The sequence below is a fragment of the Azospirillum rugosum genome (assembly GCF_017876155.1).
Taxonomy (GTDB): Bacteria; Pseudomonadota; Alphaproteobacteria; order Azospirillales; family Azospirillaceae; genus Azospirillum; species Azospirillum rugosum.
On record NZ_JAGINP010000020.1, the window covers coordinates 55,483 to 111,656 of the forward strand.

53 protein-coding genes and 1 other RNA gene (2 of these 54 only partly in view) are annotated in these 56,174 nt (G+C 64.4%); 26 read left to right on the forward strand and 28 right to left on the reverse strand.

Features of this window, described 5'->3' with window-relative positions:
* The 3 genes from J2851_RS24485 to J2851_RS36000 all read left to right on the forward strand — a co-directional run.
* On the forward strand, positions 1-43 hold the 3' portion of the coding sequence (locus tag J2851_RS24485; RefSeq protein ID WP_209769555.1) for a DUF779 domain-containing protein. Its footprint begins 341 nt before the window's first position; only the last 43 of its 384 coding nucleotides appear in the window; its start codon lies off the left edge, out of view; it ends in the stop codon at positions 41-43.
* 246 nt (positions 44-289) lie between these two features.
* Positions 290-1,576, forward strand: coding sequence for a nitric oxide-sensing protein NosP (nosP, locus tag J2851_RS24490; protein WP_246500905.1), 1,287 nt, complete (start codon positions 290-292; stop codon positions 1,574-1,576).
* Complete coding sequence (locus J2851_RS36000; RefSeq protein WP_246500906.1) at positions 1,573-4,266, forward strand: NahK/ErcS family hybrid sensor histidine kinase/response regulator; 2,694 nt, start codon at positions 1,573-1,575, stop codon at positions 4,264-4,266. Before nosP ends, J2851_RS36000 begins: the two co-directional genes overlap by 4 nt.
* A 179-nt stretch (positions 4,267-4,445) precedes the next feature.
* On the opposite strand, the gene J2851_RS24510 is transcribed toward J2851_RS36000, so the two are convergent.
* Positions 4,446-4,661: a hypothetical protein gene (locus J2851_RS24510; RefSeq protein WP_209769557.1), complete on the reverse strand. Its 216-nt coding sequence runs from the start codon at positions 4,659-4,661 to the stop codon at positions 4,446-4,448.
* Between the two features lie 58 nt (positions 4,662-4,719).
* Positions 4,720-5,394 carry a glutathione S-transferase family protein gene (locus J2851_RS24515; RefSeq protein ID WP_209769558.1) on the reverse strand — a complete coding sequence of 225 codons (675 nt, stop codon included), beginning with the start codon at positions 5,392-5,394 and terminating at the stop codon, positions 4,720-4,722.
* Positions 5,395-5,881: 487 nt separating this feature from the next.
* Here J2851_RS24515 and J2851_RS24520 point away from each other — a divergent pair, with 487 nt between their 5' ends.
* The 5 genes from J2851_RS24520 to J2851_RS24540 all read left to right on the forward strand — a co-directional run bounded on the left by J2851_RS24520 (position 5,882) and on the right by J2851_RS24540 (position 9,712).
* The gene (locus J2851_RS24520) at positions 5,882-7,273 is read left to right on the forward strand and encodes a leucyl aminopeptidase family protein (protein ID WP_209769559.1); all 1,392 of its coding nucleotides are present in this window, start codon (positions 5,882-5,884) and stop codon (positions 7,271-7,273) included.
* Between the two features lie 144 nt (positions 7,274-7,417).
* On the forward strand, positions 7,418-8,440 hold the full coding sequence (fliG, locus tag J2851_RS24525) for a flagellar motor switch protein FliG (protein WP_137139259.1): 1,023 nt from the start codon (positions 7,418-7,420) through the stop codon (positions 8,438-8,440).
* A 118-nt stretch (positions 8,441-8,558) separates the two neighbouring features.
* Positions 8,559-8,795: a CopG family ribbon-helix-helix protein gene (locus tag J2851_RS24530; protein WP_209769560.1), complete on the forward strand. Its 237-nt coding sequence runs from the start codon at positions 8,559-8,561 to the stop codon at positions 8,793-8,795.
* Positions 8,792-9,097, forward strand: coding sequence for a type II toxin-antitoxin system RelE/ParE family toxin (locus J2851_RS24535; RefSeq protein ID WP_209769561.1), 306 nt, complete (start codon positions 8,792-8,794; stop codon positions 9,095-9,097). The genes J2851_RS24530 and J2851_RS24535 overlap by 4 nt, the downstream gene beginning before the upstream one ends.
* Positions 9,098-9,253: 156 nt before the next feature.
* Positions 9,254-9,712 carry a MarR family transcriptional regulator gene (locus tag J2851_RS24540; protein ID WP_209769562.1) on the forward strand — a complete coding sequence of 153 codons (459 nt, stop codon included), beginning with the start codon at positions 9,254-9,256 and terminating at the stop codon, positions 9,710-9,712.
* Here the strand turns inward: J2851_RS24540 and J2851_RS24545 are convergent.
* The 3 genes from J2851_RS24545 to J2851_RS24555 all read right to left on the reverse strand — a co-directional run bounded on the left by J2851_RS24545 (position 9,706) and on the right by J2851_RS24555 (position 11,792).
* On the reverse strand, positions 9,706-10,632 hold the full coding sequence (locus J2851_RS24545) for a 2-hydroxyacid dehydrogenase (protein ID WP_209769563.1): 927 nt from the start codon (positions 10,630-10,632) through the stop codon (positions 9,706-9,708). The two genes, J2851_RS24540 and J2851_RS24545, sit on opposite strands and share 7 nt — an antisense overlap.
* A 225-nt stretch (positions 10,633-10,857) precedes the next feature.
* On the reverse strand, positions 10,858-11,193 hold the full coding sequence (locus J2851_RS24550; RefSeq protein ID WP_209769564.1) for a DUF3768 domain-containing protein: 336 nt from the start codon (positions 11,191-11,193) through the stop codon (positions 10,858-10,860).
* Positions 11,193-11,792 (reverse strand): hypothetical protein, encoded by a 600-nt coding sequence (locus J2851_RS24555; RefSeq protein WP_209769566.1) that lies wholly within the window; start codon positions 11,790-11,792, stop codon positions 11,193-11,195. The genes J2851_RS24550 and J2851_RS24555 overlap by 1 nt, the downstream gene beginning before the upstream one ends.
* 848 nt (positions 11,793-12,640) lie before the next feature.
* On the opposite strand from J2851_RS24555, the gene J2851_RS24560 reads away from it, so the two are divergent.
* The 3 genes from J2851_RS24560 to J2851_RS24570 all read left to right on the forward strand — a co-directional run bounded on the left by J2851_RS24560 (position 12,641) and on the right by J2851_RS24570 (position 15,720).
* A complete protein-coding gene (locus J2851_RS24560) occupies positions 12,641-13,003 on the forward strand; it encodes an FHA domain-containing protein (protein ID WP_209769568.1) in 363 nt (120 codons plus the stop codon).
* A 127-nt stretch (positions 13,004-13,130) separates the two neighbouring features.
* Positions 13,131-13,679, forward strand: a complete 549-nt coding sequence (locus J2851_RS24565; protein ID WP_209769570.1) for a hypothetical protein — start codon at positions 13,131-13,133, stop codon at positions 13,677-13,679.
* Positions 13,680-14,352: 673 nt separating this feature from the next.
* Positions 14,353-15,720, forward strand: coding sequence for a hypothetical protein (locus J2851_RS24570; protein WP_209769572.1), 1,368 nt, complete (start codon positions 14,353-14,355; stop codon positions 15,718-15,720).
* A gap of 797 nt (positions 15,721-16,517) precedes the next feature.
* On the opposite strand, the gene J2851_RS24575 is transcribed toward J2851_RS24570, so the two are convergent.
* The 3 genes from J2851_RS24575 to J2851_RS24585 form a co-directional block, all read right to left on the reverse strand.
* Positions 16,518-17,087 (reverse strand): tyrosine-type recombinase/integrase, encoded by a 570-nt coding sequence (locus J2851_RS24575; protein WP_209769681.1) that lies wholly within the window; start codon positions 17,085-17,087, stop codon positions 16,518-16,520.
* A 384-nt stretch (positions 17,088-17,471) separates the two neighbouring features.
* Positions 17,472-18,812, reverse strand: coding sequence for a pentapeptide repeat-containing protein (locus J2851_RS24580; protein WP_209769574.1), 1,341 nt, complete (start codon positions 18,810-18,812; stop codon positions 17,472-17,474).
* A 148-nt stretch (positions 18,813-18,960) separates the two neighbouring features.
* Positions 18,961-21,540, reverse strand: coding sequence for a flagellin N-terminal helical domain-containing protein (locus J2851_RS24585; protein WP_209769576.1), 2,580 nt, complete (start codon positions 21,538-21,540; stop codon positions 18,961-18,963).
* Positions 21,541-21,811: 271 nt separating this feature from the next.
* On the opposite strand from J2851_RS24585, the gene J2851_RS24590 reads away from it, so the two are divergent.
* Positions 21,812-22,273, forward strand: coding sequence for a MarR family winged helix-turn-helix transcriptional regulator (locus J2851_RS24590; protein ID WP_209769578.1), 462 nt, complete (start codon positions 21,812-21,814; stop codon positions 22,271-22,273).
* On the opposite strand, the gene J2851_RS24595 is transcribed toward J2851_RS24590, so the two are convergent.
* Both J2851_RS24595 and J2851_RS24600 read right to left on the reverse strand, forming a co-directional pair.
* Positions 22,267-22,638 carry a response regulator gene (locus J2851_RS24595; protein ID WP_209769580.1) on the reverse strand — a complete coding sequence of 124 codons (372 nt, stop codon included), beginning with the start codon at positions 22,636-22,638 and terminating at the stop codon, positions 22,267-22,269. The two genes, J2851_RS24590 and J2851_RS24595, sit on opposite strands and share 7 nt — an antisense overlap.
* Before the next feature lie 13 nt (positions 22,639-22,651).
* A complete protein-coding gene (locus J2851_RS24600; protein ID WP_209769582.1) occupies positions 22,652-24,661 on the reverse strand; it encodes an ATP-binding protein in 2,010 nt (669 codons plus the stop codon).
* A 180-nt stretch (positions 24,662-24,841) separates the two neighbouring features.
* On the opposite strand from J2851_RS24600, the gene J2851_RS24605 reads away from it, so the two are divergent.
* Together J2851_RS24605 and J2851_RS36615 are read left to right on the forward strand one after the other, a co-directional pair.
* On the forward strand, positions 24,842-25,213 hold the full coding sequence (locus tag J2851_RS24605; protein WP_209769584.1) for a hypothetical protein: 372 nt from the start codon (positions 24,842-24,844) through the stop codon (positions 25,211-25,213).
* Positions 25,214-25,262: 49 nt separating this feature from the next.
* Entirely contained in the window at positions 25,263-25,589 is a 327-nt protein-coding gene (locus J2851_RS36615) for a DUF6626 family protein (protein WP_307420263.1), read from the forward strand.
* A gap of 346 nt (positions 25,590-25,935) precedes the next feature.
* Here the strand turns inward: J2851_RS36615 and J2851_RS24615 are convergent, their stop codons facing one another.
* Entirely contained in the window at positions 25,936-27,318 is a 1,383-nt protein-coding gene (locus J2851_RS24615; protein ID WP_209769587.1) for a tyrosine-type recombinase/integrase, read from the reverse strand.
* A 126-nt stretch (positions 27,319-27,444) separates the two neighbouring features.
* On the opposite strand from J2851_RS24615, the gene J2851_RS24620 reads away from it, so the two are divergent.
* The 3 genes from J2851_RS24620 to J2851_RS24630 are packed head-to-tail and all read left to right on the forward strand — an operon-like array spanning position 27,445 to position 28,751.
* Positions 27,445-28,008 (forward strand): pseudouridine synthase, encoded by a 564-nt coding sequence (locus tag J2851_RS24620; protein ID WP_209769588.1) that lies wholly within the window; start codon positions 27,445-27,447, stop codon positions 28,006-28,008.
* Between the two features lie 53 nt (positions 28,009-28,061).
* A complete protein-coding gene (locus J2851_RS24625; RefSeq protein ID WP_209769589.1) occupies positions 28,062-28,298 on the forward strand; it encodes a type II toxin-antitoxin system prevent-host-death family antitoxin in 237 nt (78 codons plus the stop codon).
* A gap of 9 nt (positions 28,299-28,307) precedes the next feature.
* The gene (locus J2851_RS24630; RefSeq protein ID WP_209769590.1) at positions 28,308-28,751 is read left to right on the forward strand and encodes a PIN domain-containing protein; all 444 of its coding nucleotides are present in this window, start codon (positions 28,308-28,310) and stop codon (positions 28,749-28,751) included.
* A 9-nt stretch (positions 28,752-28,760) separates the two neighbouring features.
* On the opposite strand, the gene J2851_RS24635 is transcribed toward J2851_RS24630, so the two are convergent.
* The 7 genes from J2851_RS24635 to J2851_RS24665 all read right to left on the reverse strand — a co-directional run bounded on the left by J2851_RS24635 (position 28,761) and on the right by J2851_RS24665 (position 38,210).
* Complete coding sequence (locus J2851_RS24635; protein ID WP_209769591.1) at positions 28,761-30,395, reverse strand: ABC transporter ATP-binding protein; 1,635 nt, start codon at positions 30,393-30,395, stop codon at positions 28,761-28,763.
* Positions 30,396-30,489: 94 nt separating this feature from the next.
* On the reverse strand, positions 30,490-31,206 hold the full coding sequence (locus J2851_RS24640) for a hypothetical protein (RefSeq protein ID WP_209769592.1): 717 nt from the start codon (positions 31,204-31,206) through the stop codon (positions 30,490-30,492).
* A gap of 188 nt (positions 31,207-31,394) precedes the next feature.
* Positions 31,395-31,895 (reverse strand): Panacea domain-containing protein, encoded by a 501-nt coding sequence (locus tag J2851_RS24645; RefSeq protein WP_209769593.1) that lies wholly within the window; start codon positions 31,893-31,895, stop codon positions 31,395-31,397.
* A gap of 146 nt (positions 31,896-32,041) precedes the next feature.
* Complete coding sequence (locus J2851_RS24650) at positions 32,042-33,181, reverse strand: ABC transporter permease (RefSeq protein WP_209769595.1); 1,140 nt, start codon at positions 33,179-33,181, stop codon at positions 32,042-32,044.
* Entirely contained in the window at positions 33,181-34,296 is a 1,116-nt protein-coding gene (locus J2851_RS24655) for a microcin C ABC transporter permease YejB (protein ID WP_209769596.1), read from the reverse strand. Before J2851_RS24655 ends, J2851_RS24650 begins: the two co-directional genes overlap by 1 nt.
* 33 nt (positions 34,297-34,329) lie before the next feature.
* Positions 34,330-36,153 carry an extracellular solute-binding protein gene (locus J2851_RS24660; RefSeq protein ID WP_209769597.1) on the reverse strand — a complete coding sequence of 608 codons (1,824 nt, stop codon included), beginning with the start codon at positions 36,151-36,153 and terminating at the stop codon, positions 34,330-34,332.
* Positions 36,154-36,359: 206 nt separating this feature from the next.
* Positions 36,360-38,210, reverse strand: coding sequence for an extracellular solute-binding protein (locus J2851_RS24665; protein ID WP_209769598.1), 1,851 nt, complete (start codon positions 38,208-38,210; stop codon positions 36,360-36,362).
* A gap of 273 nt (positions 38,211-38,483) precedes the next feature.
* Between J2851_RS24665 and aqpZ the strand changes: the two genes are divergently transcribed.
* Positions 38,484-39,224 carry an aquaporin Z gene (aqpZ, locus tag J2851_RS24670; protein ID WP_209769599.1) on the forward strand — a complete coding sequence of 247 codons (741 nt, stop codon included), beginning with the start codon at positions 38,484-38,486 and terminating at the stop codon, positions 39,222-39,224.
* A 246-nt stretch (positions 39,225-39,470) separates the two neighbouring features.
* On the opposite strand, the gene J2851_RS24675 is transcribed toward aqpZ, so the two are convergent.
* Together J2851_RS24675 and hisN are read right to left on the reverse strand one after the other, a co-directional pair.
* On the reverse strand, positions 39,471-40,061 hold the full coding sequence (locus J2851_RS24675) for a hypothetical protein (RefSeq protein WP_246500907.1): 591 nt from the start codon (positions 40,059-40,061) through the stop codon (positions 39,471-39,473).
* Positions 40,062-40,071: 10 nt separating this feature from the next.
* Complete coding sequence (gene hisN, locus J2851_RS24680; protein ID WP_209769600.1) at positions 40,072-40,869, reverse strand: histidinol-phosphatase; 798 nt, start codon at positions 40,867-40,869, stop codon at positions 40,072-40,074.
* 136 nt (positions 40,870-41,005) lie between these two features.
* Between hisN and nudC the strand changes: the two genes are divergently transcribed.
* Entirely contained in the window at positions 41,006-41,917 is a 912-nt protein-coding gene (gene nudC, locus J2851_RS24685; RefSeq protein WP_209769601.1) for an NAD(+) diphosphatase, read from the forward strand.
* A gap of 269 nt (positions 41,918-42,186) precedes the next feature.
* Entirely contained in the window at positions 42,187-43,686 is a 1,500-nt protein-coding gene (locus J2851_RS24690) for a SulP family inorganic anion transporter (RefSeq protein ID WP_209769602.1), read from the forward strand.
* 59 nt (positions 43,687-43,745) lie between these two features.
* On the opposite strand, the gene J2851_RS24695 is transcribed toward J2851_RS24690, so the two are convergent.
* Both J2851_RS24695 and J2851_RS24700 read right to left on the reverse strand, forming a co-directional pair.
* Positions 43,746-44,624 (reverse strand): prephenate dehydratase, encoded by an 879-nt coding sequence (locus tag J2851_RS24695; protein WP_209769603.1) that lies wholly within the window; start codon positions 44,622-44,624, stop codon positions 43,746-43,748.
* 12 nt (positions 44,625-44,636) lie between these two features.
* Positions 44,637-45,404, reverse strand: coding sequence for a 3-deoxy-manno-octulosonate cytidylyltransferase (locus J2851_RS24700; protein ID WP_209769604.1), 768 nt, complete (start codon positions 45,402-45,404; stop codon positions 44,637-44,639).
* Positions 45,405-45,638: 234 nt separating this feature from the next.
* Between J2851_RS24700 and J2851_RS24705 the strand changes: the two genes are divergently transcribed.
* Positions 45,639-46,181: a c-type cytochrome gene (locus J2851_RS24705; protein WP_209769605.1), complete on the forward strand. Its 543-nt coding sequence runs from the start codon at positions 45,639-45,641 to the stop codon at positions 46,179-46,181.
* A 67-nt stretch (positions 46,182-46,248) separates the two neighbouring features.
* Here J2851_RS24705 and J2851_RS24710 read toward each other — a convergent pair whose 3' ends face one another.
* From J2851_RS24710 to ffs, 5 genes are all read right to left on the reverse strand, one after another.
* The gene (locus J2851_RS24710) at positions 46,249-46,851 is read right to left on the reverse strand and encodes a type 1 glutamine amidotransferase family protein (RefSeq protein WP_209769606.1); all 603 of its coding nucleotides are present in this window, start codon (positions 46,849-46,851) and stop codon (positions 46,249-46,251) included.
* Between the two features lie 163 nt (positions 46,852-47,014).
* Positions 47,015-47,608, reverse strand: a complete 594-nt coding sequence (gene recR, locus J2851_RS24715) for a recombination mediator RecR (protein WP_209769607.1) — start codon at positions 47,606-47,608, stop codon at positions 47,015-47,017.
* Between the two features lie 198 nt (positions 47,609-47,806).
* Entirely contained in the window at positions 47,807-48,130 is a 324-nt protein-coding gene (locus tag J2851_RS24720) for a YbaB/EbfC family nucleoid-associated protein (RefSeq protein ID WP_209769608.1), read from the reverse strand.
* Positions 48,131-48,133: 3 nt separating this feature from the next.
* Positions 48,134-50,029, reverse strand: coding sequence for a DNA polymerase III subunit gamma/tau (locus tag J2851_RS24725; protein ID WP_209769609.1), 1,896 nt, complete (start codon positions 50,027-50,029; stop codon positions 48,134-48,136).
* Between the two features lie 118 nt (positions 50,030-50,147).
* An RNA gene (gene ffs / locus J2851_RS24730) (signal recognition particle sRNA small type) lies at positions 50,148-50,245 on the reverse strand.
* A gap of 168 nt (positions 50,246-50,413) precedes the next feature.
* Between ffs and J2851_RS24735 the strand changes: the two genes are divergently transcribed.
* The 3 genes from J2851_RS24735 to J2851_RS24745 all read left to right on the forward strand — a co-directional run bounded on the left by J2851_RS24735 (position 50,414) and on the right by J2851_RS24745 (position 52,379).
* On the forward strand, positions 50,414-51,463 hold the full coding sequence (locus J2851_RS24735) for a hypothetical protein (RefSeq protein ID WP_209769610.1): 1,050 nt from the start codon (positions 50,414-50,416) through the stop codon (positions 51,461-51,463).
* 50 nt (positions 51,464-51,513) lie between these two features.
* Positions 51,514-51,957: a hypothetical protein gene (locus J2851_RS24740; protein ID WP_209769611.1), complete on the forward strand. Its 444-nt coding sequence runs from the start codon at positions 51,514-51,516 to the stop codon at positions 51,955-51,957.
* 62 nt (positions 51,958-52,019) lie between these two features.
* Complete coding sequence (locus J2851_RS24745) at positions 52,020-52,379, forward strand: winged helix-turn-helix domain-containing protein (RefSeq protein WP_209769612.1); 360 nt, start codon at positions 52,020-52,022, stop codon at positions 52,377-52,379.
* A gap of 61 nt (positions 52,380-52,440) precedes the next feature.
* Here the strand turns inward: J2851_RS24745 and J2851_RS24750 are convergent, their stop codons facing one another.
* Positions 52,441-53,649, reverse strand: a complete 1,209-nt coding sequence (locus tag J2851_RS24750) for a phosphoglycerate kinase (RefSeq protein WP_209769613.1) — start codon at positions 53,647-53,649, stop codon at positions 52,441-52,443.
* 173 nt (positions 53,650-53,822) lie between these two features.
* Between J2851_RS24750 and J2851_RS24755 the strand changes: the two genes are divergently transcribed.
* On the forward strand, positions 53,823-54,902 hold the full coding sequence (locus J2851_RS24755) for a class I SAM-dependent methyltransferase (RefSeq protein WP_209769614.1): 1,080 nt from the start codon (positions 53,823-53,825) through the stop codon (positions 54,900-54,902).
* A gap of 108 nt (positions 54,903-55,010) precedes the next feature.
* Positions 55,011-56,174, forward strand: the 5' portion of a protein-coding gene (locus tag J2851_RS24760; protein WP_209769615.1) for a CYTH and CHAD domain-containing protein. Its footprint extends 441 nt past the window's final position; 1,164 of the gene's 1,605 nt are visible here — the first part of the coding sequence; its start codon is at positions 55,011-55,013; the stop codon falls past the right edge of the window.

Here is a 56,174-nt window from a genome sequence, read left to right on the forward strand (position 1 = left end):
GGATTTGCGGCGCCAGCCTATCGATATGATCGAATCAGCATAGCGATCCTTACGGGAACGCGGTATGGTGACACCGACTTCGGGATGCTTCCCCGGTCGGTACAGCCGCAGGGCAGCTGATCCGTGTTCAGGTTGGCCTCCCCGCGCGGCGGTGCATATGGAACCGAACTCGGCGCCCCCGCGACCGCGGGAGGCGCCTTTTTCGCATCGTGGTTTCGTCCTTATACCAATGTCGCATGTCGCCCTGCGTCCGGCGGCTTTCCCCCGGGCGCCCTGGTGGGATAACCTAATGGTCACCCGCCGGCCTGTAGCCGACTTCCTCCGCCTGGGGGCGATGGACGCCATGCCGCTGCTTCCCGCACCCCGACACCACAACGGCCCACCGATGGACTCCCTGTTCGACGCGCCCACCCGTCCGCCCCTGCCGCGCGCGGTCTCCACGGCCGAGGACGCGCGGACCGCGGCGCGGGAGCTGCACCAGGCGCTGTGCGGACCACAGGGGGGCGGCGGGCTGGAGCTGGAGATGGCGCTGGTCTTCTGCTCCGCCCACTACGACCGGGAGGAGCTGGCGACCGCGCTGGCGGAGCTGTTCGGGCCGATTCCGGTGATCGGCTGCACCACGGCGGGGGAGATCACGCCCTTCGGCTACGCCGCCGGCTCGCTGGTCGGCATCGGCTTCCCGCGCGCCGACTTCACCATCGCGGCGCAGCGCATCGACGACCTCGACCGCTTCTCCATCGCGGAGGCGCCGCGCGTCCTGCGCGAGGTGCTGGCCCAGCGCGACGCGGCGCTCGCCGCCCGCGCCGACGCCTTCCGGGACTATGGCAGCTTCGCCTTCCTGATGATCGACGGCATGTCGCGGGCGGAGGAGATGGTGGTCAGCGCGCTGCACAGCGTGCTGATGGACATCCCGCTGTTCGGCGGCTCGGCGGGCGACGAGCTGCGCTTCGAGCGCACCTTCGTCCTGCACGAGGGGCGGTTCCATTCCAACGCCGCGGTGCTGATGCTGGTCACCACCGCGCGCCGCTTCGTGGTGTTCCGGACCGAGCATTTCGTGGCGTCGGACAGCAAAATGGTGGTCACCGGCGCCGACCCGCAGCGCCGCATCGTCACGGAGATCAACGCGGAGCCCGCCGGGCGCGAATACGCCCGCATGGTCGGGCTGGAGGGGGAGCCGCTGACCCCGATGATCTTCGCCGCCCATCCGGTGGTGGTGCGCGTGGGCGGCGAGTATCACGTCCGCTCCATCCAGAAGGTCAACGAGGACGAGAGCCTGACCTTCTACTGCGCCATCGACGAGGGGATCGTGCTGACCGTCGCCCGCGGCGTCGACCCGGTGGAGAATTTCGAGGCGATGATGCTGAAGCTGGCCGCGGAGGTCGGTGGGCCGCCCGACCTCGTGCTCGGCTGCGACTGCATCCTGCGCCGGCTGGAGCTGGAGCAGCGCCAGCTGAAGCACGTCATGTCGGCCACGCTGGCGCGGCACAACGTCGTCGGCTTCTGCGCCTACGGCGAGCAGTACAACGCCATGCACGTCAACCAGACCTTCACCGGCGTCGCCATAGGTGCGCGATGACGATCCTCTTCTCCGACCGCAACCTTCCCAATCCCCTGGGGCCCACCCCGCCGCTGACCGGCGACGAGCGCGCCCGGCTGGAGGCGCTGGAGCGCGAGAACGCCAAGCTCCGCCGCATCAACCAGGTGCTGATGGACCGGGTCGAACGGTCCATGGACGTGCAGGGCGGCGCCTTCTCCCTGTTCCAGACCGCCATCGTGCTGGAGCAGAAGGTGCGGGAGCGCACGCTGGAGGTGGAACGGGCTCTGCGCGAGCTGGAGGACAGCCACCGCGACCTCGCCCGCGCCAAGGAACTGGCCGACACCATGCGCACCCGCCTGTCGGAGGCCATCGAGTCGGTCAACGAGGGCTTCGCCATCTTCGACGCCGACGACCGGCTGGTGCTGTGCAACAGCAAGTACCTGGCCCTGTGGCCGGAAATCCGCGACAGGATCATGCCGGGCGTGCGGTTCAAGGACATCGCGGAGCTGGCCGCCTCCTCGCGCTCCGTCGCCGACGCCTACCCGCGGCCAGACCTGTGGCTGGCGCAGCGGCTGGCCCAGCACCGGGAACTGAAGGGCCCCTACATCTACCGCCTGTCGGACGGCCGCTGGATCCAGGTGAACGAGCGGCGCACCCGCGACGGCGGCGTGGTCGGCGTCTACACCGACATCACCGACATCAAGGAGCATGAGACCCGCCGGCGCGAGCGGGAACTGGCCGAGAAGTCGGCGCTCCTCCAGGCCACGCTGGACAACATCGCTCAGGGGGTGGGCGTCTACGACCGCGACCAGCGGCTGGTCGCCTGGAACGAGCGGTTCGCCGCCTTGCTGCGCCTGCCCGACAGCGTCGCGCGCCGCGGGGCCAGCTTCGCCGAATTCATCCTGCACCACGCGGCGATGGGCGAGGCGGGCCTGTCGCTGCGCGCGTTGATGGCGCCGAGCTGCCTCGTGGAGCAGCCCTGGCTGGACGACACGGTGCTGGAGATCAGCCGCAACCCCATGCCGGGCGGTGGCTTCGTCCTGACCTTCACTGACATCACGGAGCGCAAGCGGGCGGAACAGGCCCTGCGCGACAGCGAGCAGCGCATCCGTCTGGTCACCGACGCGGTGCCGGCCCTGATCGCCTATGTGGACGCGGAGCAGCGCTTCCGCTTCGTCAACAAGGCCTACGAGAACTGGTTCAACCGCGCGCGGGAGGACATCGAGGGCCAGCCCATGTGGGCGGCGCTGGGCGACCTCTATTACGAGGCACGGCGCGCCTACATCCTGCGCGCGCTGGCCGGCGAGGAGGTGACCTTCGAACTGGACCTGCCCGGCGAGAACGGCTCCCCCCGCTACGCGGTCGCCACCTACATTCCGCATTTCGGCGAGAAGCGGGCCGGCGGCAAGCGGGAGGTCCTGGGCTATTTCGGCCTGATCCACGACATCACCGAACGGCGCATGGCGGCCGAGGCGCTGGCCGACGCCAAGGACAGCCTGGAGCGCCGCGTCGTGGAGCGCACGGCCGAGCTGACCCGCCTCAACGAACAGCTCCAGCAGGAGATCGCGGAGCGCATCGCGGCGGAAGAGGCGTTGCGGCTGGCCAAGGCGGAGGCGGAGCAGGCGAACCTGTCCAAGACCCGCTTCCTGGCCGCGGCCAGCCACGACCTGCTGCAACCGCTGAACGCCGCCCGCCTGTTCGTCTCGGCGCTCGGCGACCTGGACCAGCCGGAGCCCAACCGCGGGCTGGTGGACAACATCGACGTGGCTCTGGCCTCGGTCGAGGACCTGCTGTCCACCCTGCTGGACATCTCCAAGCTGGACGCCGGCGCGGTGCGGCCGGAGGTCGCCGACTTCCCGATCCAGAGCCTGCTCGGCGCGCTCGCCACCGAATACGCGGCGGTCGCCAGGGAGCGCGGGCTGGACCTGCGCGTCGTCGGCAGCCACGCGGTGGTGCGCAGTGACATCCGCCTGCTGCGCCGCATCCTGCAGAACTTCCTGTCCAACGCGCTGCGCTACACGCCGGCCTGTGACGGTGCGGGAAAGGTGCTGATCGGCTGCCGGCGGACCCCGGAAGGGCTGCGGATCGAGGTGTGCGACACCGGCCCCGGCGTGCCGGCGGACAAGCTGGACGAGATCTTCCAGGAATTCCGGCGGCTCGACACGCCCTGCGCCAACGAACGGGTGCGCGGCATGGGCCTGGGCCTCGCCATCGTGGACCGGGTGGCGCGCATGCTCGACCACCCCATCACCGTGCGGTCGCAGCCCGGGCGCGGCTCCGTCTTCGCGGTCACCGTGCCCTTCGGCCGCTACGCCCGCCCGGCCCGCACGCTGGAGGCGCCGGTGCGCACGACCACCAACCGGCTGGTGGGCATCCGCGTGCTGGTCATCGACAACGAGCCGGCCGTGCTGGCCGGCATGCGCGCGCTGCTGGAAGGCTGGGGCTGCACCGTCGCGACGGCGGCCAGCGGCGACGAGGCCCTGCGCGCGCTGGACACCGCGACGCCCGACGTGCTGTTCGCCGACTACCACCTGGACAACGGCGTGATCGGCTTCACCGAGATCGCCCGCGTGCGTGAGCGCTGCGGGACGCAGCTGCCCTCCGTCCTCATCACCGCCAACCGCACCGCCGAGGTGGTGGAGGAAGCGCAGTCGAAGGGCTGCCACGTCCTGAACAAGCCCGTGAAGCCGGCCCAGCTGCGCGCGGTGATGACGGGGTTGCTGGGGTAGGGGGAGTGCTGGTGGTGCAAAGGATTTTCACCACAAAGACACAAAGGACACAAAGATATTCACAAAGAGGGTGTCGCCACTTTGGCGCGTTGCTTCAAAGCAGAACGCCCTTTGTGAAATTCTTTGTGCCTTTGTGTCTTTGTGGTGAATCGCTCACAACGCGACCCTGATCGGAGCAATCAGTTCCGGCCCTTCTCCGGCTCGGTGAAGCCCTTGCCGTAACCCGCCTTGCGGGCCTCCGTGCCCTTTGCCTTGTTGTCGGCGTTCTCCGCCGCCGACTCGCGGGCGTGCTCGGCGTGGGTGCCGGTGCCGGTGGGGGAGGCGTTGCCCTGGCTGGGCTTGCGCGGGTTGCGGTCGATGTCGTCGCTGTCGATGTTGTGCTTGTTGTCGCTCACGGTCGAACTCCTTCGATCCGGTTGAACCCCTCCAACATCGACAGCGGGGACCGGTTCCTCAGAACCGGAAGTCGGCGGCCGGGCGTTCGTCCGCGTAGATGTCCCACGGCTCGGCCTTGGCTGCGGCCACCCACTCCTTCATGGCCGGAAGCGCCATGACCGCCTCGGCGTAGGCGCGCCCGACCGCGTCCATCTCGACCCCGTAGGTGATGAAGCGCGTCACCACCGGCGCGTACATGGCGTCGGCGATGGAGAAGCGGCCGAACAGGAACGGTCCCTCCGCCCCGAACCGCTCGCGCGTGGCGCGCCACAGCCCGAGCACGCGGGCGATGTCGGCCTCGCTCTCCGGGTTGCGGCCGACGCCGGGGCGCATCGCCTTCAGGTCCATGGACATGTGGGTGCGCAAGCCCACGAAGCCCGAATGCATCTCCGCCGACACCGACCGCGCCACCGCCCGGGCGTGCGCGTCCTCCGGCCACAGCCCGGCCTCCGGGGCGATCTCCGCCAGATACTCGCAGATCGCCAGCGAATCCCAGACGACCCGATCGCCGTGCCGCAGGCAGGGAACCCGGCCCGACGGAGAATGCTCCGCGATGCGCGCCGCGGTGTCCGGCTGGCGCAGCGGGATCACGATCTCCTCGTACGGGCGGCCGGTGTGCTTCAGCGCCAGCCACGGCCGCAGCGACCAGGACGAAAAGGCCTTGTTGCCGATGACGAGCGTCAGCTCCGGCATGATGAATCCCCCATTTGAAAAATGTCTGACCATGTGGGGCCGCACACTACAGCCTTTCCCCGTTCGACCTCTAGGGCAGTCGCTTGAGAGACGACCCCTCTCCCGCCCCGGGAGAGGGTGGCCGCTGAAAGCGGCCGGGTGAGGGTCGTACAAGGATCAAGGCGCTGATCCTCGGGTGTACCCTCACCCTTCCCACGCTTCGCGTGGGGCCCTTCCCTCTCCCGAGGCGGGAGAGGGGAATTCGAACGCGATGGCCCGCGACTTACGCGCCGCCCGGTTGCCCTATTCCTCAGGATATTATAGGATAAAAATCTTACAACGCTAGGCGGAGGCACCCATGAAACATCATCACCGCTCATGTTTCATGGCGTTTCACAGCGTTTCATTCCATCGCCCGCCCCGCATCGGCCCCATTGCCCCCTTTTCACGGCCGCTCCGCCGCGCCATCCTCTTGACCCTGTTTTCCGCCTTTTGAAGGACGCCCGTCTTGCTCGCCACCCTGCTCGCCACGGCCGGCACCGGCACCGTAACCATCACCCCGCTGACCAAGGCCGGCCTGTCCGGCTGGCTGGAGTCCCAGCCGCCTTCCGCCGCCGCCTGGGTGAAGGCCGTCAACTTCACGGCGGAGGCCGGCTCCACCGCCTTCCTGCCGGGGGAGGGTGGGGCGGTCGCCCGCGTGCTGGTCGGCGTGTCGGCGCTCGACGACCTCTGGGGCCTCGCCGGCCTGCCGGGCAGCCTGCCGCCGGGCAGCTATCGCCTGGACGAGCAGACCGACGCCGCGCTTGACGGCCGCGCCGCCACGCGGCTGGCGCTGGGCTGGGCGCTCGGCAGCTACCGCTTCGACCGCTACAAGAAGGCGGAGAAGAAGAGCTTCGCCGGGCTGGTCTGGCCGAAGCACGCCGACCAGGGCGCGGTGCAGCGCACGGCGACCGCGACCTATTTGCTGCGCGACCTCGTCAACACGCCGGCCAACGACCTCGGCCCCGCGGAGCTGGCCAACGCCGCCAGCGCGCTCGCGGAGGAGTTCGAGGCCGCGCTGGACGTGATCGTCGGCGACGATCTGCTCGACCGCGACTACCCGGCCGTCCACGCCGTCGGCCGCGCCAGCCCGCGGGAGCCGCGGCTGATCGACCTGCGCTGGGGCAACCCGGACCACCCCAAGGTCACCATCGTCGGCAAGGGCGTCTGCTTCGACAGCGGCGGCCTGGACATCAAGCCGTCGTCTGGCATGCTGCTGATGAAGAAGGACATGGGCGGCGCGGCGCACGCGCTGGCGCTCGGCCGCATGGTGATGATGGCCGGGCTGCCGGTGCGGCTGCGCGTGCTGGTGCCGGCGGTGGAGAACGTCATCTCCGGCAACGCCTTCAAGCCGATGGACGTGCTGAAGACCCGCAAGGGCCTGACCGTGGAGGTCGGCAACACCGACGCCGAAGGGCGCCTGATCCTGTGCGACGCCCTGGCCGAGGCCGATTCGGAGAAGCCCGCCCTGCTGATCGACTTCGCCACCCTGACCGGGGCCGCCCGCGTCGCCCTGGGGCCGGAGCTGCCGGCGCTCTTCTCCAACAGCGACGCGCTGGCCGACGACCTGCTGGCCGCGGGGCAGGAGCACAACGACCCGCTGTGGCGCCTGCCGTTGTGGGCGCCCTACCGCAAGGGGCTGGACAGCAAGGTGGCCGACATCAACAACGTCACCACCAACGGCATGGCCGGCGCCATCACCGCGGGCCTGTTCCTGCAGGAGTTCGTGTCGAAGGACACGCCCTGGGCGCACCTGGACACCTTCGCCTGGAACAGCGCCAGCCGTCCCGGCCGCCCGGAAGGCGGCGAGGCGCTGGGCCTGCGCGCGGCCTACGCGGTCATCGCCAAGCGGTTCGGGTGAGCGGACCGCGCAATCCGTCACATATGGTTAAAATTGTCACCCCCGCGCCCGTCGCGGGGGTGGATCGACGATTCGGAAAGGGTTAAAACCAAAGGGTAATACCGGCAGACTGTGGTGCCGGTTCGTGTTCTTGGAGGCGGAGTCATGGCGCTGAAGGTTCGTGAGGATTATCGCACCCTCACCGGTCCGGAGAAGGCGGCCATCCTGATGCTGGCGCTGGGCGACGAGCATTCCTCCAAGCTGTTCGCGATGATGGACGACGAGGAGATCAAGGAGCTGTCCCAGGTGATGGCGAACCTGGGCACCGTCTCCGCCAACATCATCGAGCGCCTGTTCGTCGAGTTCGCGGAGCAGATGTCAGCGACCGGCTCCCTGGTCGGCTCCTTCGATTCGACCGAGCGCCTGCTGCTGAAGACCCTGCCCAAGGACAAGGTCGACTCGATCATGGAGGAAATCCGTGGTCCCGCCGGCCGCACCATGTGGGACAAGCTCGCCAACGTGAACGAGTCGGTGCTGTCCAACTACCTGAAGAACGAATACCCGCAGACCGTGGCGGTGGTGCTGTCGAAGATCCGCCCCGAACACGCCGGCCGCGTGCTGACCCAGCTGCCGGAAAGCTTCGCCATGGAGGTCATCATGCGCATGCTGCGCATGGAGGCCGTGCAGAAGGAAGTCCTGGACGACGTGGAGCGCACGCTGCGCACCGAGTTCATGACCAACCTCGCCCGCACCAGCCGCCGCGACAGCCACGAGATGCTGGCCGAAATCTTCAACGGCCTGGACCGCACCACCGAGCACCGCTTCATGGCCGCCCTGGAGGAACGCAACCGCGACAGTGCCGAGCGCATCAAGTCGCTGATGTTCACCTTCGAGGACCTGTCGAAGCTCGACCCCTCCGGCGTCCAGGCCCTGCTGCGCAGCGTGGACAAGCAGAAGCTCGCCACCGCGCTGAAGGGCGCGTCGGAGACGCTGAAGGACCTGTTCTTCTCCAACATGTCCGAACGCGCCGCGAAGATCCTGCGCGAGGACATGGCCGCCATGGGCCCCGTCCGCGTCCGCGAAGTGGACGAATCCCAGATGTACATGGTCCAGCTCGCCAAGGACCTGGCGGCCCGCGGCGAGATCGTCATCTCCGAAGGCAGCGGCGAGAACGAGCTGATCTATTGATGAGAGCCGAACCCAACAGCTGTCGCTGTCCAAAACACCTTGAAAGCCCGTTCGCGGGTGCATACCCTTGGGTCTGGATGCGAAGCAGCAAGGCTCGTCCATGTCCGAACCGGTGTCCATGACCATCCGCGTGGATGGAAAGACCGCGGAAGCGCTCAACCGCCTTGCGGAAGCGACGGCGCATGACCCGGCGTGGCACCTGACACGTGCGGTCGAAGCCTACCTTGCCGACCAGTTCGAAGCGTACGAGGACATCCGGCACGCGGTTGCCGAGGCCGACGCGGGTGATTTCGCCACGGACGAGGAGGTTGAGAACGCCTTTGCCTCGTTCGGCCGGCCCTTGGGGACGCAGTGAGGGTCCGCTACCTTCGCGGAGCCCTTCAAAACATCGCCGACATTTCCCAGTACATTCGTCAACATAATCCGGCCGCGGCCGTTCGCGTCGGGCAGCGCATCCGCCAGGTCGTCGCGTTGATCGCCGAACGGCCGAATCTCGGGAAGCCGGGGATTTTTCCCGGCACGCGGGAGTTCAAAATTCCCGATCTTCCCTACCGGGTCATATACCGCGTGGTGGCGACCGATGAACCGTCGGCGGTGCTGGAGATTCTGCGCGTGCACCATATCCGTCGCCAGCTTCTGCCGCCCGATTGGGCGTAACTCCGTCGCTTGCCGCACCCCGTCCGGCCCTCCATCCCCCCGCGACGAACTGACCGATCGATACGGCTGCGAAACGCTTGCCTGCGCGGGGTGCATGGGTGACACTCGTCCCGCGTGTCCGGGGGCGGGATCCGGGCGCGGCATTCGGGGGGATGCATGGCACGGAACCTCAAGGCGCTCGGCTTGTGGCGCACGGCGTTGATCGCCAGTGTCCGGCAGGACGGGCCGGACCTTTCGGCGCGGCAGATGGCGATCATGCTCCAGGTCTATCTGACCGATCCGCCGCACACCGTGCGCGGTCTGGCGGCGACGCTGAACATCTCCAAGCCCGCGGTGACCCGCGCGCTCGACCGGCTGTCCCTGCTGGGCTTCATCAAGCGCAAGCGGGACGCGGAGGACAAGCGCAGCGTGCTCGTCCAGCGCACCGTCAAGGGCAGCGTCTTCCTGTCCGACTTTGCCGAACTGGTCATCGCCGCCGGCGCCGTGGCGCCGGAGGATTTGGCGACCATCCGGGCGGAGGAGGAACTGGCCACCGCCGCCAAGGCGCGGCTGGAGGCGGAATTGACCGCCGCCAGCCCCGATGAAGCGGTTGCCGTCGAGGAGGCCGTTCAGTAGCCCTGCCCGCGGTCCACGAGGTTCGGCAGGGGGCGCCCTTCGCGCAGCGCGGTGATCGCGTCCACCACGATGTGGGCCGACCGCGACGGGTGGGTGATCGCCGCAATGTGCGGAGTGACGTGGATGCGCGGATGGCTCCAGAAGGGATGGCCGGGCGGCAGCGGCTCCTCCGCGAAGACGTCCAGGCTGGCGCCGCGCAGATGGCCGCTGTCCAGCGCCTCCAGCAAGTCGGCCTCCACCAGATGCCCGCCGCGCGCGGCGTTGATCACCACGGCGCCGCGGGGCAGGGCGGCGAACAGGTCCCGGTTCAGGATGCCGCGCGTCTCGTCCGTCAGCGGCAGCAGGCAGACCAGCAGGTCGCATTGGCCGAGCATCCTGGGCAGGCCTTCGGCGCCGGAATAGCTCTCCACACCGTCCACGCTCTTGGGCGTGCGGCTCCAGCCCAGCACGCGGTAATCCATGCTGAGCAGGGTCCTGGCCGAGGCCGTGCCCAGCTCTCCCAAGCCCAGGAAGCCGACGGTGACCTCCGACGCCGGCTTGTGCCCCAACTGTTTCCAGGTCTGGGCCGCCTGAAGCGCCTTGTACTCGTCCAGCTGCCGGTGCCAGCGCAGCACCTGGAGCGCCACGAAGCCCGCCATGTCCAGGGTCAGCCCTTCCGACACCATGCGGACCAGCGGGACGTCCGGCAGGGTCGGGTCGAGCAGCATGGACTCCACCCCGGCGCCCAGCGACACGATCAGCTTCAGGTTCGGCAGGCTGGCGAGCAGGCCCTGGGGCGGCTTCCAGACCAGGGCCATGTCGATGTCCGCCGGGTCACCCATCTCCGGCCACACCCGCACCTCCAACCCGGGCATGCGGCGGTCGAGCTCACCGAGCCAATCCTCGGCCCGGTCGGTGGTGGAGCAGAAAAGCAGCGTCACGGTGCAAACCCCTGTACTGTTGTTGCCCAATTGTCTTCTTGTGGTCTTCCAACCCGTTGAGCGCACCGTGCCCCGTCTGATCCTGCTTAACAATGCAAGCAAAAAGCCATTTAAATTCAACTGGTTACAGCGTAATAAAATTGCGTGCAAAAACTGTGTTGCGGGGCAGTCAAGCTCAAGCTGGTCATGGATGAGGCGGGCTTAAGCCCGCCTCATCATCGCTCATCAGTAATCTTCGGACAACATGATGGTGAGCACGCGCACCGCTGTTGGTGAGAGGGGATCATCGGCACCAAACGTGAGCGTGCCGTCCTGGTACGTGTCGATCTTCCACAGCAGCGTTAGGCCAACAACCGTGAACGCTGCGCAGTCGTGTTCCCCATAGGGATCGTTGTTGGCGTCGAAGCGGTTGAACTCGCGCACCGCTTGGACAATGGCTTCCCGCTTGTAATCTGGCAACGCTGCCACGCCGCGGCTCATTATGACCTGTCCGCTGACAAACGTCTGGCGTAACCGGTCGTTGAGGCGGGCAATCGCTGCCCGCCTCTCCGCGTCGCGCATCAAGCGGTCTCCTTCACGCGGTTGACCTTGATGGTCCGCAGAAACTCGTCCAGCTCACCCGCCTCCACGGCCCGAATCAGCGTGTCGAAGGTCTTGCGCACGGCAGCCTTCACGCCACCGCATTCGATAATGTGCTGGCCGTTCACGACCGGCAGCGGGCGGTTGCCGTAGCGGATTTCCACATAGAACTTGTCGTCCTTCTGGAACCAGTGCCGACGCAGGCGCTTGTCCCGCTCGACCTCGACGCGCTTGGTCGTTCCGTCGTCCTGCTTCTGGTCCACGAACACCTTGCGCGTCTCGTGGTAGGTCTTCCCGTCCTCGTCCGCGTCGAAGATCGCGATCTGCTCCTTCAGCCCGCGCACCATGTTGTTGCGGCGGGCGATCACCGGGTCCGCGTCCTCGTGCTTCTCGACGGTGACGAACTTCATGGTGCTGAGGATGCCGTTCTTGCTCATAGGAACCTCTCTCATGAGCTGGGAGGTGTAGGTCACCGTCCACTGGTCGCCCTTGCGTTCCACCTTGGCCTTTCCGGCTTTTTCCAGCCGGAGCAGTTCCGCGCGCTGGCTGGGGTGAAGAAGCTTGGCGTTGTACGTGGCCACCGGAACCTCCCTGCGAGCCCACTGCTCGCGTGCGTTGCGAAACCTCCCGCAACACTCACTTTATAAGTTCAGGCAGAGCTTGGCTCACGGCGATTTTGATAGTTTTTTCAAGAAGTTGGCTGGCGCGCCATCAGAGTTGCTGGCTCGCAACAGGCGGGGGACTTTAAGGAGGCTTCTATATGTGATCGGTATCGACCGTGTAGAGCGAGAGACCTTCTTGGACATCTGGAGCAGTGGCCGCGTCAGCCCAACTATCTGGCAAACATATCTCTGGGTATCTACATGCCGACCCAGCACACAGCGTCAGACTTCAAGCATCTATGCCGCGTCACAGGATCTTGAAGAAAAGTTCAAGATCTTTCTTGCGATCGTATCTACAATGTTCTTGACAATCTCCTCTAAATTGGCGAGTATACGCCTCGCGCCGCCAAACGCAGTGCCGGATCATGAACAACTGAATAGGTGAAAGATGCTAGCTAGTCAGCATCGCCACGCGTTCGATGTGGCGAGGAAGGTCGTTACCGTGAGTAACGGCAGCACGGTCCCACTTAGGAAACTTAGGGACTACGTTGCCGGGCAATGTCGGGTTGGAAAGCGGCTTCGGATGGTTCTTCCGACCGAAGATAACCGAACCGCCATCATCACCCTGACGGAGCGCGAAACGCGCGCCGTTCTGGTCAACCGGGCCCCTATTAAGGTCAGTGGTCGAACGATTGCACGGGCCACACAGGGGGAGAGGTAACGACAGCATAGTGGGACTCTGCGGGGACACCTATAGCCCTGCCATCCCATCTTCAGAGATATTCGTTTGGAATATAGTCGAAGTCATACTAGCCAAGGAGAGAATTATGACTGAGCAGCAGAACGTTAACTTCGCGGCCCTGTCCATGCCGAATGTTGAGTACCACCCGAACCGGGACCGCTTCGTTTTCAGGAGTGCCGAAACTGGCCGGATCGAACTTATTCCGGCTGAAGAGGTTCTTGCCATCGCGCGAGATGTTGTCAGTGCGAACGGTGTGGCCGAGATCCAATACAGGGCCATTGCACTGCCCGCGACACAGCAGCGAACCGCCGTTGTGGTCCACGACAGTGAAAGCGACCAATACGTGACGATGGTGTATTGGGCCGCGTTTCAACCCGGCCAGGAACATGCCGAAGAGTTCGGCGGCATGGCTTTGGAACAGGTTCTCGACTGGATTGAGGCCGCTTAGTGAGCGAACGGGGGACTCCGGTCCCCCGTTTCTACCCTGCACCGGGCCGCGTATTTGCCCATGCCGCATAGATCGGACTACCGCCGGGGCCACTGTCCGCTCGGCTTAATAAGAGGAAAATATTGCAATGGCTGATTGTTACGGAAACATCCTAATCCCCCCGTTCGACTGCAATGACCGCAACGGGTTTGAGGCCTTCTTGAAAAACTCCAACATCGCTCGATCCGGGCTATTCTCGGAAGGCTGGAAGGTTTATGACCAGGGAGGGTTGACGGGTGCCTACAATTTTGACTGTCAATACCCAACAGTCTTAGAAGACGAATGGGTCTTTGTGAGCAAGGAAGCTGAACGGTTTTATCACAACTTGTCCGAAATCCACAAGGACGGATTTCACAACGAAGGTGGGTACATTGATTTCAAGGGGGAGCCTTTTGTGGAAAGTCTCTTCATGGAGAATCGTCGCAAAACACCAAAGCAGATGGCACGGACGCTGCACCCTTTCATCCGCTCGGGGGCGCTTACCATTCAGGTCCACGGTAACGAGAAGGCGAGATACTTTGTCGCGGAAGAGCTGATCGTTCACGAGGATGGCCGGTGGTTCTACTGGGATATGCAGAGCCACACCGACGATGAGAAGCTGAATGGGAAGTGGCGCCCTAAGAGCGGCCGAATCTAACGGAATATCAACGTCAAGATAACAAATTAAAGGGCAGCATTCGTTGCCCTTTAATTTGGAGCTTCACCAGTACTTGCTTACCCGGATGGCGATGGACTGATTCCGATCCGACTGAGCGGAGGTCTGGAAATTCAGAAACGAGGAATTGTAAAGCACATTTTTCCAAAAGGCCCCAATCGCTCAGCTCTAACATCTTTAATGCGTACTCAAACTTAGCGCGCGTAACCGACATTGCTATCCCCCAAACACACCTTATCGCGAGAACGACAAATCCGGTCGACGGTATTGCCGCGACCAAATTCGATCACGAAGCGTCGCCCGCCAGCTCGCAACACGATTTGCACGACGACGGATGGAAGGCTCTGAAACTGGAGGGGTTGTGGCATGATGAGCGGCTAATTATGGACATCACCATGCCGTTATGTATAATTAACAATAAGCGGAGCCGGTGACTTTGGCAGGGAGTTGGAAGCCGCAATCAAGGGACAAGGCGAGGCGCGACATTTGCCGTTGCCGTATTATCTGATTTCATAGCAGCCTTGTGCTGTTCCTTGGAAACGCCGTCCCTCCTGCCAATTTGGGGGCGGCGTTTTTTTCATGTATGGGGCTCGCCTATTGGGCTGGCAGGCTTGGCATCCCCGGAATAGTCAAATGCATTTTAAGGAGCAGAAATATGGCAAAGAACGCGCCGCGCTGGCTGCCAATGCTGGACGAGCTTGAAAGGAAGATGGGAAAGAGCTACGCGCGCATTATCGCGAGTATGCGCGCTCAGTTGTTGAGTGAGGCGAAACTCAGCCCGAACCGCAGCAAACGCCTCCTGGAGTTCATCCGCAACAACCTCGATAGCGGTTTCTCCTGGGAAGGGGATATCGCCCTTACCCCGGACCAGAAGAAGAAGGCTAGGAAGCGGTACGATGTCACCTCCCTGGACTACCAGGCCGAGCCACTGAGTGAGGTGGACGAACTGCGGGAGATGATCGTGGGGCTGCTGGCTGAGTTCGACATCAATCAGTTGAGCACCATCGCGAGCGTGATAGGCGCGGTGGCAACGGGTGATGCAAAGACGCAGCGGATCATTCTTGAGTGCTTTTGGAGTGCTTCTGGTGCGAATGAACATGACGAAAAGCACTCGAAAAGCACCTCAGAAGCACGCGAGAAGCACTACAAAAGCACTCAAGAAGCACTCGAAAAGCACTCCAGAAGCACTTTTGATGAGCTCAAAGCCCTGCCAATCCTCACTCAATTGGGTCCTAAGTTAAGTAAAGTTAAGTTAAGTAAAGACAAGACAAGGCGCGATTGCTTCGCTGACGCTCAGCATCGCGCGGATTTGTCTCTGGCTTCGCCAGAAGATGAACTGGCAGAGCCAGTTGGTGACCTGATGGTTAGTGGCTCGTTGGCTTCGCCAACTCGTGAGGGCCAGGATGAGGAGTTTGTTTCTCCCCAGCTTGATGTCTCTTTGGAGAAAAATGGCGAGGTGGAGAACGAGGCGGCGAGGATGACAGCCGCGCACACCCGATCGCAGGCCAGCGGCATGGTCGGCGCTCCCCTCTACAGCACGACCCGCAATGCGGAAGCCAAGCTCTGGCTTCATAGCCACCCGGAACCACGCGGCGAACTGATCCGCGACGGGGAACGCTTCCGGCTCAAGTTCACCACCTACCGGGCATTCGAGGGTAAGCTGAGCCAGAGCAGCGAACTGCCGGATGACCGCGCGTTCTGCCACTGGCTCTACGACAGCATGGGTGCTGACCACATGGCGGCTGAGCGCAATGCAGGAACCGTATCAGCTCTGCCGGAAGGTTACCGCTGGGCATGGAGTCCGCTGTATGAGGCCACCGACTACCAGTGCGAACGAACCGGGTTGGCCCGTGCTGCGGTGCTGATGATCTGGAACGGGCATGTGCCGGAACAGGTCGTGCTGTTCAACGGCACGTCCGAGCTTGTTGAATTCCCATTGGCCCCCAACGCAGGCCGAAGCGACAAAGCGCCAGACTATAAGGGCAAGTACAATGTCAACGCTCGCGCCGACAAAACGACGTGATGGAACTGGCGGAGGTCAAGAACATTGTGATACCCTACACAGGCATATGGCTCAAATAGAAAGGCCACGCCGATGCGTGGTCTTTCTATGAGACTGCTAGGTGTATGGGCCGCCTATTTCATGTTACCGGAAGCGGCTCTCCGGCGGTGCGTTATGGCAATAGCCAACAAAATTGCCGTTGCTGTAATGAACCCAAGCCCTGCTCCGAATACAAGACGAGTATACGTTGCATCAAGGTCGGTTGTGGCAAATAGCGCTTGCGCAATTCCTGCTCCGCCAAGCGGACCAAGCACCAAAGCCTCTTTTATTTCATTCGTTGTCATAATGACCTCTCCATCCTGTGTGTTTGCATGGTGAGGCTGTGGGTGGCTCCAACGGAAGAGTAGAGTGAAATTGCGAACAAATCGTTACCTACGATTAGAGTGCGAAGTTTTTATTCGCAGTCCTCTGTTGTAAGTAAATGCATGAAACCCATCGATTCCAATATAATCGTAGGACGCATCAGGCGGCAGAACAGAGCACCCTATTTTTCAGCTATCGAAGGTGAAAATTAACGTGTGCCGGGCCAGCTTGGTCCCGTCAATGCCGTGGAGGCACCCGATTGCCTGATGACGTTTTGGTATCACCTGCTAGATGAGTCCGCGGCAGACGATCATGTTGTACTACATAAGTAAAAATCCATCCGAAACACTATTGAACTCAAGCAGATACTTATTATGCTTGACGGTGAATAAAAGAGGCGGCAGAGAGATTATCCTATGCCTCCTCTTTTATTGCTGTCGGCTATAAGGGAGTGGTTAAAGAACTTCCACCGCCGCGCGCATCAGTTCGTCGTTGACTTCGATATACCGCTGGGTGGTGGTCATGTGTTTGTGACCAGCCAGCGTCATGATCACCTTCGGGCTGATGCCGCTGTGGGCGAGCTTGGTGATGAACCAGCGCCGCCCGCTATGGGAGGTCGCCCCGTCGAGGCCAGCTTGCGCGTAAAGCTGCCCCATCAACTGGCAGAGCGTGTTGGGGCTGAAGGCGGTTCGCTTCTGTGTGAGCAACAGGGGGCGTTCCGACTTGATTTCGCTGCCCAGCGTTGCGCGGTAGCGCTCAAGCTCTTTCCGCAGCCGGTCGTTGACGAACACCACGCGGGCATGACCGCCCTTCGTGATTTCGGCGGCCAAACGGACCTGCTCCCGAACCGTGCCGTTGCTGTCCAGCACGTCGCCCCAGGTCAGTGCCGCGATTTCCCCGACCCGTAGACCCGCGAGGTAGGACAGCATGATGGCCATCCGGTTGCGGGCTGCGTGCCTTCCCTGTGCGACCACCGCCAGCAACCGCTTCTGTTCCTGCTCCGTGAGCACCCGCGCCTGCTTCATCATAACCTCAAGGTGCGCAGTTATTCCGCACTTAAGATTATGTTTTCAGGCGCGGACTCGCTCAAGGCATGAAAGAAGCTGAGGATTGATGCGGGGTTCAGCGGAAACCTAAGAAAAGCTATGTTTTCTTATATTTCTGACTGGTCGCTTTCTGGGATCAAGCGAGGGGCGGATTTCGACAGCCACACAACAGCTCCAAGCGGGGTGCTGCGAACCAAGGCATACAGTATCCCGGTATTGGATAGGCGTTTGTACACGCCTGTTTCAGTGGTCTTGCGCCAACCAAGTGAACGCAAAAAGGCTTCGGCGTCGGATTGGGCCGAAAAGTTGAGTTGAGGAAGGGGAGTGCTCGATGGTGAGGGCATTTTACGACTTTTTTGCCTATTACCGCTTGACTCCAATTGCTCCTCGCATGTCGGCGCCGTCGAGATTGGCGCCCCGAAGATCAGCACCGGTAAGATCGACATCGGTCAGGATGGTGCCGCAGAGATTGCAATCCCGAAGGTCGGCTCCTTGAAGGTCCGCCTGTGCGAAGTTCGCCAAGCGGAAGTTTCCCCCGGACAGGTTGGCGTTTCCAAGATCGGCTTCCGAAAAGTTCGCAGGCCAGTCGCGCGTCGTGATGCCGACAGTAATCGCCATGGGGGAGCAGTCCGCGTGCGTGAGCGTCGCCTTCCGCAGGGTCGCTCCCTTGAAGTTGGTTCCCCGGCACACAGTGTCGGTAAAGTCCGCCTGCATAAGGTTGACGTAAGACAGGTCCGCCATGGTGAAGCAGCAACCGGCCAAGCGGCTGTCCATCATCATCGCCGAATGGAAGTTTGCAGCCGAAAAGTCCGTACCCCCTAGGTCCACGTTGCGCAGATTAACCCGCGACAGGTCGGCCTGGGCGCCCTCGGCTCCCAGCGAGGCCACCCATCGGGCGTGCGCCAGGATGATGTCCTGAATGGACTGTTCCAGCGAATCCAGTCCGCGCGGCAGATGTGCCTTCCTCATGTCCGCCTTCATCTGCGCGCCCTGGCTGATGACGGTGGTGGTGAGGTCGGCGTCGGCGAACACCGCTCCATCAAGAACGGCGTTGACCAGGAGAGCGCCTTGCAGGTTCGCACCAACGAAACTGCAATTCGAAAGGTCGGCGCCGGTGAAGTTGACCTTGCGCAGGACGCTGCCGGCGAAGTCAGCTCCGTTGAGGCGGGCGTTGGAGAAGTTCGCGTTGCTCAGGTCGGTGCCGGCGCCGATGGCCCTTGAGAACTTGGCGCTTTTGGCCCGAACGTTGCGGAACATGGCTCCCGCCATCCGGGCCTTTCCGTCGTCAGCCCATGCGCGTGTCAGATCGCCGCCCTGCTGCTTGGTGAGAAGCACCCCCTCTCGGAAGTCGGCAAAGTCTAGGATCGCCTCCGACAGGTTGGCGCTGCGCAGGCGCGCCCCCCGGAGGTCCGCCTTTTCCAGCTTGGCGTAGCGAAGATCGCAATTGATCATGCTGGCGCCGAACAGGTTGACCTCAGCCAGGTTGGCACGGATGAACCGACTGCCGTCGAGCATAGCCCCGGTCATATCCGCCCCCATCAGCAGCCGCCCCGAAAAGTCCAAGCGGTCGGCACGTTTCATGCCGATGTTGAGTCGTTGTCCACCTTTCGTGCGACGGAGGAACAGGAGGTGGGCTTTTAGCAGATCGTCCAGATAGGGCTGGGATATTCGGTCGAGTGCCTTTGCCAGCATCGCGTTTCCCATGTTCACTCCTGGTCCAAGGGCCTTGCCGCACATCAATATAAGGACCAGTGGTCACTATATGCAAACTGCCATTCGCGGCGATGCGAGGGGCTTTCCAAGCTCGAAATATTACCAAGGCAGAGGGCAGGAGAACCGATTATTACTCAACTTAGCCGAATAAGTTCAGGATGGACCGCTGGCTCTGGCTCGCAAGGCTCAGGCCGGTCATTCCGAGCTGCTGGCGCATCTGCAAGGCCAGCATGATGGCCCCTTCCTCGTTTTGATCAGCCAGCGTCAGTTTGCTCGCGCCTTCGTTGAGGACGTCGCTGAATTCCTTGGTGAACGTGTCCCGTGTGGTGATGATGCCCATGCTCGTTCCTAACTCGGTGGAAACGGAACGCAGCTTTTGTGATGCCGCATTCAGTTCCGACATTGCCTTTTCGATATCGTCGCGCCCATTCCAGCCGTTGGTGCTGCGGTCGAGCGCCAGTCCTGTTCCGCTCGTTGTGAGATTTTTGGATGAGACCACAACGGTATCGGTTGGCATTTGACCAACCTGCACTATGAGATCGTCTCCCTCCGTATAACGGATGTGCTGGCTCACATCGACTTGTGGCGTTTCCCCTCGATTGGCGGCCCGGTAGACATAGGTGGTTGGTTCGGTTAAGCCACCTGAGGTGGTCGGCGGAAACAGAACGAACGGAGCTTGGCTCAATCCGCCGGAAGCGGGATCGAAGCTCATCTGGAACCTTGTTCCCTGTGCGAAGCCGCTCGGGATCGAAAAGTCAACGTGATCCAAAGCGTCGTTCGAGATGTTGAACGAATGGACGGTGGGAGCCGCAATGATGTTGGGTGCAACAGCAACATCGATCCGCCGCTGCCCGGCGCCAGCGCTATCGTTTCCGTTATCGGTCACGGTAAGGTAGGTTAAGGCACTGACACCGGAAATGTGGTCGTAATCCGACGCACTTAGGTACGGGACTGTTGCTATCCCAGCAGTCGGAAAAATTCCGTCACCACCGACTTGGACTCTGATTTGCGCCTGCTCTGGCGTGCTTCCCAAAAGCCTAAGAACAGCGCCTTCGTTTGCGCCGCCCTTCATGACGATAGGAACTCCAGCCGGTTCATCGGCGAAGGTGTAGTTGTTCGGAATTGTCGCCGCGCCTTGACTTCCTGTGGTGTCGGTAACCGTAATCTTCTGGAAGCCGGTTCCGCCGCTGTCTGTGGTGCCGACCGACACGTTCAAAACCGTGCTGGCATTCCACCCCTTCCACCCGAGCGGAACGGGAGATCCGCCTCCACCAGAGTACAGATAAGTGTTGTTTGTCCCACCAATGACGCTGGCACGAATGCCGCTCGTTACTTTTCCAACGATGGAGTGCATATCGAATGTCGCTGTGATCGCGGCATGATTTGCTACGCTAAACGTGTTAAAGGAAATGGTTTCGCTCGGATTTATATTCGTGCTGTCTATAACGTAAGTTGCAAACGAGGAAGTCGGGAAATTTCCGTAAAGGGGGGTTGTGAAAAGATTCCCGATGATCTGACCTGAAAATTGATCAAAGTTCTCTTCGTAACTGAAGTTCGCTGCGCCATCGTACCCGAGATTATCGAACGCGATGTCGCGCATCGAGGCAGCCAATGGGCCGTCGATCATGCTTGACGATTGATAGTTCGATGAAGCCTGAAGGGTCTTCTGGTCGATGTTGATCCGCACCGTCGCTCCGCCAATGGTAACATCGTTCCAGCCGTCACGAATTTTGGCAGGGCTACCATCGACCAGCGAAAGGGATTTCGTATGGCCGAGGTTATCGCCAATGTCCATGCGCAGATTGATCGATTTCTCGACTTCGACATCTGTTAAGGGGTGATCCTTCGCCAGCTTGGCGAGAGCAACGGCATCATAGTCGAACGCCACCCAGGTTCCGTTCTGAAACAGGTGCTTGTACGAGTCCCGAAGCGTTCCGGTCTTGGAGGCTAACGCCAGATCAATGTCGAGCGACGTGTGTTCGTCTCCCTCGAAAACGGTAAGAGTGGCTTTGTCCGAACCATTTCTGCGCAGTTCAACCTTTGTTGGAGCGAATGTGCCGTTGGTAAGACTGTTGTAGCCGAATAGCCGGAAGTGGTTCAGGCCGAGAGCATCTTTGATGTCCTTTGCCCCTTGTTCCGACGCCGCTATCGCCCCATCGCCGTAAGTGTGCACCGTATAGGTCGCCGACGCTTTGGCGTTGGTGACATCGATTGCTTTGATACCCGGTGCGGATACGGCCTTGGCTTTGCTTTTTGGGGTCGGTAGGTATTCAGAGGCCTTGCTATTGATCAGATTCTTGCCGCCATAGCCGCTGTCTGCCGCAACCTTATCGATTTGCGTCAGCAAGTCGTCATACTGCCTTGCCAATGCCTGCCGACCCAATCGGCTGGCTTCATCGTCTCCAAGGTTCTGCAACGCCGCCGCCGTTAGCCCTTTGGCGTGTTCGGTTAGGTCGCCAATGGCTTGAACCCCTTTGTCGGCAGCCTTGACCGTGCTGATGGCCTGCGACATGGCGTCCTTCAAGGCCATAAGATCGTCGGCGCGTCGATCAAGATCCCTTGCGGCGAAGAAAGCCGGCGGGTTGTCCAGGGCCGCGTTGATCTTTAATCCGGTCGTCAGCCGCTCCTGCGCACGCGTCTGCTTCTGGCTCGCGTTCTGAAGCGTGAGCAGATTGGTTCTCATGCCGGTTGATAGAGTGACGTTGCCTTCCGCCACCATTCACTCCCCGTGTTGCCGCTGGGCCAGCTATCAACGGCCAGCCCATGCGCGGCCAAAATAGTGACCTATGGTCACTATAGCATGGGGCGTGCCATCCTCCAGAGGCCGGATTCCCAAGCTCTCACGGGCCATGTCAAATTCAGGCGCGTTGGAATATAATGACCGGTGAGCATATTGTGCCGACAAGCGGCGGCAAGACGTACCGGTTGCCTTCCCGCGTTGTCTCTGCGAAGGTCAGACCGGAGCGGTGCAAGACAAGAGGCTCTGGTGCATGGTCAAGGCGGTTCGTGTTAAAGGCGTGGCAAGCCTGCTTGAACAATCCGCGCGACTAATCCACGGCGCCGAGCATAGCCATGGCCTTTATCCGGCGCAGTGGACGGCCTTGCGTTACTTCGCAGAAGTGACACCACAGGCGCGCACGGCAGCGGGACTCATGCGCTTCCAAAATATGGCGATGAGCCCTGTCGCCCGAACGGTCCGGTCATTGGTTGAAAAGGGGCTGGTGGCGCGGCAACCCAACCCCCGCGATGGACGTTCCGATTTGATAGAACTGACGCCGCAGGGGCGTGAATTGCTTCGATTTGACCCTCGGAACGACTTGGAGATTTTGCTCCGCCAGTTGCCTCCTGACCAGTTGGCCTCGCTCGCGCTGGCCCTTCAGACCGTCATTCAAGGTATGGTCGAAGCGAACGCCTTGAGCGGTCCCCTGGAGGAGGTTGGTGAGGATCAGTGACCGAGCAAGCCGCTCACCTTCTCGACCAGCTCTTCGTTGTCAAAAGGCTTGATAAAGATCGCATCGGCGCCCCAGGTGTCGGCCAGGGCCACTGAGAAATCGATGGGCGCTTTGGGAGCGCCGCCCGAAATGGCAACGACAATTAGGTCCTCGTGCGACGAGCGGATTTGACGCAGCAGTTCGAGGCCGTCCGTGCCAGGCATCCAAATGTCGGTGATTACGGCGTCGAAACTGCCATGGCGGAGCTTGTCCATTGCCTCGCTGCCGTCCTGCGCTTCGGTGATGTCGAAACCGTGACGCTGGAAGGTGCTGGCAATGGAGAAGCGCACTTCTTCGACATCGTCAACCAGCAGAATGTTGGGCATGGGTGGTCCTCGTTCAGGTGTTCGTGTCGGCGGCTGGCACGGTGATGATGAAGGTTGTCCCTTTGTCTGGTGCGGTGCGCACGTCGATGCCGCCGCCCCAATCCTTAACGATGCCGTAAACCACAGACAATCCCAAGCCCGTGCCACTTCCTATAGGCTTGGTGGTGAAGAACGGCTCAAAGATTCGGGCGCGCACCGCTTCGTCCATGCCGGGACCGTCGTCGACTACGGTCAAGCGGAACGAGGAGTCGGCAGCCTCTCCGTCGTTGCGGTCGAGGACAACATCCACCGTCCCAAGGCCGTCCATAGCTTGCGACGCATTGAGCAGCAGATTGGTCAGCACCTGCGATACCTCCGTTGCCGATGCCCAAATCATACCCGTCGCGTCGATCCGGGTGTGGATAGTGACGCTCGGGGGTAGGCTGCGCCGGTTGAGATCGACGGCGGAGAGGACGGCGTCCCCGATATCGAGAGGCACGCGCGGGCCAGTACCTTGTCGGGCGAAGCCCAGAACCTTGCGCACGATGTCGGCGGCCTTGGCGCCACAGGAGCGGATCATGCGCAGGTGACGGCGAGCGTCCCGCCCTTCCTGGCCCCACAGATGCTCAGCTTCCATGGCGAGGTTGATCATGGGATGGAGCAGGTTGTTGATCTCGTGCGCGACGCCGCCGGCGAGTTGACCGAGCGCGACCAGCTTTTCACGCTCGCGTTCCTGTCGCTCGCGGTTTCTCGTCACCGCAACATCCTCATGAAGGACCAGATAGGAGCCCGGCCCGCCCTCGCTGTCGGAGATAGGGGCAACGGTCAGGCGGTCCCGGACCCATTCGCCATTGGCGGTCCTCAAAGTGACCTCGCAATTCGTGGCCTCCTTCTGCCCAATGGCCCGATGTATCTCCTCAAGGCAGTGCCGCGAATCGGAAGCCAGCAGATCGGCAAGGCCGACCGTCAGCAGATGCTCTGGGCTGTACCCGCTCAAGTGGTGGAAGGCGTTGTTGGCGAACACAAAGCGCAGATTGGGATCGGCTGCGTTCACAATCGTGGTTCCGACCGGACTGGCGTGAACCGCCGCCGCCACATCACGCTGACGGCGTTCGCTCGCCCGCAATCCCTGTTCGGTGGCTTTCTGCTCGCTGATCGTGGCACCGATCAGAAGTGCCGCGATATCGATCATGATGAGCAGAACTTGCAACTGCGCGGGATCACCGACACGCCCGAGAACCTTGAAGAGCAGTACGGCCGTGATGTTCACCACGATAATGCCGGCGACAGCACCGCCAAATCCCTGACGCAAAGCGAGCAACACGACGGGGAACAGGACGACGAACCATGCCTTGCCGTTGGTGCCGAGGGTGGCGTCGATCTCAAATGCGACGATGGCGAACACGACGATGCAAACCGCACCGATGCCGGTAGACGCCGACACCCGCGGCACCCATCCCATGGGCGCGGTCCATCCAGTCGTCCCGAGCCATGAGAACGTGACGAAGAAGACTGGACCGGCGAGCAGAACGCCCGCGAGGTCGCCGATCCAGAACGACACCAGAATGTCGGTGAAGGTGGAGTTGGTCCAATAGGGCTGGAAGGTTGCTCCGGCAAGCGCCGCCGACGCCAAGGTGGAGACGCAGGCGACGAGGAGAAAAACGCTAACGTGATCCTTGGTCCGCAACGGGAATGCCGGCGCGATCAGGCGGCGGAGCAGAAAACCAGCGGAGCCATAAACGATCACATGCCGCAGTCCACTGGCAATGTCCAGGTGTGTGAAGGTGTTTTCATACAGGAAAGCGCCCAGTATGACGGCGGGAAAGTAGCGCGGCCCATAGACAGCACAGAACGCGATGGTCAGTCCGGGGCCGGGGTACCATGCGCTCGCGGAGTGGGCGATGTCGAAGAGGTGTGCCACCTCATACAGGATGATCCACAACCCAACATACACGCATGCGGCCACGGCGAACCGGGTGCCCTTGGTCCCCCTCCCAAACAGACGAGTGGACAGTGCATGAAGAACGGTGCCTGCTGTAGCCATACCCTACATCGCGCGGTTCGGTTGAACGATCCCATCCTACGAATGGTCGAGTGACGTTGCACGGCAAAATGCAGATCGCTGGTCACCATCATGGCTGGCGCCTGATCGCCCGTAAAGGGCGGCACACAATCCGGTAGCCCACACATGAATAAATAAGGAGAAAACAAAGAAGGTGCTGCAATGAGAGCTATAGAACTTGGTATTTACAATCCAAGTCAAGACAAACTAGTCAATCGCCATGACGATGACACACGAAAACCTCGAAAAACTCTCCGCGACCTTAACCGTGAGAATCAGATACGTCAGGCGCGTGATCTTCAACGGCGACGGGAGGAGGAAACTATCGCCCTAATCTTCGGCGATCCCGAGGTTGAGCGTGAGGAATTGGACCTCCGCAAGGCAAGGGCTGAAATCCGTAAAACGGAGTTTGAGGCCGAACAGGCGCGGTTGGAGATCGAGCAAATCCGCGCTGAAACCGTGGCGACGATGGCCGCTGCGCAAAAGGCTAGAGCGGATGCAAAGCTCGCTGCCGCGAAAGCGTGGAACGGATAAATATTGCGAAGCTGCATCGGCGGTGGAGTTTAATTGAAGGTGTTGTATTATGGAGAAGCTGGATGAAGCCTACTGTATACTAAGGCGGTTTGGGTTGTGTGAGTCGAAAGCTGGATTCAGTCGAGAGTGGCTTGGGGCTTCGGCAAGTTACTTGACGTCTATGGAGGCAAGGGCTCGGCAACCTCATATGACGGCATTGGTGGGGTTGACGGCCCGGCTGGAACTGCTTGCCGACCGGCTCGCGGTTGATCCCCGCTACCAGGAGCATGTTCGCCTACTGAACGAATTGATCGATGACCTGTGGGACGCGGTGCGTGCCCGCGCTTTGGCGGCAGCACCGAAACGGCGCGCCGACCATGACGCCTACGGTGTGTAGCCATTGCGTTCTGACTTGGCTGCTACTGCTGTAGCGGGGCAGGGCGGCGAAGCGTATGGCGCGTGCTCCTATGCGCGCCATGAGCCCGATGAACCGCAGCGTGTAGGCGTGCGCTCAGGGCAGCGAACTCATCATCGGTCATCGAGCGTGTTCCGGGAGTGGGCCATGGGAATAGGACATCAACGTCCATAGAGTCATCGATCTGCACTGGGCCTCTCCGCGTTGCCTCCGTTATACGGATATTTAGCCGTTGGCCAAATTACCGCTGGGCCGGAATAAATCTGAATTGCACGACTTGGTGAGACGATGGCCCCGGTTGCTTTACGCAACCGGGGATTCTGCAAGTTCATTTTCTGTTCTTCCGTGTCTGGGCAGTCTTGGCCGGCGCTTGGTTCCCCCACTGATCTTCAGGTGGCACGCTGACCGTGATGCCGAGTGTGCTACCCAGCGTAATTTGTTTGGTGCGGTTGCCGTGAAGGGCAGGGGCGTTCTGCTCGTTCTTCACGTGACCGTAATGCTCCTCGATCATTTTGACGCTTGTGTTCATAGCCTTCGCGAGCTTGAACACGTCCACGCCATCCAACAGTGCGTGGGTGGCAAAGGTGTGTCGCAGGCTGTAGGTCGTGCGCTCCTGGCCATGGCCGTCTGTGCGCAAATCCGCTTCCACGAGAAGCCTTGCAAAGTGGTCATGCACCGCTTTGAGCTGTGATCCGTCCTCATTGACGAAGATGTAGTCATCTGGCTTGGTGTGGTTGGATAAAGTGCGCAACTTGTCGAACCACTTCTTCAGTTCGATCGAGCCGACCACTGTGTATGACTTGCCGACCTTGATCTTACCCGTAACTTCAAGCTTGATGTACTCCTTGCCATCTGTGGCAAAGAACGTGCTGTAGTGCTTCCAGCGCAGGTTGTAGGCGTTTGGGACGCGCATCCCCGTGCCGTACATGATGTGAACGAAACACTGCATTCGTTCGCGTGAGAAACGGTGCTTTGCGCTGGTTGCGCGTTCGACCCAGGCGGGCATGAACGTGCAGAGGTGGTTCCACTCGTCCATCGTAAAGGCCGGTCGCCGGTTGGTGACCAGGGCTTCCGGTGGATCAATGGGAGGAACTTGATCGGAGCGCACATCCTTGTTTCGGCGCGCAAGGTCGAAAATCTGTTTCAGCAAACCTGCTTCAATATGCAGCGTGGTCGAAGCGGGAACCTCGGCAACCCGGTGTATCCGGCTGTCCGGGTCGTTTCGACGCTTGGGGTCACGTGCCTTCGCCAAGCGTTCCTTGCCGGGGCCTTCCGTCCAGTAGCACCGTCGCCAATCCCAGTAGGCGTGAATGTCCGCTTCGCTGATGCGGTTGATCTGCTTGGAGCCAAAAAACGGGACGAAGTAGGTGTTGCCCGTGATCGCCATGGAACGGAACCGGCCTTCGGACAGGTCGCCGCGCGCCACGCGGGTCTGTTGCTCCTTGTGAAAGGCGGTCCAAACCTGCTCGAAGGTTTTGGTGTAAACGGGAAGCCCTTCGCTGTGCAGGAACACCATGCGCTGATATTCCCGCAGCGCAACCTTCTTAGCGTCTTCGAGGTCCGTCTTTCGTGTGGTGAAGCGTTTGTTCTTGTAGGGGATTTCCGGTATGGAGATACGGCAGTGCCATACGGGCTTCTTCACGTCGTCTCTGCGGTAGAGCACGACGCTGCCATCTTCCAACTCTACCTTTTCGTTTTGGATGGTCGTCATGGGCGAACCAAGGGTTGTGCTGGGCGTGTGCTAAGGTATATGGAAATTGAGGTTCCGTCAACGCGCGTGCTGAAATGTGCAGACGGGTTCGTGGCAAAAAGCTCAATATAAACAGTAGGTTAGCAAATGCCGCGTTTAATCCTGCTGAACAAGCCCTACGGCGTGCTGCCGCAATTCACCGACGATCTCGGGCGCCCGACCCTGGCCGACCATGTGCCGGTGAAGGGCGTCTACGCGGCCGGGCGGCTCGACCGCGATAGCGAGGGCCTGCTGGCGCTGAGCGACGACGGCGCCCTGATCGCGCGCATCGCCTCGCCCAAGCACAAGCTGCCGAAAACCTATTGGGTGCAGGTGGAGGGCGTGCCGACCGAGGAGGCCTTGGAGCGGCTGCGCACCGGGGTCACGCTGAACGACGGCCCGACCCTGCCGGCCGAGGCGCTGCGGATGGACGAGCCCGCCAACCTCTGGCCGCGCGACCCACCGGTGCGTTACCGCGCCAGCATCCCCACCAGCTGGATCGCGCTGACCCTGCGCGAGGGTCGCAACCGCCAAGTCCGCCGCATGACCGCGGCGGTCGGCTTCCCGACCCTGCGCCTCATCCGCTGCTCCATCGGCGACTGGACGCTCGACGGGCTGGCGCCGGGGCAATGGCGGGAGGTGGCGCTGCCCAAGCGAGCGCGGTCCCGGTGACCGTGCTTGATGAACATGGGCATCGGCGATACCTGTAAGGGCGGAGGTGCACCATGTCCGCCATTCGCTTGCCTATCGAGGTTGAACAACGCCTGCAATCGCTGGCTCGCCAGACCGGACAGAGCGAAGCGGACGTTCTTCGCGAGGCGTTGGACGCCTATTGGCGCAACAGCGCCCGCCGCCCGGATGAGGATCGGGGCGCCGCCCACGCCCGCCTCATGGAGCGATTGAAAAGCGGCTGGGATCTTGGCGGCGGGCGATTCGATCGCGACTCGCTGTACGACCGCTGAGGGTCGGCCATGCGCTTCACCTTGGACACCAACATTCTCGTTTACGCCATCGACCGCGCCGCCGGCGAGCGGCACGACAAGGCCTTGGAGATCATCGGGCAGTGCCGCGGGCGGGACGTCGTGCTGACGCTCCAATCGCTGGGAGAGTTCTTTCGAGCCGCGACGGTTCGTCACCGTGTGCCGGCGCGCCACGCCATGGAGGTCGTGCAGGAATGGCGGGATGCGTTTTCCGTGGTCGCGGCCGATGGCGTGTGCCTCGTCGATGCCATGGACGCCGTGGCCGCCCATTCCTTTTCATTCTGGGACGCGATGCTTTGGGCGACGGCCAAGCGCCACGGCTGCCGTCTGGTGATCAGCGAAGACGGGCAGAACGGACGCACGCTTGGCGGCGTCACCATCGCCGACCCGTTCGTCGCCGACCCGGAGCCTCTGCTCCGCGAGGCTTTCGCGTAATCGGTCTCCCTACATCCGCACGGCGTCGGACTTGACCGCCTCCAGGTTCAGGGCGGCGGCCAGCAGGGCGCGGGTGTAGTCCTGCTCCGGCTCCTCGAAGATGCGGCGGGTGGGGCCTTGCTCCACCACCTTGCCGTCCTTCATGACGATGACGTGGCTGGACAGCGCCCGCACCACCCGCAGGTCGTGGCTGATGAACAGGTAGGCGAGATTGTAGCGCGCCTGGATGTCGCGCAGCAGGTCGACGATCTGTGCCTGCACCGACATGTCGAGCGCCGAGGTCGGCTCGTCCAGCACCACGAACTTCGGTTTCAGCACCAGGGCGCGGGCGATGGCGATGCGCTGGCGCTGGCCGCCGGAGAATTCGTGCGGGTAGCGGTGGCGGCTGGCGGGGTCGAGCCCGACCTCCTCCAGCGCCTTCGCCACCATGGCGTCGCGCTCCTTGGCCGACCCGATGCCGTGGATGGTCAGCCCCTCCCCGATGATCTGGCCGACGGACAGGCGGGGCGACAGGCTGCCGTAGGGGTCCTGGAAGACCACCTGCATCTCCCGCCGCAGCGGCCGCAGCCGCTTCGCCTGCCAGCCCTGGATGTCCTTCCCGTCGAAACGGATCGCCCCCTGGCTGGCGTGCAGGCGCAGCAACGCCAGCCCCAGCGTCGTCTTGCCGGAGCCGGACTCGCCGACCACCCCCACCGTGTGCCCCTGCCGCACGTCCACCGACACGCCGTCGACGGCGCGGACGTAATCCACGGTCCGGCGCAGCAGCCCCTTCTTAATGGGGAAATAGACCTTCAGCGCGTCCGCGGCCATCACCTCCGGCGCGTTGGCCGGCGGCGTCAGCGGGTTGCCCTTGGGTTCGGCGGCCAGAAGCTTCTGGGTGTAGGGGTGCTGCGGGCGGATGAAGATGTCGGCGACGTTGGCCTGCTCGACGATCTCGCCCTGGTTCATGACGCAGACGCGGTCGGCCATCTTGCGCACCACGCCTAGGTCGTGGGTGATCAGCAGCAGGGCCATGCCGAATCGCCGTTGGAGATCCTTCAGCAGCTCCAGGATCTGCGCCTGGATGGTGACGTCCAGCGCGGTGGTCGGCTCGTCGGCGATCAGCAGGTCCGGCTCGTTGGCGAGCGCCATGGCGATCATCACGCGCTGGCGCTGGCCGCCCGACAGTTCGTGCGGGTAGGCGTTCAGGCGCTGTTCCGGGTTGGGCAGCCCGACCAGCCGCAGCAGCTCCAGCGTGCGCTTGCGCGCGGCGGTGCGGGACAGGCCCTTGTGCAGGAACAGCGTCTCGTTGATCTGCCGCTCGATGCTGTGCAGCGGGTTCAGCGAGGTCATCGGCTCCTGGAAGATCATGGCGATGCGGTTGCCGCGCACGTCGCGCAAGATCCGCTCCTCCGCCCCCAGAAGCTCCTGGTCGCGGAAGCGGATGGAGCCCGCGGGGTGGCGCGCCATGGGGTAGGGCAGCAGCTGCAGGATCGACAGCGCCGTGACCGACTTGCCCGACCCGGACTCGCCGACCAGCGCCACGGTCTCCCCCTTGGCGATGTCGAAGGACACCCCCTTGACCGCGTGCATCACGCCCCCGCCGGAACGGAACTCCACCTGAAGGCCGCGGACGTGCAGGAGGTCGGTGAGGGGGATGGTCATTGGTTAGGTGCCACTTTGCAATGTCAGCCCAACCAATTTAGGTGCGTCCGTGTCGATAATCGACCGCAAACTTCCTGGCTTCGATACCCGACTATTACAAGAAATTTGGCATATGACTGTCAGGCCGCTTGCGAGGCCGTTTGCGTATTTCAAAGCCCTCTCGACAAACCTCATCGTATGCTCGCGCAAATATCTGAAATTGATCTTGAATGTCTGAGACATTCGGTAACGTAAAATCTTCTAGACGATAAGGCGTTACGAGCCGGCTTCCTGAATCATCTGCGCTCAGATCTAGGAATTCAATATCTGCTTGCGAATCTGGTATATCATCAGAAATAACCGCATGCTTTGCAATGGCCATAAGAATGCCAATCTGCGTAAAATTCATTCCATGGGTTTTCCTGGGCTGCACCCATAGTACGATAGCTTTTTTTCTCAGAACATAGAGCACGGATGGGCGGATAGAAAACTTCATATCAGGCCGAATTACAAACCTGCGATAGGGAGTTTCAAGGCAAGTTAACGGCTTTCCATTTTCGTCTTTTTTCTTCTCTGCTTCAGCATGCACTAAGCGTATAACGTCTTCATTAGCCTTCTTCCACGTTTTTGGACAGCGGTTGGCAGCTTCCAGCGCGCAAGAAAGCTCGATTCCTGAATAGATAGGTCTAACCGTTCTTAAAGCTGGTCCGTAGCTAAAGTTAATATCATCTTTAGCTTTTAGCCATTCACGATAAGCGAATGCCGCTTCTTCTTCGGTCGACCGCAGCAGGCGGATTCCGTCGATTAAGGAAGGGAGGGGGAGTTTTTGCATAACAACACTATCTCCCCATCAGTTTCGTCGAGTCAATCCCGTTTCAGAAACAAAGCGTGAATTCTCTCTATAAATGGGCGACTTTGATACTTTGGTTAAAAGCAAAATCAGTCTTGAGAAACTGTCATTCGCCTACGAATGACAGGAAAATTAAATGGCGAAATATGAATTATTGAAGGCGACATCGATTAGTTCTTCAACCTTTTATCCGTTACAGTTAAAAAATACTCTCTTATTTCGTCATTTGAAATGGTCATTCCAAATCGAACACTCCCGTCTTTATTATTCCATATTTTGTCCCACGGAGAGTTTTTCTCGTGTGTGATGTTTGAAAGTTCAAAAGCATGCAGCGTAGAATAAGCTTGAAAAACATTTATAATGAAACTCTTATCGCCTTCGCTAATGTCGTAAGAAGTGATTTGGTATGACTCCGTCTCCAAGTCCAAAGACATTGCTCGATCCTGTATTGGTTTGCTTCCAAATTTGCTAAACTGCTCGTAAATGACCCTAATTACAGGGCCGTGTTGCCATGCTTCAAAGCGGTTTCGTATTAGAGGGGAGCCTTTTGACGCTAAATACCATCCATGTGCAAAATAAATGATCTTATTTAATGCCATGTTAGTTAAGGATTGATTTTGGCTTTGCGAATGATCTAGTAAGAAATTGGCTACTTCTCGTGCGTCATACATGTCTCTGGTGCACCCCTGACGAGCATAAAAAACATTCTGGTCTTTGCCCGGTCACTTGTATTAACCAACATACCATAGTATGCGTCGTCTCTTAAGCTATGAAATAACGCGACTCGGAGCTGCTGACAAATGGTTGTTTAGGAAAATCACTCCGCCGCTTTCCGCTTCGTCTTCGCGGCCACGGCGGCGGCCTCGTTGGCGCCGGACGTGGCGGTGGACAGCTGGCCGATGGTCTTGCGCGGGTCGAAGGCATCGCGCACCGCCTCGCCGATGAAGATCAGCAGGCTCAGCATGATCGCCAGCACGAAGAAGGCGGTCAGGCCGAGCCACGGTGCCTGGAGGTTGGCCTTGCCCTGGGCCAGCAGCTCGCCCAACGAGGGGGACCCCGGCGGCAGGCCGAAGCCCAGGAAATCCAGCGCGGTCAGCGTGGTGATGGAGCCGTTCAGGATGAAGGGCATGAAGGTCAGCGTCGCGACCATGGCGTTGGGCAGCACGTGCCGCACCATGATCGTCGCATCCGTCGCCCCCAGCGCGCGGGCGGAGCGCACATAGTCCAGGTTGCGCGCCCGCAGGAACTCCGCCCGCACCACATGGACCAGCGCGGTCCAGGAAAACAGCAGCAAGAGCCCCAGCAGCCACCAGAAGTTCGGCGTTACGACGCTGGAAAGGATGATCAGCAGGAACAGGGTCGGCAGCCCCTGCCAGATCTCGATGAAGCGCTGGAACAGAAGGTCGGTCAGCCCGCCGAAGTAACCTTGGACCGCGCCCGCCATGATGCCGACGACCGAGGACACGGCGGTCAGCACCAGCCCGAACAGGACCGAGATGCGGAAGCCGTAGATCAGCCGCGCCACCACGTCGCGCCCCTGGTCGTCGGTGCCCAGCCAGTTGTCGGCCGACGGTGGGGCCGGGGCGGGGACCGGCAGGTTGTAGTTGATGGTGCGGTAGCCGTAGGGAATCGGCGGCCAGACGATCCAGCCCTTCTCCTCGATCAGCTGGCGCACGAAGGGGTCGCGGTAGTCGGTCTCCGTCTCGAACTCGCCGCCGAAGGTGGTCTCCGGGTAGGCTTGGAAGACCGGCCAGTACAGCGCGTTGTCGTACTTGATCAGCAGTGGCTTGTCGTTGGCGATAAACTCCGCGCCCAGCGACAGCACGAACAGGACCAGGAAGATCCAGAAGGACCAGAAGCCCCGCCGGTTCGCCCGGAAGTTCGCCAGCCGCCGCCGCGTCAGCGGCGTGACGCGGAATCCCAGGAAGCGGGGCTGGACCGCGGTCGAGTCCGCCATCACACCCTCCGCGCTTCGAAGTCGATGCGGGGGTCGACAGCGACGTAGGTGATGTCGCCGACGAGGTTCATGATCAGGCCCAGCAGCGTGAAGAAATACAGCGTGCCGAACATCACCGGGTAGTCGCGGTTGATCGCCGCCTCGAAGCCCAGCAGGCCCAGCCCGTCCAGCGAGAAGATCACCTCGATCAGCAGGGCGCCGGTGAACAGGATGCCGATGAAGGCGCCGGGGAAGCCGGCGATGACGATCAGCATGGCGTTGCGGAAGACATGGCCGTAGAGCACACGCCGTTCAGCCAAGCCCTTGGCGCGTGCGGTGATGACGTACTGCTTGTTGATCTCCTCCAGGAAGGAGTTCTTGGTCAGCATGGTCAGGCCGGCGAAGCCGCCGATCACCATGGACAGCACCGGCAGCACCATGTGCCAGAGATAGTCCAGGATTTGCCGCCACCAGGGCAGCTCGTGCCAGTTGTCGGACACCAGCCCGCGCAGGGGGAACCAGTCGAAATAGCGCCCGCCGGCGAAGACGACGATCAGCAGCACCGCGAAGAGGAAGCTGGGGATGGCGTAGCCGACGATGACCACGCCGGAGGTCCAGACGTCGAAGGGCTGCCCGTCGCGCACCGCCTTGGCGATGCCCAGCGGAATGGAGACCAGGTAGACGATCAGCGTGGTCCAGATGCCCAGCGAGATCGACACCGGCATCTTCTCGATCACCAGGTCGGCGACGCGGCGGTCGCGGAAGTAGCTCTTGCCGAAGTCGAACACGATGTAGTTCGACATCATGTGGATGAAGCGTTCGTGCAGCGGCTTGTCGAAGCCGAACTCGCGCTCCAACTGCTTGATGAACTCCGGGTCGAGGCCCTGCGCGCCGCGGTAGCGGCTGCCGGTGTCGCCGCCCTGGGCCTGCTGGCTTGCCGCGCCGGCCCCGCCGGTGTCGCCGCCGCCGGTGCCGCCGATGCGCGCGGTCGCCTCCACCGCCGTGCCCTGGACGCGGGCGATCATCTGCTCGATCGGGCCGCCGGGGGCGATCTGCACGATCAGGAAGTTGATGACCATGATCCCGAACAGCGTCGGGATGATCAGCAGCAGACGGCGGATGATGTAGGCCAGCATCGCGCGGGATCGCCTTTCCGAATGTGTCCGTCCTCAGGGAGCCGTCTTCAGCGCGGCCGTCTTCTGCGGGTCGACCCACCAGGTGTCGACGAACGCCAGACCATACTTGGGCGCAACCGTCGGGTGGGAGAAACGGTTCCAATAGGCGACGCGCCGGACGTCGTCGTGCCATTGCGGGATGACGTACCAGCCCCACAGCAGGACGCGGTCCAGCGCCTTGGTCGCGGTCACCAGACTGTCGCGATCCGGGGCTTGGATCAGCGTCTCGATCAACTGGTCCACCACCGGGTCCTTGATGCCCGCCAGATTGCGGCTGCCCGGCTGGTCGGCCTTGGCTGACTGCCAGTAGTCGCGCTGTTCGTTCCCGGGCGACAACGACTGCGGCATGCGCTGGATGATCATGTCGAAGTCGAAATTGTCCGTGCGGTTCTGGTACTGCGCCGTGTCGACCACGCGGATGCCGGCCTCGATGCCCGCCCGTTCCAGGTTGCGGACGAAAGGCTGGGTGATGCGCTCCATGTCCGCCTGAACCAGCAGGATCTCGAAGCGCATGGGCTCGCCGGTCTTCGCGTTGACCAGCTTGTTGCCCTTCAACTCCCATCCCGCCTCCTTCAGCAGGCCGAGCGCCGTGCGCAGGTTCTGGCGGATGTTGCCGCTGCCGTCGGTCTTGGGCGGCTCGTAGGGCTTGGTGAAGACCTCCTCCGGCAGCTTGCCGCGGAAGGGCTCCAGCACTTTCACCTCGGCCTCGGTCGGCAGGCCGGTGGCGGCGAGTTCGGAGTTGGCGAAGAAACTCTTGGTGCGCTGGAACAGGCCGTAGGACAGGTTGGCGCGCGTCCATTCATAGTCGAACAGGTAATTCAGCGCCTCGCGCACCCGGCGGTCGGCGAAGATGGGGCGGCGGCTGTTGAAGACGAAGGCCTGCATGCCCTGGGGATCCTGGTGCTTGATCTCCTCGCGGATGATCCGCCCCTCGCGCACGGCCGGCACGTCGTAACCGGTGACCCAGTTCTTCGACGAATTCTCCACCCGGAAGTCAATGGCGCCTGCCTTGAACGCCTCGAACACCACGTCCAGGTCGCGGTAATAGTCGAATCGGATGCGGTCGAAGTTGTAGCGGCCGCGGTTGACCGGCAGATCCTTGCCCCACCAGTCGGCGACGCGCTGGTAGGTGATGGAGCGGCCGGGCTGCACGTCGGCGACCCGGTAGGGGCCGCTGCCGACGATCGGCTCCAGCGTGGTGGAGGCGAAGTCGCGGGTCTCGAAGACATGCTTCGGCAGGACCGGCAGCTGGCCCATGATGACTGGCAGCTCGGGATTGTTGCCGTTGCGGAACGTGAACGTCACCGTCCGCTCCCCGGTCTTCTCGGCCTTTGCGACGTCGGCGTAATAGGTGCGGTAAGTCGGGTGGCCCTTGTCGCGCAGCGTCTCGAAGCTCCAGATCACGTCCTCGACGGTCACCGGCCTGCCGTCGTGGAAGCGCGCCTGCGGGCGCAGCGTGAAGGCGACGGAGCCGCGGTCGTCGGCGACGGCGATCGTTTCGGCCAGCAAACCATACTGGGTCAGCACCTCGTCGTTGCTGCCGACCGTCAGGGTTTCAAAAGGCAGGCCGGCGCCGCCCGCGGGCGAGCCGCGCAGGATGAAGGGGTTCAGGCTGTCGAAGCTGCCGTAGGTCGCCAGCTTCACCTCGCCGCCCTTGGGCGCGTCCGGGTTGACGTAGTCGAAATGCTTGAAGTCCGGCCCGTATTTGGGCGTCCCGTGCGCCGTCACCGCGTGGCTGCCCGTCTGGGCGCGGGCGCCCGGCGCCACGAGGTACAGGCACATCACGGCGGCCAGGATCGCTTTTCCGGTCTTTGTCATGCCCCTCTCGGCCTCTCCCGTTTCCGGTAAGGTAGGGGCCGACCTGTGGCACAATCAAGGCGGAGCCTCGGCTTATGTCCCGATCCCCCACCGGGAACGGTACGCCCGTAGGTCGGGTGGAGCGGCAGCGGAACCCGACACACGTCGCATGGCAAGGCGTGTCGGGTTGCGCTGCGCTCCACCCGACCTACGGAAAAGACGATCCCTCACCCCTCCTTGCCGGGCTGCACCCACCATGTGTCCGGGAAGCCGGTGTTGCGGAAACCCAGGTCGTATTTCGGCGGCGTGTCCGGGAAGGCGAGCTTCGTCTTGTAGGCGACCCAGTTTTCCGGGTTGTACCAGTGCGGGATCATGTAGAACCCCCACAGCAGCACGCGGTCGAGCGCGCGGGTGGCGGCCTGGACGGAGTCCAAGTCCTTGGCGGCCAGCGCGCGGTCGATCAGGGCGTCCGCGGCGGGCTCCCGAATGCCGGCGTAGTTGGCCGATCCCTTGATGTCCGCGGCCGCCGAGCCGAAGTAGCTGCGCAGCTCCGTCCCCGGCGGTGTGAAGAAATTGAAGTTGGCGACCACCACGTCGAAGTCGAACTCGTCCGTGCGCGCCTGGTACTGGGCGGTGTCGACGAGGCGCAGGGTGGCGTCGATGCCGACCTTGCGCAGCGCCTCGACATAGGGCTGCACCACGCGGGTCAGGCCGCCGCTGCCGTCCAGGAACTCGATGCTCATCGCCTCGCCGGTCTTGGCGTTGGTGAGCTTGCCGTTCTTCAGTTCCCAGCCGGCCTCGCGGAACAGGCGAGTCGCCTCGCGGACGTTGGCGCGGTTGTTGCCGCTGCCGTCGGTCTTCGGCGGCTCGAAGGTGTCGGTGAAGGCGCGCTCCGGAATCTTGCCGCGGAACGGCTCCAGCAGGGCCAGCTCGGCGGGGGAGGGCGGGCCCTTGGCCCCGAAATCGGAGTTGGGGAAGTTCGACGTCGTGCGGCTGTACTGCCCGTACAGGATGTTCTTCTGGATCCACTCGAAATCGAACAGGTATCCCAGCGCCTCACGCACCCGCGGGTCGGCGAACTTGGCGCGCCGGGTGTTGAGGCGGAAGCCCTGGGCGCCCAGCGGCAGCTCGCTCTTCACCGCGCGCCGCGCCACGCGCCCGTCCTTGATGGCCGGGAAGTCATAGCCGGTGGTCCAGCGCTGCGCCCGGTTCTCGGTGCGGAAGTCGTAGGCGCCGGCCTTGAAGGCCTCGAACATCACGTCGTCGTCGCGGTAATAGTCCACCTTGACGGTGTCGAAGTTGTTGAAGCCGCGCGCCACCGGCAAATCCTTGCCCCAATAGTCCGGCACGCGCTCGAAGGTGATGGAGCGGCCGGGATCGACCGTCCTGATGCGGTAGGGGCCGCTGCCGAGGATCGGTTCCAGCGTCGTCTTGGCGATGTCGCGGCCGTTAGCCGTCCACCAATGCTTGGGCTGGGGCGCGATGGAGGTGGCGAAGTCGATGATCGGCTTGATCTCGCCCGTGGTCTTCAGCGTGATCTTCAGCCGATGGTCGTCCAGCGCCTCCACCGTGGCGACGCGGTCCAGAAAGGACTTCAGGAAGGGGGAGCCGTGCGCCTGGATCGAGTCCCAGGCGAAGACCACGTCGCCGGCCGTCAGGGGAACGCCGTCGTGCCAGCGCGCCTCCTTTCGCAGGTGGAACGTTGCCCAGCTCTTGTCGTCGGGCACCTCCACGCGCTCGGCCAAGGCGCCGTAGGCCGCGTCCAGCTCCCAGCCTGAGCCGACCATCAGGCTGTCCGACACCAGCCCCAGCGTGCGCGGGGTCACGCCGCGCAGGATGATCGGGTTCAGGCTGTCGAAGCTGCCCTGGGCCGCCAGCGTGACGGCCCCGCCCTTCGGCGCGTTGGGGTTGGCGTGCGGGAAGTGGGTGAAGCCCGGCTTGAACGCCGGCTCCCCGAACTGCTTCAGCGCGGTCACGGCCGCCGCATCGGCGTACGCTGGCGCTCCCAGCGCGAGTACGGCGAACAGGGCGGCCAGCGGAGCCGTCGTCCGGACGGCGGTGGCGAACGTGCGGCGCATCGGCAAGCCTGCGGTCGTTGGAAGGTCAGGGCCGCAGTATGGCAAACCCCGCCGGGCAGGGCCACCCGCCAGGGCGGGGAGGATGCGGATCGACGGGGTAACCAGCCCTGGAGGTGGTCAACAGTATGTTACGCCCGCGCGCTGGCCCGTGGCGGACCCGTGGGCGCACAACGGATCCCGAAACGGCCTGCAAGACAAAAGACGTCGTCACGAGGCCCGCAAGAGGGCCGGCCAAGGCGGTCTTGAGCAAAGCGCAAGCAGAGGAGTGCTTCCATGACCATGTTCCGGCGCACGACGGCGGAGTTTCTCGGCACCTTTTGGCTCGTCTTCGGCGGCTGCGGCAGCGCCGTGCTGGCCGCGGCCTTTCCCGAGGTCGGCATCGGGCTGACCGGCGTCTCCCTCGCCTTCGGCCTGACGGTCCTGACGATGGCCTACTCGGTCGGCCACATCTCCGGCTGCCACCTGAACCCGGCGGTCACCGTGGGGCTGTGGGCCGGCAGGCGGTTTCCGGCGAAGGACATCCTGCCCTACGTCATCGCCCAACTCGTCGGCGCCTTCCTGGCGGCGCTGGTGCTGTACGTCATCGCCAGCGGCAAGGCCGACTGGTCGCTGGCCGCCAAGGGGCTGGCCGCCAACGGGTACGGGGAGCATTCGCCGGGCGCGTACAACCTCACCTCCGGACTGGTAGCGGAGGTGGTGCTGACCTTCATGTTCCTGATCGTCATCCTGGGCTCCACCGACCGCCGGGCGCCCGCCGGCTTCGCGCCGCTGGCCATCGGGCTGGCCCTCACCCTGATCCACCTGATCAGCATCCCGGTGACCAACACCTCCGTCAATCCGGCGCGCAGCACCGGGCCGGCGCTGGTCGTCGGCGGCTGGGCGCTGCAGCAGCTGTGGCTGTTCTGGCTGGCCCCGATCGTCGGCGGCGTGCTCGGCGGCTTCGCCTACCGCGTGCTGGCCGAGGAGATGCCGCCCAAGCCCGCCATCACCGGCGAAGCGCGCCCCTCGGCCTGAGCCTCGCCCGATCCTTTCCCTCCAGGCCGTTCCTCCCGAGCCTTGCGGACCGCGCTCCCGGCGCGGTCCCAACTTTGTGCCGGCCCCAACTTTATGCCTGCTTTGTCGCGGGACCATCGGGCCTGTCAACGGTTACTCTGGACATGTCTTGACACGTTCGGAGTACGACATGCGGCAGTTCGATCCCGATTCGAATCCGATGACGGACGAGGATTACGGAATCATCCTCGGCCTCGCGCTCGGCATCTATCTCGGGCTGCTGATCGTTTCGCTGTTGCCCTGACCGCCGTCCTGATCGCCGTCCTTCGGCATCAGGGCGCGGCCGGCCTTCTTCCAATGATCGGCCATGCGGTCCATCAGCTGCCGATAGCGGCGGTCCGACCGCATCAGCTTGCGCACCGCCTTGCCGTTGCGCGGATCGCGCAGCATCCATTCCTCGGCCGCCATCTGGTGCTCGGGGTGGATGGACAGCATGTAGATGGCCGCCTGTTCCGGTCCCGTAACGGCCGTCTCGTCCAGACCTTCCAGGATGGCGCCGACGTAGAGCGGCAGCACGTTGCGGAAGTCCGCCGGGCCGGACACGTCCTTGTCCGTTGTGCCCTTCTCGTCCCCGGCGCCCATCAGCGTGCGGCGTTCCTCCGCCGGCAGGGCGAAGAAAGCGTCGAGCCCCAGCAGCAGGTCGCACACCGTCTTCTTGCGCACCATCCAGTTGGCGCCGCCCGACACGCGGGCGGCCAGGGAGCGCAGGAACGGCTGAAGCTTCTCCGGCGACGTTTCGAAGACGGAACGGGCGGGCTTGGCGATGGCGGTTCCCATGGCGGATTTGGTGTCGGTCATGATGCCCCTCCTATCCGGCCAGAGCGGCCAGGGCTTCGCGGTGGGTCAGGGCGTCGCCCGCGGCGACCACGCGGCCGGTGGAGTCGGCGTTCAGCGCCCCCCCGTCCCAGTCGGTCATCAGCCCGCCGGCCCCGGTCACCACCGGCACCAGCGCCGCGAAGTCGTACAGCTTCAGCCCCGATTCGACGACGAGGTCGTAATAGCCCGCGGCCAGCAGGCCGTAGCTGTAGCAGTCGCCCCCATAGACCGCGGTCTTGGCCGCCGCCGCCACGCGGCGGAAGCCGTCCATGTCCGATCCCGGGAACAGGTCGGGCGAGGTGGTGCCGAGCGTCGCGGCGGCCAGCCCCCCGGCGCAAGCGCGCACGCGGGCCGGCTGGCCGTTGAACAGGGTCGGGCGACCCTCCACGCCCAGCCAGCGGTCCCCGACGATCGGCTGGTCGATGACGCCCAGCACGGGACGGCCGCGATGCAGCAGCGCGATCAGCGTGCCGAAGATCGGCCGGCCGGTGATGAAGGACTTGGTGCCGTCGATCGGGTCGATCACCCAGACCCACTCGGCGTCCAGGTTCTTGGTCCCGAACTCCTCGCCATAGATGCCGTCGTCGGGGCGCTCGGCCTCGATGATGGCGCGGATGGCGCGCTCCGCCTCGCGGTCGGCGATGGTCACCGGGGAGCTGTCGGCCTTGTCGTCCACGGCAACGGGCGTGCGGAAGTAATTCCGGATGACCGGGCCCGACGCGTCGGCCAGACGCTCCGCCAGCGTAACCAGAGCGGGTGGCACTGGGGGTGCGGGGCAGGGGTCGGTCATGGTCGCTCCGGCGGCTTGCTCGTGAAAGGTGGCGCATCCTAACGGCCGGCGGCTCGGACGCAAACCGCCAATGCGGGGGGAGGGTTGCGCGGGACGCCCCTTCCGCACCAGCAGGTGTTGTGGCAGCCTCTCCCCCATGCGCGAACGACCGAACACCTACGCGGGAATCCCGCTCGACCGCGCGGCCCTGCGCCGCAAGGACCAGGCTTGGCTGGCGGAGGCCTGGGCCTCGCCCGAGGCGCGGCTGCTGCCGCTCAGCCAATCGCGCAGCTTCGTCTGCGGCCCGGCCGAATCGACGCGGGCGGTCTTCCTGCCCTCCGGGGGTGATTGGGGGATCGAGCCGGTGTTCCTCGGCCTGCTCGACGGAAAGCCGCTCTTCGCCGTGGACGTCAGCGCGCTGGAGGCGCCGGACGAACACCCGGCCCTCACCGGGCTCGGCCGGTTCGAGGATCTGCGCGCGGTCGGTCCCCTGATGGACGTGACGGAGGCCGGCCTCTGCGCCTACGCCCGCGGCATTCTCTGGTGGAACGCGCGGCACCGCTTCTGCGGGGTCTGCGGCTCCCCGGCGGCGAGCGCGGAGGGCGGGCATGTGCGCGTCTGCACCAACCCGGCCTGCGCCACCCACCATTTCCCGCGCACCGACCCTGCGGTGATCATGCTGGTGCACGACGGCGCCGGCCGCATGGTGCTGGGCCGCAACGCCCGCTTCCCGACCGGCATGCATTCGGTGCTGGCCGGCTTCGTCGAGCCGGGCGAAAGCCTGGAGGACACGGTGAAGCGCGAGGTGCTGGAGGAGGTCGGGCTGGTCGTCACCGACGTCCGCTACCATTCCTCGCAGCCCTGGCCCTTCCCGTCGTCCCTGATGCTGGGCTTCAGCGCGCGGGCGGTGACCTTCGACATCCAGACCGACCAGGACGAGTTGGAGACGGCCCGCTGGTTCGACCGCGCGTTCCTGCGCGACTTCACGCCCAGCGACGAGTTCCGCCTTGCCCGGCCGGACAGCATCGCCCGCCGCATGATCGACGAATGGATCGACGAGGAAGACTGACCGTCTATTCCCAAGTCGGTCGTTTGGGCCGGCTATCCTGGCTTGCGCGGGTTGCCATGACCCGCAGTCTTTGGTAGGGTCGTGGCATGCTGCATCGCAACACGCCGCCTTGACCCATTGCTCCTGAGGTCCCCGGGACCTTGAGCCCCCGTGCCCATCGTTGGCGCGGGGTTTGGCGTTTGATGCCGTTTCCTCATCCTTGCAGGCCATTCGCCGCGCCATCCGCGCGTGCACCGCCCTGTTCCCGCAGGGAAACTCCGAAAGAACCGATGACCCTCGATTTGCACCGACTCCGCGCGGAGTGGTTCGGCAACGTGCGCGGCGACGTCCTCGCCGGGCTTGTCGTGGCCCTCGCCCTCATTCCCGAAGCCATCGCCTTTTCCATCATCGCGGGGGTGGATCCCAAGGTCGGGCTCTACGCCTCCTTCTGCATCGCCGTAACCATCGCCATCGTCGGCGGCCGGCCCGGCATGATCTCGGCGGCCACCGGCGCCATGGCGCTGGTCATGGCCGATCTGGTGAAGGACCACGGGCTCGATTACCTGCTGGCCGCGACGCTGCTGACCGGCGTGATCCAGATCGCGCTGGGCACCTTGCGCCTCGGCCGCTACATGCGCTTCGTCTCCCGCTCGGTCATGACCGGCTTCGTCAACGCGCTGGCGATCCTGATTTTCTGGGCACAGACGCCGGAGCTGATCGGCGTGACCTGGCAGACCTACGCCATGGTGGCCGCCGGGCTGACGATCCTCGTCCTTTGGCCGCGCCTGACCAAAGCCGTCCCGGCGCCGCTGATCGCCATTGCCGCGCTGACCGCCGTGGCCGTGACCACCGGGGCCGACGTGCGCACGGTGGGCGATATGGGCAAGCTTCCGACCGAACTGCCCGCCTTCGGGCTGCCCGACGTGCCGCTGACACTGGAGACCCTCTGGATCATCCTGCCGGTGTCGATCACGCTGAGCTTCGTCGGGCTTCTGGAGTCGCTGATGACCGCGGCCATCGTCGACGACATGACCGACACGCGCAGCGACAAGAACCGCGAGGCGCGCGGCCAGGGCATCGCCAACATCGTCGCCGGCCTGTTCGGCGGCATGGCCGGTTGCGCCATGATCGGCCAGTCCGTGATCAACGTGACGTCCGGTGGACGGGGGCGCCTGTCGGCCTTCGTCGCCGGCAGCGTCCTTCTGGTGCTGGTGGTCGCGCTGCAAGGCTGGCTGGTGCGCATCCCCATGGCGGCGCTGGTCGCGGTGATGATCATGGTGTCGGTCAACACCTTCGACTGGAACTCCCTGCGCCGGATCCGCACGGTCCCGTTCGGTTCCACCATCGTGATGCTGGTGACCACGGCGACCATCGTGGCGACCCACGACCTGTCGAAGGGCGTGTTCGTTGGCGTCCTGCTGAGCGCGGTCTTCTTCGTCCGCAAGATCGCCCGGCACGTCGGCGTGCGGGTGGAGGCGAGCGCGGATGGTCGGCAGCGCACCTACCGCGCCCATGGGCAGGTCTTTTTCGCCTCGGCCGACCGGTTCGTCCGGTCCTTCGACATCCGGCCTGCCGACGGCGGCGAGCGGATGGAGCGCGTGGTCATCGACCTGACGGGCGCCCATTTCTGGGACCTGACGGCCGTCGCGGCCATCGACAAGGTGGTGATGCGCCTGCGCCGGACCGGCGCGGACGTCCAGGTGATCGGCCTGAACGAGGCCAGCGCCACCCTGGTCGATCGCCTCGGCCGCTTCGACAAGGCGGAACCGGCCGCCGATTTCGGCCACTGACCCAAAGGAAAGGGGCGGCACGGTGGCCGCCCCTTTTCCTCGATCCGTTTTCCCGGCGCTCAGTCCTCGCCGACCCGCTGGCTTTCCTGGTAGCGGAAGGGGTTGGCGGGGTAGACGCCCAGGATCTTCACCTCGCGGGCGAAGAAGTCCAGCTCCTCCAGCGCCAGCCGCAGCGACCTCTCGTCGGGGTGTCCCTCGACGTCGGCGTAGAACTGGGTCTGGGTGAAGCGCCCGCCGACCATGTAGCTTTCCAGCTTGGTCATGTTGATGCCGTTGGTGGCGAAGCCGCCCATCGCCTTGTACAGCGCGGCCGGCACGCTGCGGACGCGGAAGACGAAGGTGGTGATCGTCTTGCCCCCATTTTCGCCATGCCCGACCGGCGGCAGCTTCGGCTCGCGGGCCAGGATCAGGAAACGGGTTGTGTTGTGCTCCGCGTCCTCGATGCTGCCCTTCAGGATGTCGAGGCCGTAGATCTCCGCGGCGAGCGACGAGGCGATGGCCGCGTGCTGCGGGTCGTTCAGCTTGGCGATCTCCGCCGCGGCCCCGGCCGTGTCGGCGTGGTTGATGGCCTGGAGCCCCAGCTCCCGCGTCATCTTCCGGCACTGGGACAGCGCCTGGATGTGGCTGCGCACCGTCTTCAGCCCGGCCAGCGTGGCCCCCTTCGGGGCCAGCAGCTGGTGGTTCACGCGCTGGAAATGCTCGCCGATGATGTGCAGGCCGCCTTCGGGCAGCAGGTGGTGGTTGTCCGCCACGCGGCCGGCGACGGAGTTCTCCACCGGGATCATGGCCAGTTCGGCGCGCCCCTCGCGCACGGCGGCGAAGGCGTCCTCGAACGTGGCGCAGGGCAGGGTGGTCATGTCCGGAAAGACCGTCCGGCAGGACAGGTCCGAATAGGCGCCGGGGAAGCCCTGGAAGGCGATCACGTTCGAGGTCGGCATGGGCTGGTCTTTTTAAAGAGGGGAGCGTTTCGCCAGGATCGCGCGGGCGCGTTCCAGGTCCGCGGGAGTATCGACGCCGAGCGGAACCGCGTCAACGACGGCGGCGTCGATTCGCATGCCGAAGGCCAGCGCGCGCAGCTGCTCCAGCCGTTCCCGCTGCTCCAGGGCGGAGGGCGGCAGGCGGACGTAGCGCTCCAGCGCGGCGCGGCGGTAGGCGTACAGCCCGATGTGATGGAACAGCGGCCCGTCGCCCCAGGGGGCGGTGGCGCGGGTGAAGTACAGCGCCCGGCCGCGCTTCGCGCCGGGGGGCAGCTCCAGAACGGCCTTCACCACGTTGGGATCGGTCCGCTCCTCCTCCCGCGTGATCTCCACGACCAGCGTGGCGATGTCCACCTGCGGGTCGGACAGCGGCGCGAAGGCGGCCCGCACGGTCGCGGGCTCGATGGTCGGCAGGTCGCCCTGCACGTTGACCACCGCGTCGAACTTGCCCTCGGGGTCGAGCAGGCTGACCGCCTCGAAGATGCGGTCGGAGCCCGAGGGGTGGTCCGGCCGGGTCAGCACGGCGGTGCCGCCGGCGGCCTCCACGGCCTTGGCGATCTCCGGCTCGGCGCAGGCGACGACCACGGGGCCGATCTCCGCCTCCACGGCGCGGCGCCAGACCTGCACGATCATCGGCGCGCCGGCGATGTCCGCCAGCGGCTTGCCGGGCAGGCGGGTGGACGCCATGCGGGCCGGGATGACCACGATGGGGTTGGAGGGCGGCGGGCTGCCGTTGCTCATGGGGCCGGTGCTCATCGGACAGGAACCCGTATCACGTCTCTGGGTGGCGCGGGTGAACCATGGATCCCACTTTTCGTCAAGCGTCGTGGTACCAACATTCCTGTGGCATGCAGGATGGCGATGCGCGGCGCGGGGCGGTGACAACCCGTCGCGGTCAGGCTATCGTTGCCGAGGAAGCGCCACCGGCCAGGGCGGTCAAACCGCGGGGCACAAACCAAAAAGGGATCGAGACGTATGAGCATGGAGTGGAACAAGATCTTCGGCGCCGTGCTGCTGGCGGGGCTGATCGCCATGTTGACCGGTTTCATGTCGGAAGTCCTGGTGCACCCGAAGACGCCGGAGAAGGCCGCCTACGTCATCGCGGTTCCGGAAGGCAAGGGTGCCGACACCAAGGGCGGCGGCGGCGCGCCGGCCGGCCCGGGGGACATCGCTCCGCTGCTCGCCAAGGCCGATCCCGCCGCCGGCCAGACCGCGGCCAAGGCCTGCGCCTCCTGCCACAGCTTCGACAAGGGGGGAGCGTCCAAGGTCGGCCCGAACCTGTACGGCATCGTCGGGGCCAAGCACGGCCACATGGAAGGCTTCGCCTATTCCGACGCCATCAAGGGCCACGCCGGCAACTGGGACTATGCGGAGCTGAACAAGTTCCTCTACGACCCGAAGGGCTACGCGCCGGGCACCAAGATGACTTTCGCCGGCGTGAAGAAGGACCAGGAGCGCGCGAACATCATCGCCTATCTCCGCTCCCTGTCCGACAGCCCGGCCCCGCTGCCGCAGTAACCGTCTCTTTCAGGAAAAGCCCCTCTTCCAGGCGGAGGAGGGGCTTTTTCTTTGTGCGGCTGCCGGCTTATCCGTCGATGTACGGCCCGATGGCCGCCATCGCCCGCGCCGCGTAGTCGTCCTTCTCGCCCACCGGCGCGACATAGTGCAGGATCGATTCGGCCTCCGCGGGGCTGGCGCGGCGGGCGATGGCCCAGCCTGCCAGGTAATGCGACGCCAGGCAGCCGCCGGCGGTCGCAATGTTTCCCACCGCGTGGAAGGGCCGTTCCAGCACTGTGATGCCGGCCTCCACCGCCCAGGGCTTGGTGACGGTGTCGGTGCAGGCCGGCACACCCTCCAGAAGCCCCAGCGCTTTCAGGATCAGCGCGCCGCTGCACTGCGCCCCGATCAACTGCCGGCCCGGGTCGAGCCGCAACTCGTCGAGGATCGCCGCGTCCTTGGCGATGTCGCGCGTCCGCACGCCGCTGCCGACCAGCACGAAGTCGGCCTCCCGCGCGAAGGACAGGGGCTGCTGCCGCTCCACCCGCACCCCGTTCATGGAGGTGACGACCGGCGTGGGGCTGGTGATCTCGGCGCTCCAGCCCGGCCGCTTCACGCGGTTCAGAATGGCCGATGCGATGAAGGAATCGAGTTCGTTGAACCCGTCGAAGGTCAGGACGGCGGTGCGCATGGGAAGCCCGTACGTGGTTTGCCCCGATTATGGGATCACGCGCGGTCCCAGGAAAAACCCTAAAGTGGCGTAGGTTGGGTGGAGGCGCAGCCGTAACCCAACATTGTTCGCTCCGCGGCGCGTGTTGGGTTGCGCTGCGCTGCACCCAACCTACGGAGCGCCCTTATAGGGGGCGCCGTGCCTTCAGCGCGGCGGTCAGGGTGCCGTCGTCGAGGTAGTCAAGCTCGCCGCCGACCGGCACGCCGTGGGCGAGGCGGGACACGGAGACGCCGCTGCCGGCCAGCCGGTCGGTCACCACATGGGCGGTGGTCTGGCCGTCGACGGTCGCGTTCAGCGCCAGGATGACCTCCGTCACCGCCGGGTCCTTGGCGCGTTCCACCAGAGAGGGGATGTTCAGATCGTCCGGACCGACGCCCTGCAACGCCGACAGCGTGCCGCCCAGCACGTGGTAGGTGCCGCGGAAGGCCCGCGTGCGCTCCAGTGCCCACAGGTCGCCGGCGTCCTCGACCACGCAGATCACCGCGCGGTCGCGCGAATGGTCGGAGCAGACGGAGCAGGGATCGCGGCTGTCCAGGTTGCCGCAGACCGAGCAGTTGCGAATCGACTCCGCGGCGAGGGCCATCGACTCCGACAGTGGCACGAGCAGAGTGTCGCGCCGCTTCATCAGGTGCAGCGCCGCCCGCCGCGCCGACCGTGGCCCCAGCCCAGGCAGCTTGGACAGGAGCTGGATCAGGCGCTCGATTTCAGGTCCGATCATGAAGTCTTCTTGCGGCAATCACCGCGTGGTTTGCAGACGCCGATGGGCTGGACGCAACCGTCAGGCCCACCAGTGCTTATCTGTGTTCATCTGTGGACAATTGCAACCGCGCAATGCTGAGTATTATCCACAGATGGACACAGATAAACACAGATGGTTGTCCGTGCTTATCCGTGTCGAGACGAAATCGGCCGTGGCTTAGAACGGCAGCTTCATGCCCGGCGGCAGCTTCAGGCCGCCCATCAGCTTCTGCGTCTCTTCGGCGACGTGCTGCTCGACCTTGGCCTTGGCGTCGTTGAAGGCGGCGATGATCAGGTCTTCCAGGACCTCGACGTCCTCCGGATCGACGATGGACTTGTCGAGCTTGATCTTCTTCATCTCGCCCTTGCCATTGACGGTGACGTTGACCATGCCGGCGCCCGACTGGCCCGTCACCTCGACCTCGCCCAGGCGGGACTGCATCTCCTGCATCTTGGACTGCATCTGCTGGGCCTGCTTCATCATCTGGCCAAGGTTCTTCATGGGTCAGAAATCTCCTTCATCGTCGAGCGGGTAATAAACCCCGTCTTCCTGCTGTACGACCATAAGGTCGGGACTCTCGCCGTCGTCGGCAACCGCCGGCTCCGATTCGGCGACGGCCGCGAGGTCGCGGACGTCGGTGATCTTGGCGCCGGGGAAGGCGTCCAGCACGGCGCGCACCACCGGATTGGCCTGCGCCTCCTCCAGCGCGCGCTGCTGGGCGGCCTGTTCCTGCTGGATCAGCGTCGGCTCGCCCGGCGCGTCGGACACGATGACGACCCAGCGCTGGCCCGTCCATTCCGACAACAGCTGGCCGACGCGATTCGGCAGGGTGGCGGGCGCCAGCGACGCCAAGCGCAGTTCCAGCCGCCCCGGTTCCATGCGCACGAAATGGACGCTGCCGGTCAGGTGGCCGTACAGCGCGCCCTCACGCTTTTCGGCGAAGACCTGCACCAGCGTGCGGAAGTCGCGCGGCATGGCCACGCGCTCTTCCTCCGGCACCGCGGAGGCTATGGCGGCTGGGGCGACGGCCGGCGCGGGTTGGGGAGCGGCGGCCTGGGGCGCCTCCGCCGGGCGGGCGACGGCGCGCAGGCCGTTGCCGGCGACCGCCACCGGTCCGCCGCCGGGGCCGCGCGGGGCCGGGCCACCGCCGTTGCCGCCGCCATTGCCATTGCCGGCACCGCCGCCGTTGGTCAGGTTCTGGAATTGCCGGATCAGGTCGCCCGGGGTTGGCAGGTCGGCGGCGTAGGCCAGCCGCACGATGACCATCTCCAGCGCCTGCTGCGGCACGGGGGCCGCCTGCACCTCGCCCAGCCCCTTCAGCAGCAACTGCCAGGCGCGGGTCAGCGCGGGCATGCCCAGCTTGCCGGACAGGGAGGCGCCGCGGGTCCGCTCCGCCTCCGGCAGGCCGGGGTCGTTGGCGGTGTCCGGCACCACCTTCAGCCGTGTCAGGTTGTGAACGAGGTCCAGCAGATCCTGGAGGATCACCACCGGGTCGGCGCCGACGCGGTGCAGGTCGGCCAGGATGTCCATGGCCTCCGCGGGCCTTGCGGAGACGGCGGCCTCGAACAGGTCGATCACCTTCGACCGGTCGGCGAGGCCCAGCATGTCGCGCACCTGCTGCGCGGTCACCGTGCCGGCGGCCAGCGCGATCGCCTGGTCGAGCAGCGACAGCCCGTCGCGCACCGACCCGTCGGCGGCGCGCGCGATCAGGCTGGCCGCGTCCGGCTCGATGCCGGCGCCTTCCAGTTCCGTCACGCGGGTGAAGTGGTCCTTCAGCACCTGGGCGTCGACGCGCCGCAGGTCGAAGCGCTGGCAGCGGGACAGCACCGTCACCGGCACCTTGCGGATCTCAGTCGTGGCGAAGACGAACTTCACATGGGCCGGCGGTTCCTCCAGCGTCTTCAGGAGCGCGTTGAACGCGCTCTTGGAGAGCATGTGGACCTCGTCGATGATGTAGAGCTTGTAGCGCGCCGAGACGGGGGCGTAGCGCACGCCCTCGATGATCTCGCGAATGTCGTCCACGCCGGTGTGGCTGGCGGCGTCCATCTCCATCACGTCGACGTGCCGGTCCTCCGCGATGGCGCGGCAGTTGTCGCACACGCCGCAGGGGGTCACCGTCGGCCCGCCCTTGCCGTCCGGCCCGGTGCAGTTCAGCGCGCGGGCGATGATGCGGGCGGTGGTGGTCTTGCCCACGCCGCGCACGCCGGTCAGCATGAAGGCCTGGGCGATGCGGCCGGAGTTGATGGCGTTGGTCAGCGTGCGGACCAGCGCGTCCTGCCCGATCAGCTCGGCGAAGGTCTTGGGGCGGTACTTGCGCGCCAGAACCCGGTAGGCGAGCCCGTTCGACGACGCGGCAGCGGGTTCGGCAACGGTGGTATCGGCAACAGTGGTATCGGTCACGCGGCTGGCCCGGAAATCGGCTTCACGACGGAGCGCAGAATAGCGTCACGGCGCGAGGCTGTCGCCGTTTCAATTCGCTACCGCGATGGAATGGGGCACGATGGAATGGGGGAAGAGGGTGGGAGGCTGGACGAACGACCCGAGCCGTAACTCGTTGCGGCTGCTTCCTTCCGGACCTGACCGGGTTGGCGAGGGACCCGTCCGCCGCCAGCCTCCCGCCGCTTATATCGGCGATGGCGCGGTCATATGCAAGGTGAAAAAGCCGGCGGCCTGCATCCGACCGCGCGCGGTTGTATGGTCCACCAGAAATTCCCGAAAACCCCGTTGACACTCTGAAACGCAGAGTGTAGTCACTCTGCATCACAGAGTAACGAGGGCCACGCCGTGAGCGACGCCGTCACCCGCCAGCTCCTGTCCATCCAATCCATGCTGTCGTCCGGCCACCGCAACCTGCGGATCGAACGGCACACGCTGCTTCTGTGGGGGCTGGCGGGCGGCGGTCTGCTGGTGGTCAGCGACTGGGTGTTCACGCCGCAGCAGATCCCCTCGCACGAGATGCGGGCCTTCGCGTGGCTGGCGCTGCTGACGGCGGTGCTCGGCACGGTGGGGCTGGTGGACCTGCACCTGACCCGCCGCGCCAAGCGCCAGCGGGACGAGACCTGGTCCTTCGTCCACCGGCAGGTCCTGAAGGTCTGGTGGCTGCTGATGGCCATGGGCACGCTGCTGACCTTCGCGACCTTCTTCTTCGGGGGCGGCTACATGGTGTGCGCGGCCTGGATGATCCTGCTCGGCATCGGGCTCTACGTGCACGGCCTGTTTTCCGAGGAATTGCTGGAATGGATCGGCGCCACCGCCATCCTGGTGGGGGCGGGGGCGCTGGCCGCCCGGCTGCCGTACGAGGCGACGCGCTGGATCGCCGCGTCGGTCAGCGGGCTGGGGCTGCCGCTGCTGGCGGGAATGCTCGACCACGGGCGCAGCCGGCCCTTCTGGCACCGCCTGGCCCAGACCATGGGCTGGATCGCCGTGGTGCTGGGCGTACCGCTGGCTGTCTCTTCCACCGACTGGGCGGGGCCGGGCGATGCCTTGCCGCGCCTGACGCTGGACGCTTACCGCGCCCACCCCATCACCAGCGGGCCGGTGCGGGTGCTGGTGCCCGCCGGCACGGTGGTGCCCGTCACCCTGGCGGTGACCGGCGACCTGCTGGACGCCAAGGGCCTGTTCCAACTGCCGCTGATCACGAAGCACGCCGTCGAGGTGCTGGTCCAGGACGGCGAGCCGACCGAGAGCGTCCGCATCGGCGATGGTCCCTGGGCGAACGCGCGGGGGCGGATCGCGATCACCATACCGGGCATTTCCGTCACCCTGGACCCCGCCCGCGGTCCCGCCGTGGACACGTCCCTCAACATCGCCCGTCTACCCGCCGGCGACCGCTGACGCCCGGCGGACAACACTCGACAGCAACAACCCAAGAAGGACACCCAACCATGAAGAATGGAAACGCCCCCCGTCTGCCTACTCCCCGTCTATCTGCCGCGCTGCTGAGCCTTGCCGCGACGGCCGCCCTGACCGCCTGCGCCGGCTTCCCGCCGACCGCCGCCGACATGGCCAACGTGCCGGTCGTGCGTTTCGGCCAGCCGGCGCCCGCCGACAAAAATTTTGTGATGTTCTATCCGGAGGGGGCGCCGCTGCCCGTAAGGGCGACGGTGAAGGGCACGCTGCTGAAGCGCAGCGACGAAAAGATGCTGGAAGTGAGTACCGCGCGGGATATGTACATTTATCGCGAATGGGTCAGCTTCGACGGCAAGGAGTGGCTGCGCGGCGACCAGGTCAACAGCGGCCGGATCGAGGTTCTTCTGCCGGGCGGAAACGGCACCGATCCGGGTGTGCTGTCGGTGACCTTCGACGCCAAGACGGACGCGGGCAAGTAGGAATTGGGCAGCCGCATCGCCAGCCCCGCGCAACAGGCCCGCGCAACAGGATAGAGGCAGGAATGGAATCGCTCGACCCGCTGCTGCACCAGCCGCTGCGAACCCAGCTTGCCGCTTTTCTCGCCGGCGCGGGGGAGGCCACCTTCAGCGAGATCAAGGGCCGGCTGGACGTCTCCGACGGCAACCTGGATTCGCACATGAAGAAGCTGGTGGCCGCCGGCTACGTGTCGGTCCGCCGCGAAAGCGGCGACGGGCGCCCGCAGTCCTTCTACAGCCTGACGCCGATGGGCCGCGACGCGTTGGCCCGCTACGTCAAGGCGCTCTACGCCCTGCTGCCGCCCGGTGCCGTTCCCGGGGCTCTTCCCGGGGAAGACGACAGCCCGGCGGTCTCCCCCCTGGCCCCGCTGCCGCTGCCGCGGTGACCCCAACGAAAAAAGGCCCATCCCCGTCGCCGGAGATGGGCCTTTTCGTCGAAGGTGACGCTTACTTCTTCTTCAGCGCGGCGACGCCGGGCAGGTCCTTGCCTTCCAGCCATTCCAGGAAGGCGCCGCCGGCGGCGGAGATGTAGGTGAATTTCTCTTCCACGCCGGCGTGGGCCAGGGCGGCCACCGTGTCGCCGCCGCCGGCCACCGACAGCAGCCCGCCTTCCGCCGTGCGCTCGGCGACCAGACCGGCCACCGCGTTGGTGCCGGCATCGAAGGGCTGGATCTCGAAGGCGCCGAGCGGGCCGTTCCACACGATGGTCTTGGCGCCCTGGAGCTTCAGGCCGAGGAACTCCACCGTCTTCGGCCCGACGTCCAGCGCCATCTCGTCGGCGCCGATGGCGTTGGCGGCGACGGCGCGGTTGGCCGCCCCGGCCTTGAACTCCTTGGCGACGATGAAGTCCACCGGCAGCAGCAGTTCGCAGTTGGCCGCCTTGGCCGTCTCCATGATGGTGCGCGCCTGGTCGGCCATGTCCTTCTCGCACAGCGAGGCGCCGACATCGACGCCCTGGGCGTAGAGGAAGGTGTTGGCCATGCCGCCGCCCAGCGCCAGCATGTCGACCTTGCGCACCAGGTTGCCCAGCAGGTCCAGCTTGGTCGAGATCTTGGCCCCGCCGACTACCGCGGCGACCGGCCGCTCCGGCTTCTCCAGCGCCTTGGTCAGCGCCTCCAGCTCGGCCTGCATCAGCCGGCCGGCGGCGGCCGGGAGATACTGCGCGACGCCCTCGGTGGAGGCGTGGGCGCGGTGGGCGGCGGAGAAGGCATCGTTGACGTAGAGGTCGCCCAGTTCGGCGATCTGTTTCGCGAAGGCCGGGTCGTTCTTTTCTTCCTCAGGATGGAAGCGGGTGTTTTCCAGCAGCACGATGCCGCCCGGCTGCACGCCGGCGATGGCCTGCTTCGCCTTGTCGCCGACGCAGTCCTCACCGAAGGCGACGGTCTGGCCGACGGCGGCGCTGAGCGCGTCCAGCACGTTGCGCAGCGAGTTCTTGGCGTCCGGGCCGTTCTTCGGGCGGCCGAAGTGCGACAGCACGACGACCTTGGCGCCCTTGCCCGCCAGCTCGGTCAGGGTCGGCGCCAGGCGGTCGATGCGCGTCGTGTCCGAAACCTTGCCATCCTGCATCGGAACGTTCAGGTCGGCGCGCACCAGCACCGTCTTGCCGCTCACATCGCCATTCACGCCCAGGTCGTCGATGGTGTTGAACTCGGTCATGGCCGCTGTTTCCCCGGTGTTTGAGGTTTTGGGTGTTGCCAATTTTGGGGCGCAATGCAGCACAGGGGCGCCCGCTTTGCAACGCCCCGCGTGGCCAGTGGGATGCGGCGAAAATGGATGGGCGTTGGGGATGGGTGGTGGGCGGCCGAGGAAAGCGATCCCATCTTTTCATCATGAGCACGACATCCCTGCATTCCCATTCCAGGCTGGTCCCGCGCATGGCCTACGCAGCGAGCCAGTCCGCCCGCGTCGCCTGGTACCTCGGCCAGTACATGCTGGCCGCAAGGCTCGGCGCGCGCATCACCGGACGCGACCGGGTGAGGCACCCGACCGACAAGCCCGTCCCCGACACGCGCGCGATCCTGGAGGAGCTGCGCGCCCTGCTGGCCCGCGACCTCGCCAACATCGAGGCGGGTTGGTACCGGCTGCCGCACGACCTCGTGCCCGACCCGCGCCGCGTGCTGGCCGACGCCGCGGCCTTCTTCCGCGACGTGCCGCTCGTCTCCCGCCGGCGCCGCGACCATGTGGCGACGGAGGTGCGCGCCAACCCGCCGCCGGGCTCCGAGAGCCTGCCCGCCTACTACCGCCAGAACTTCCATTACCAGACCGGCGGCTACCTGACGGAGGAGAGCGCGCGCCTCTACGACCATCAGGTGGAGGTGCTGTTCGGTGGAGGGGCCGACGCCATGCGGCGTCAGGCGCTGGTGCCGATCGCCCAGCATCTGCGCGGCCGGCGTTCCGCGGATAGCCGCCTGCTGGACGTGGCGACCGGCACCGGGCGCTTCCTGACCTTCGTGAAGGACAACCACCCGCGGCTGCCGGTCACCGCGCTCGACCTTTCCCCGGCCTACCTTCGGGAGGCGCGTCGCAACCTCGCCCCTTGGGCGCGCAACGCGGCGCTGGTGCAGGGGGCGGCGGAGGCGATCCCGCTGGCCGAGGGCACGCAGGACATCGTCACCTGCATCTACCTGTTCCACGAGCTGCCGCCCAAGATCCGCGCCCAGGCGGCGCGGGAGATGGCACGCGTGCTGAAGCCCGGCGGCATCCTGGTCTTCATGGACAGCCTCCAGTACGGCGACAACCCGGCCATGGACGGTCTGCTGGACATCTTCCCGCAGGCCTTCCACGAGCCCTTCTACGCCCACTACGCGCGCGACGACCTGGAGGCCCTGTTCGCCGCCGCCGGACTGCGGCCGCGGGAGCGATCGCTGGCCTTCATGTCGAAGCTTCTGGTGTTGGAGAAACCGGCCTGAAGAAACTGCGGCGATCGGCCGCAGCCGGCGGGGCTGTAACAGTTCTGTAACTTGACCGGTGCGGGGCCCTGTGCAACCACGGGGCCTCCGGCAATTGGCGGGGCACATATGGTCGACGCGGAGTCCAACCGGGAAACGGAACTGAAGCTGGCCGTTTCGCCCGACGACATGGAAAGGCTCCGGTCTTCCCCGGCGATCGCCGCGCGGGCCTCCGGGGCGGCGGCGACCAAGGCGTTGGAAAGCACCTATTTCGACACCGTCGACCGCCGGCTGGTGGGGCGTCTGGTCACCGTGCGCGTGCGCAAGGTCGGCGACCGCTATCTCCAGACCGTGAAGGGCGCCCCCGACCGCGACGGGCTCGGCCGGGCGGAGTGGGAATGCCCCATCGACGGCCCCACGCCCGACCTGTCGCGCATCACCGACCCGGAGGCGCTGGACCTGCTCGGCCCGGTCAGCGAATCGGATCTTCGCCCCCTCTTCACCACGGTGGTGGAGCGCACGACCCAGGTCGTGACCATCGGCGAAGGCGAGGAGGCCGCCGGCATCGAGGTCGCCTTCGACCGCGGCGACATCCGCACGCCGGAGGGAGGCTCCGTCCCCATTGCGGAGGTGGAGCTGGAGTTGCAGCGCGGCTCGCCCGCCGTCCTTTACGACCTCGCGCTGGAACTGGCGGCGGTGGCGCCCCTGCGGCTCGACCCGCGCACCAAGGCGTCGCGCGGCTACGCGCTGGCCGACGGGCAGGAGGAGGAGGTCGTCAAGGCCGGCAAGCTGGATCTCGACGCCGACACGACGGTGGAGGGCGCCATCGCCCGCATCGTGCGGACCTGCGTCAACCACATGGCCGCCAACGAGGCCGTGTCGGTTAAGGGCGAGGACCCGGAAGGCATCCACCAGATGCGTGTGGCGCTGCGCCGCCTGCGCTCCGCGCTCGCCCTGTTCCGCGACTTCATCCCGGCCGACCAGTACGGCTGGCTGGCGGGGGAGGTGAAGTGGCTGGCCGGGAACCTCGGCCCGGCGCGCGACTGGGACGTCTTCCTGACCGAGCTGCTGGAGCCGGTGCGCGAGGCCTTCCACCGCGCCGACGGGCACGGCAAGCCGTTGCAGGAGGACATCGACGCGCTGGCCGCCGCCGCGCGGGCGAAGCGTGACCGCGCCTACGAGGCGGCGCGCGAGGCGATCCTGTCCGACCGCTACACCACGATGCTGCTGAAGATCGGCGCCTGGGTAGAGTCGCGCGGCTGGCGCGCCCAGCGCGTCAGCGAGCATTCGGCC

Bases quoted from the DNA above. Each gene is read 5' to 3' on its own strand.
- J2851_RS24580 (WP_209769574.1), bottom strand. From the start codon at position 18,812: ATGGGAAACGCGATGCTGGCAAAGGCACTCGACCGAATATCCCAGCCC.
- J2851_RS24665 (WP_209769598.1), bottom strand. From the start codon at position 38,210: ATGCGCCGCACGTTCGCCACCGCCGTCCGGACGACGGCTCCGCTGGCC.
- J2851_RS24740 (WP_209769611.1), top strand. From the start codon at position 51,514: ATGAAGAATGGAAACGCCCCCCGTCTGCCTACTCCCCGTCTATCTGCC.
- J2851_RS24515 (WP_209769558.1), bottom strand. From the start codon at position 5,394: ATGCCGGAGCTGACGCTCGTCATCGGCAACAAGGCCTTTTCGTCCTGG.
- J2851_RS24710 (WP_209769606.1), bottom strand. From the start codon at position 46,851: ATGCGCACCGCCGTCCTGACCTTCGACGGGTTCAACGAACTCGATTCC.
- J2851_RS24660 (WP_209769597.1), bottom strand. From the start codon at position 36,153: ATGACAAAGACCGGAAAAGCGATCCTGGCCGCCGTGATGTGCCTGTAC.
- J2851_RS24650 (WP_209769595.1), bottom strand. From the start codon at position 33,181: ATGGCGGACTCGACCGCGGTCCAGCCCCGCTTCCTGGGATTCCGCGTC.
- J2851_RS24570 (WP_209769572.1), top strand. From the start codon at position 14,353: ATGGCAAAGAACGCGCCGCGCTGGCTGCCAATGCTGGACGAGCTTGAA.
- J2851_RS24540 (WP_209769562.1), top strand. From the start codon at position 9,254: ATGGCACGGAACCTCAAGGCGCTCGGCTTGTGGCGCACGGCGTTGATC.
- J2851_RS24640 (WP_209769592.1), bottom strand. From the start codon at position 31,206: ATGCAAAAACTCCCCCTCCCTTCCTTAATCGACGGAATCCGCCTGCTG.
- J2851_RS24645 (WP_209769593.1), bottom strand. From the start codon at position 31,895: ATGTATGACGCACGAGAAGTAGCCAATTTCTTACTAGATCATTCGCAA.
- aqpZ (WP_209769599.1), top strand. From the start codon at position 38,484: ATGACCATGTTCCGGCGCACGACGGCGGAGTTTCTCGGCACCTTTTGG.
- J2851_RS36000 (WP_246500906.1), top strand. From the start codon at position 1,573: ATGACGATCCTCTTCTCCGACCGCAACCTTCCCAATCCCCTGGGGCCC.
- J2851_RS24625 (WP_209769589.1), top strand. From the start codon at position 28,062: ATGTCCGCCATTCGCTTGCCTATCGAGGTTGAACAACGCCTGCAATCG.
- fliG (WP_137139259.1), top strand. From the start codon at position 7,418: ATGGCGCTGAAGGTTCGTGAGGATTATCGCACCCTCACCGGTCCGGAG.
- J2851_RS24565 (WP_209769570.1), top strand. From the start codon at position 13,131: ATGGCTGATTGTTACGGAAACATCCTAATCCCCCCGTTCGACTGCAAT.
- J2851_RS24655 (WP_209769596.1), bottom strand. From the start codon at position 34,296: ATGCTGGCCTACATCATCCGCCGTCTGCTGCTGATCATCCCGACGCTG.
- J2851_RS24585 (WP_209769576.1), bottom strand. From the start codon at position 21,540: ATGGTGGCGGAAGGCAACGTCACTCTATCAACCGGCATGAGAACCAAT.
- J2851_RS24595 (WP_209769580.1), bottom strand. From the start codon at position 22,638: ATGCCCAACATTCTGCTGGTTGACGATGTCGAAGAAGTGCGCTTCTCC.
- J2851_RS24635 (WP_209769591.1), bottom strand. From the start codon at position 30,395: ATGACCATCCCCCTCACCGACCTCCTGCACGTCCGCGGCCTTCAGGTG.
- recR (WP_209769607.1), bottom strand. From the start codon at position 47,608: ATGATCGGACCTGAAATCGAGCGCCTGATCCAGCTCCTGTCCAAGCTG.
- J2851_RS24575 (WP_209769681.1), bottom strand. From the start codon at position 17,087: ATGAAGCAGGCGCGGGTGCTCACGGAGCAGGAACAGAAGCGGTTGCTG.
- J2851_RS24605 (WP_209769584.1), top strand. From the start codon at position 24,842: ATGAGAGCTATAGAACTTGGTATTTACAATCCAAGTCAAGACAAACTA.
- J2851_RS24755 (WP_209769614.1), top strand. From the start codon at position 53,823: ATGAGCACGACATCCCTGCATTCCCATTCCAGGCTGGTCCCGCGCATG.
- J2851_RS24720 (WP_209769608.1), bottom strand. From the start codon at position 48,130: ATGAAGAACCTTGGCCAGATGATGAAGCAGGCCCAGCAGATGCAGTCC.
- hisN (WP_209769600.1), bottom strand. From the start codon at position 40,869: ATGACCGACCCCTGCCCCGCACCCCCAGTGCCACCCGCTCTGGTTACG.
- J2851_RS24590 (WP_209769578.1), top strand. From the start codon at position 21,812: ATGGTCAAGGCGGTTCGTGTTAAAGGCGTGGCAAGCCTGCTTGAACAA.
- J2851_RS24705 (WP_209769605.1), top strand. From the start codon at position 45,639: ATGAGCATGGAGTGGAACAAGATCTTCGGCGCCGTGCTGCTGGCGGGG.
- J2851_RS24560 (WP_209769568.1), top strand. From the start codon at position 12,641: ATGACTGAGCAGCAGAACGTTAACTTCGCGGCCCTGTCCATGCCGAAT.
- J2851_RS24675 (WP_246500907.1), bottom strand. From the start codon at position 40,061: ATGACCGACACCAAATCCGCCATGGGAACCGCCATCGCCAAGCCCGCC.
- nudC (WP_209769601.1), top strand. From the start codon at position 41,006: ATGCGCGAACGACCGAACACCTACGCGGGAATCCCGCTCGACCGCGCG.
- J2851_RS24530 (WP_209769560.1), top strand. From the start codon at position 8,559: ATGACCATCCGCGTGGATGGAAAGACCGCGGAAGCGCTCAACCGCCTT.
- J2851_RS24600 (WP_209769582.1), bottom strand. From the start codon at position 24,661: ATGGCTACAGCAGGCACCGTTCTTCATGCACTGTCCACTCGTCTGTTT.
- J2851_RS24690 (WP_209769602.1), top strand. From the start codon at position 42,187: ATGACCCTCGATTTGCACCGACTCCGCGCGGAGTGGTTCGGCAACGTG.
- J2851_RS24750 (WP_209769613.1), bottom strand. From the start codon at position 53,649: ATGACCGAGTTCAACACCATCGACGACCTGGGCGTGAATGGCGATGTG.
- J2851_RS24700 (WP_209769604.1), bottom strand. From the start codon at position 45,404: ATGAGCAACGGCAGCCCGCCGCCCTCCAACCCCATCGTGGTCATCCCG.
- J2851_RS24550 (WP_209769564.1), bottom strand. From the start codon at position 11,193: ATGCGCGACGCGGAGAGGCGGGCAGCGATTGCCCGCCTCAACGACCGG.
- J2851_RS24695 (WP_209769603.1), bottom strand. From the start codon at position 44,624: ATGCCGACCTCGAACGTGATCGCCTTCCAGGGCTTCCCCGGCGCCTAT.
- J2851_RS24615 (WP_209769587.1), bottom strand. From the start codon at position 27,318: ATGACGACCATCCAAAACGAAAAGGTAGAGTTGGAAGATGGCAGCGTC.
- J2851_RS24630 (WP_209769590.1), top strand. From the start codon at position 28,308: ATGCGCTTCACCTTGGACACCAACATTCTCGTTTACGCCATCGACCGC.
- J2851_RS24745 (WP_209769612.1), top strand. From the start codon at position 52,020: ATGGAATCGCTCGACCCGCTGCTGCACCAGCCGCTGCGAACCCAGCTT.
- J2851_RS36615 (WP_307420263.1), top strand. From the start codon at position 25,263: ATGGAGAAGCTGGATGAAGCCTACTGTATACTAAGGCGGTTTGGGTTG.
- J2851_RS24620 (WP_209769588.1), top strand. From the start codon at position 27,445: ATGCCGCGTTTAATCCTGCTGAACAAGCCCTACGGCGTGCTGCCGCAA.
- nosP (WP_246500905.1), top strand. From the start codon at position 290: ATGGTCACCCGCCGGCCTGTAGCCGACTTCCTCCGCCTGGGGGCGATG.